This is a genomic window from Hungatella sp. SL.1.14 (assembly GCF_024460495.1).
Classification (GTDB): domain Bacteria; phylum Bacillota; class Clostridia; order Lachnospirales; family Lachnospiraceae; genus Hungatella; species Hungatella hathewayi.
In genome coordinates, this window is sequence record NZ_JANFYJ010000015.1 from 115,344 (window position 1) to 167,453 (window position 52,110).

At 49.7% G+C, this 52,110-nt stretch carries 44 protein-coding genes (1 of these 44 cut by a window edge); 2 read left to right on the forward strand and 42 right to left on the reverse strand.

Going from position 1 to position 52,110, the window contains the following annotated elements:
* From NE473_RS16895 to coaBC, 33 genes are all read right to left on the reverse strand, one after another.
* Positions 1-41, reverse strand: partial view of an IS110 family RNA-guided transposase gene (locus NE473_RS16895; protein ID WP_305148667.1) — the 5' end (the start) only. It extends 1,171 nt beyond the left edge of the window; only the first 41 of its 1,212 coding nucleotides appear in the window; it begins with the start codon at positions 39-41; its stop codon lies beyond the left edge, outside the window.
* Positions 42-1,149: 1,108 nt separating this feature from the next.
* Entirely contained in the window at positions 1,150-1,500 is a 351-nt protein-coding gene (locus NE473_RS16900; protein ID WP_055651120.1) for a hypothetical protein, read from the reverse strand.
* Positions 1,501-1,508: 8 nt separating this feature from the next.
* A complete protein-coding gene (locus tag NE473_RS16905) occupies positions 1,509-3,923 on the reverse strand; it encodes an RHS repeat domain-containing protein (RefSeq protein ID WP_055651121.1) in 2,415 nt (804 codons plus the stop codon).
* Positions 3,857-4,594 carry a LytR/AlgR family response regulator transcription factor gene (locus NE473_RS16910; protein ID WP_055651122.1) on the reverse strand — a complete coding sequence of 246 codons (738 nt, stop codon included), beginning with the start codon at positions 4,592-4,594 and terminating at the stop codon, positions 3,857-3,859. The genes NE473_RS16905 and NE473_RS16910 overlap by 67 nt, the downstream gene beginning before the upstream one ends.
* 61 nt (positions 4,595-4,655) lie before the next feature.
* Entirely contained in the window at positions 4,656-4,973 is a 318-nt protein-coding gene (locus tag NE473_RS16915; RefSeq protein WP_022031933.1) for a helix-turn-helix domain-containing protein, read from the reverse strand.
* 302 nt (positions 4,974-5,275) lie between these two features.
* On the reverse strand, positions 5,276-6,598 hold the full coding sequence (locus NE473_RS16920; RefSeq protein WP_055651123.1) for a replication-associated recombination protein A: 1,323 nt from the start codon (positions 6,596-6,598) through the stop codon (positions 5,276-5,278).
* Between the two features lie 135 nt (positions 6,599-6,733).
* Positions 6,734-7,933: a PspC-like choline-binding domain-containing protein gene (locus tag NE473_RS16925; RefSeq protein WP_055651124.1), complete on the reverse strand. Its 1,200-nt coding sequence runs from the start codon at positions 7,931-7,933 to the stop codon at positions 6,734-6,736.
* Positions 7,934-7,952: 19 nt separating this feature from the next.
* The gene (locus tag NE473_RS16930) at positions 7,953-13,202 is read right to left on the reverse strand and encodes a fibronectin type III domain-containing protein (RefSeq protein WP_055651125.1); all 5,250 of its coding nucleotides are present in this window, start codon (positions 13,200-13,202) and stop codon (positions 7,953-7,955) included.
* Positions 13,203-13,410: 208 nt separating this feature from the next.
* A complete protein-coding gene (locus NE473_RS16935; RefSeq protein ID WP_055651126.1) occupies positions 13,411-14,286 on the reverse strand; it encodes a hypothetical protein in 876 nt (291 codons plus the stop codon).
* Positions 14,273-16,648 carry a glycoside hydrolase family 65 protein gene (locus tag NE473_RS16940; RefSeq protein WP_256265347.1) on the reverse strand — a complete coding sequence of 792 codons (2,376 nt, stop codon included), beginning with the start codon at positions 16,646-16,648 and terminating at the stop codon, positions 14,273-14,275. The genes NE473_RS16935 and NE473_RS16940 overlap by 14 nt, the downstream gene beginning before the upstream one ends.
* A gap of 14 nt (positions 16,649-16,662) precedes the next feature.
* Entirely contained in the window at positions 16,663-17,541 is an 879-nt protein-coding gene (locus NE473_RS16945; RefSeq protein ID WP_055651128.1) for a PIG-L deacetylase family protein, read from the reverse strand.
* A 7-nt stretch (positions 17,542-17,548) separates the two neighbouring features.
* On the reverse strand, positions 17,549-18,379 hold the full coding sequence (locus tag NE473_RS16950; RefSeq protein WP_022033621.1) for a carbohydrate ABC transporter permease: 831 nt from the start codon (positions 18,377-18,379) through the stop codon (positions 17,549-17,551).
* Entirely contained in the window at positions 18,376-19,281 is a 906-nt protein-coding gene (locus tag NE473_RS16955) for a carbohydrate ABC transporter permease (RefSeq protein WP_006777447.1), read from the reverse strand. Before NE473_RS16955 ends, NE473_RS16950 begins: the two co-directional genes overlap by 4 nt.
* A 137-nt stretch (positions 19,282-19,418) precedes the next feature.
* Positions 19,419-20,738: an ABC transporter substrate-binding protein gene (locus NE473_RS16960; RefSeq protein WP_022033622.1), complete on the reverse strand. Its 1,320-nt coding sequence runs from the start codon at positions 20,736-20,738 to the stop codon at positions 19,419-19,421.
* 112 nt (positions 20,739-20,850) lie between these two features.
* Complete coding sequence (locus NE473_RS16965) at positions 20,851-22,575, reverse strand: sensor histidine kinase (protein ID WP_022033623.1); 1,725 nt, start codon at positions 22,573-22,575, stop codon at positions 20,851-20,853.
* Between the two features lie 2 nt (positions 22,576-22,577).
* Positions 22,578-24,113: a response regulator gene (locus NE473_RS16970; RefSeq protein WP_055651129.1), complete on the reverse strand. Its 1,536-nt coding sequence runs from the start codon at positions 24,111-24,113 to the stop codon at positions 22,578-22,580.
* A gap of 269 nt (positions 24,114-24,382) precedes the next feature.
* Positions 24,383-24,940, reverse strand: a complete 558-nt coding sequence (gene efp, locus NE473_RS16975) for an elongation factor P (protein ID WP_002603599.1) — start codon at positions 24,938-24,940, stop codon at positions 24,383-24,385.
* Positions 24,941-25,059: 119 nt separating this feature from the next.
* On the reverse strand, positions 25,060-25,491 hold the full coding sequence (aroQ, locus tag NE473_RS16980) for a type II 3-dehydroquinate dehydratase (RefSeq protein WP_006777462.1): 432 nt from the start codon (positions 25,489-25,491) through the stop codon (positions 25,060-25,062).
* Positions 25,488-26,000, reverse strand: coding sequence for a shikimate kinase (locus NE473_RS16985; protein WP_022033625.1), 513 nt, complete (start codon positions 25,998-26,000; stop codon positions 25,488-25,490). Before NE473_RS16985 ends, aroQ begins: the two co-directional genes overlap by 4 nt.
* Positions 25,997-26,869, reverse strand: coding sequence for a shikimate dehydrogenase (aroE, locus tag NE473_RS16990; RefSeq protein WP_055651131.1), 873 nt, complete (start codon positions 26,867-26,869; stop codon positions 25,997-25,999). The genes NE473_RS16985 and aroE overlap by 4 nt, the downstream gene beginning before the upstream one ends.
* Positions 26,850-27,377: a YqeG family HAD IIIA-type phosphatase gene (locus NE473_RS16995; protein WP_055651132.1), complete on the reverse strand. Its 528-nt coding sequence runs from the start codon at positions 27,375-27,377 to the stop codon at positions 26,850-26,852. Before NE473_RS16995 ends, aroE begins: the two co-directional genes overlap by 20 nt.
* A gap of 8 nt (positions 27,378-27,385) precedes the next feature.
* On the reverse strand, positions 27,386-27,838 hold the full coding sequence (nrdR, locus tag NE473_RS17000) for a transcriptional regulator NrdR (protein ID WP_006776381.1): 453 nt from the start codon (positions 27,836-27,838) through the stop codon (positions 27,386-27,388).
* A 183-nt stretch (positions 27,839-28,021) separates the two neighbouring features.
* Positions 28,022-28,282: a PRC-barrel domain-containing protein gene (locus NE473_RS17005; RefSeq protein WP_006776382.1), complete on the reverse strand. Its 261-nt coding sequence runs from the start codon at positions 28,280-28,282 to the stop codon at positions 28,022-28,024.
* Positions 28,283-28,345: 63 nt separating this feature from the next.
* Complete coding sequence (locus NE473_RS17010; protein ID WP_022033628.1) at positions 28,346-29,173, reverse strand: DUF975 family protein; 828 nt, start codon at positions 29,171-29,173, stop codon at positions 28,346-28,348.
* Positions 29,173-29,796 (reverse strand): DUF4190 domain-containing protein, encoded by a 624-nt coding sequence (locus tag NE473_RS17015; protein WP_055651133.1) that lies wholly within the window; start codon positions 29,794-29,796, stop codon positions 29,173-29,175. The genes NE473_RS17010 and NE473_RS17015 overlap by 1 nt, the downstream gene beginning before the upstream one ends.
* A gap of 237 nt (positions 29,797-30,033) precedes the next feature.
* On the reverse strand, positions 30,034-30,936 hold the full coding sequence (locus NE473_RS17020; RefSeq protein WP_022033630.1) for a MetQ/NlpA family ABC transporter substrate-binding protein: 903 nt from the start codon (positions 30,934-30,936) through the stop codon (positions 30,034-30,036).
* Between the two features lie 140 nt (positions 30,937-31,076).
* Positions 31,077-31,742, reverse strand: a complete 666-nt coding sequence (locus NE473_RS17025; protein ID WP_022033631.1) for a methionine ABC transporter permease — start codon at positions 31,740-31,742, stop codon at positions 31,077-31,079.
* The gene (locus NE473_RS17030) at positions 31,732-32,754 is read right to left on the reverse strand and encodes a methionine ABC transporter ATP-binding protein (protein ID WP_055651134.1); all 1,023 of its coding nucleotides are present in this window, start codon (positions 32,752-32,754) and stop codon (positions 31,732-31,734) included. The genes NE473_RS17025 and NE473_RS17030 overlap by 11 nt, the downstream gene beginning before the upstream one ends.
* 356 nt (positions 32,755-33,110) lie before the next feature.
* Positions 33,111-34,514 carry a Sapep family Mn(2+)-dependent dipeptidase gene (locus tag NE473_RS17035; protein WP_055651135.1) on the reverse strand — a complete coding sequence of 468 codons (1,404 nt, stop codon included), beginning with the start codon at positions 34,512-34,514 and terminating at the stop codon, positions 33,111-33,113.
* 33 nt (positions 34,515-34,547) lie between these two features.
* Positions 34,548-35,000 carry a GatB/YqeY domain-containing protein gene (locus tag NE473_RS17040; RefSeq protein ID WP_055651136.1) on the reverse strand — a complete coding sequence of 151 codons (453 nt, stop codon included), beginning with the start codon at positions 34,998-35,000 and terminating at the stop codon, positions 34,548-34,550.
* 28 nt (positions 35,001-35,028) lie between these two features.
* Positions 35,029-36,621: a peptide chain release factor 3 gene (locus tag NE473_RS17045; protein ID WP_055651137.1), complete on the reverse strand. Its 1,593-nt coding sequence runs from the start codon at positions 36,619-36,621 to the stop codon at positions 35,029-35,031.
* Positions 36,622-37,004: 383 nt separating this feature from the next.
* The gene (locus tag NE473_RS17050; protein ID WP_022033637.1) at positions 37,005-37,817 is read right to left on the reverse strand and encodes an alpha/beta hydrolase; all 813 of its coding nucleotides are present in this window, start codon (positions 37,815-37,817) and stop codon (positions 37,005-37,007) included.
* A 26-nt stretch (positions 37,818-37,843) separates the two neighbouring features.
* Positions 37,844-39,043: a bifunctional phosphopantothenoylcysteine decarboxylase/phosphopantothenate--cysteine ligase CoaBC gene (gene coaBC / locus NE473_RS17055; protein ID WP_055651138.1), complete on the reverse strand. Its 1,200-nt coding sequence runs from the start codon at positions 39,041-39,043 to the stop codon at positions 37,844-37,846.
* A 156-nt stretch (positions 39,044-39,199) separates the two neighbouring features.
* Between coaBC and NE473_RS17060 the strand changes: the two genes are divergently transcribed.
* Both NE473_RS17060 and sigG read left to right on the forward strand, forming a co-directional pair.
* On the forward strand, positions 39,200-39,964 hold the full coding sequence (locus NE473_RS17060; RefSeq protein WP_006776719.1) for a type III pantothenate kinase: 765 nt from the start codon (positions 39,200-39,202) through the stop codon (positions 39,962-39,964).
* 199 nt (positions 39,965-40,163) lie between these two features.
* Positions 40,164-40,940 carry an RNA polymerase sporulation sigma factor SigG gene (sigG, locus tag NE473_RS17065; RefSeq protein ID WP_006776721.1) on the forward strand — a complete coding sequence of 259 codons (777 nt, stop codon included), beginning with the start codon at positions 40,164-40,166 and terminating at the stop codon, positions 40,938-40,940.
* Between the two features lie 90 nt (positions 40,941-41,030).
* Here sigG and NE473_RS17070 read toward each other — a convergent pair whose 3' ends face one another.
* From NE473_RS17070 to NE473_RS17110, 9 genes are all read right to left on the reverse strand, one after another.
* A complete protein-coding gene (locus NE473_RS17070; protein ID WP_081034953.1) occupies positions 41,031-43,376 on the reverse strand; it encodes a M56 family metallopeptidase in 2,346 nt (781 codons plus the stop codon).
* Positions 43,376-43,771, reverse strand: coding sequence for a BlaI/MecI/CopY family transcriptional regulator (locus tag NE473_RS17075; RefSeq protein ID WP_006776724.1), 396 nt, complete (start codon positions 43,769-43,771; stop codon positions 43,376-43,378). The genes NE473_RS17070 and NE473_RS17075 overlap by 1 nt, the downstream gene beginning before the upstream one ends.
* A gap of 72 nt (positions 43,772-43,843) precedes the next feature.
* Complete coding sequence (locus tag NE473_RS17080) at positions 43,844-44,821, reverse strand: RsiV family protein (RefSeq protein ID WP_055651139.1); 978 nt, start codon at positions 44,819-44,821, stop codon at positions 43,844-43,846.
* Positions 44,818-45,300, reverse strand: a complete 483-nt coding sequence (locus NE473_RS17085) for an RNA polymerase sigma factor (protein ID WP_055651140.1) — start codon at positions 45,298-45,300, stop codon at positions 44,818-44,820. Before NE473_RS17085 ends, NE473_RS17080 begins: the two co-directional genes overlap by 4 nt.
* A gap of 253 nt (positions 45,301-45,553) precedes the next feature.
* Positions 45,554-46,429, reverse strand: a complete 876-nt coding sequence (gene rsiV, locus NE473_RS17090; RefSeq protein ID WP_055651141.1) for an anti-sigma-V factor RsiV — start codon at positions 46,427-46,429, stop codon at positions 45,554-45,556.
* 16 nt (positions 46,430-46,445) lie between these two features.
* Positions 46,446-46,925, reverse strand: coding sequence for an RNA polymerase sigma factor (locus NE473_RS17095; protein WP_022033650.1), 480 nt, complete (start codon positions 46,923-46,925; stop codon positions 46,446-46,448).
* Positions 46,926-47,117: 192 nt separating this feature from the next.
* Entirely contained in the window at positions 47,118-47,858 is a 741-nt protein-coding gene (gene sigE / locus NE473_RS17100; protein ID WP_006777876.1) for an RNA polymerase sporulation sigma factor SigE, read from the reverse strand.
* A gap of 149 nt (positions 47,859-48,007) precedes the next feature.
* Positions 48,008-48,832, reverse strand: coding sequence for a sigma-E processing peptidase SpoIIGA (locus tag NE473_RS17105; RefSeq protein WP_039893615.1), 825 nt, complete (start codon positions 48,830-48,832; stop codon positions 48,008-48,010).
* Between the two features lie 350 nt (positions 48,833-49,182).
* On the reverse strand, positions 49,183-51,825 hold the full coding sequence (locus tag NE473_RS17110) for a valine--tRNA ligase (RefSeq protein WP_055651144.1): 2,643 nt from the start codon (positions 51,823-51,825) through the stop codon (positions 49,183-49,185).
* Between the last annotated feature and the right edge of the window lie 285 nt (positions 51,826-52,110).

Genomic DNA, 52,110 nt, shown 5'->3' on the forward strand with positions numbered 1-52,110 from the left:
TGCAGGTCAATCCCCACATAGATGATGTTTTCTTTTCTCAGATGTCATCCTTCCTCTTTTTCCTGTCTCCGTCCATGATCGCAAAACTGCCGGCAACCTCAGCTGATAAGCGTTATGCGCCGGTTTACGCCTTCTGGCTACGGCCATCGCAAGGGGGATTTGGCCTGTCCACTTCCACAACCTTGAACTTTACAGGTTATTTCCTCTTTCGAGGTGTGGTGTATGTTAGCTCTGAATGAGATGGATTGCAAATGCTTTCCGATCAATTTCTCCGATTTGTGAGATTTGATGCAAAACCGAACCTCTGCTTTGTGACATAGTGGTATCAGTTCTCCTAGCGGATATCCATAACTGAAATCTGCGCGGCGGCCTGCCCAGCGGGTCTGCCAGCAGGAACAGAACATCACCAGAAAAGAAACAGCCACCGATTCTTTGTGAACCGGCAGCTGTCTTTCCTTACAGTTATATCTGTGTTTTTCTTCCCCCTTAAACCCCCGGGTGTGCGCCATTGTAACATGGGACTGGATGGAATGTCAATTTCAATTCCCTTGCGTTTTTCTTACCAAAATCTTCGTGCGTGGGTGGCTTAACGGCACCCAGCTTTTTGAGTTTTAAGGAATCTGGCACCCAGCCCATTTTTTCTTCATTCGAAATCTGGTTATTTACGGGTAACAAAGACCAAAAATTTTTATGCTGGAGGCCTCTGTTTTTTGAATAACTTTTTCTGGGATTTCTGAGAAAGTTATGCCAGCGAACTGCGCAGATATCCCGGAAATGCACGATTTTACGGCATCTGTGGGCTTTTTAGAGGGAAAAAGCATGATTCAGGACGGTGCAATTAAGGCAATCCGACCTTTTTTTGAAAAATGGAGCAAATTTTATTCCTTCCATCATGCTTCGTTTCTCTCAGACATTCTCTTACCCCTGTGACGCACCGTGACAGCCTGTGTGCCATTTTTAAGCCCCGCCTCGGAAAGATGTACCATAACACAGGAATTCCGGCACGTTGGGCCAATTTGGAACAACGACATTTCCCTCCAAAGAGCCAAAATACTCAGGGTCGAAAAGTGTGCTGGTTAAAGAGGTTATGCCAAAGAACTGCATAACCTCGGATGACATCGCCCGGCATAGCCGGGCAATGAGATTCTATCATTTTTCAATATTTTGAATCATTTCGTCCAACTTATCTTTAGAAAAAATCCCCTCGCTTGCACCTGAAAGAAAATATAGTTTCATCCAATAACCATCGTCTTCACAAAAAGACTCTAACGCTTCTTTAATATTGTTATGTGTTAACTCTTTTACAATAATATCTGGCGGCGAGGCAGGGATAAAATTCAAATTTTCCTTCTCCATATAATGTAAATAAAACATCGGCGTGCATATTGTCATCGTAAAATGCATTCCATCTTCTGTTTCTACAAAAACATCAATATTATCATTAAATAAATCAGGAATTTTTTCTAAAGCCGTTGGATAAGTAATATTTTTGATTTTCATAATCACACCTACTCGTATAATTTTTTTAAAATGTTTATAACAGTTTGTTCATTCGCTTTATCTGCTTTTCCCAAAATTTCATAACCATTAGCTGTTTTTCGGTAAAATACTCTTGCACCATTCCTTCCTCTCAGATAAGATACATCCTTAAATAAATTCTTGCTACCTAATCCAGGGTTTTCATTTCCTTTTAACAATTCATCAATAAGGTGATCCGCTTCTTGTTGTACACGCTCATTTTTTCCCATTTCTTCTACAGCTTTTACAAGGCGCGGGTCTTTATCAATACTAGAAGTTAACTCAGTCTTAGAATCCCCCTTTCCAGAATTCTGTGCCTTATCTAAATTATCATACGCTCTCTGCTTAATCGCTGCTATATTATATAGCCCTGCTCCCAATCCAGCTCCTGCTGCTCCAGCCACTTCTATTTCAAATATCATTCCCCCACTTAATACCATCTGTATTACACCAATATCTCCGCTAAATGACGCACTCATTATAGGTGCTGCCGCCGGCAACAGTTCTATAAATGCTGCAATCCCAGCTGCTGTCATTCCACTGTTTGCAATCATATCACCTATATATTTACCATAATAGTAAGATTCCCTATCCAGTAAACTATCCACCAGTAAATCTTCAGAACCAGTCAGCTTTTGAAATTGATCCAGCATTGCTTTTGTTCTTGTATCTCCAAAGCCATACTGGTAAGCCAATTCCATATCAATACCCATAATCATACTTAAATAATATTCTTCATCTATTTCCTGGCAATAGGTAATATCATTACTGTCTTCCGCTCTTTTTATTGCAGCTTTGATATGAGCGTCATTTTTGCTAGATTCCAGTAGAACTAACTCACCCTCCTTCCCAAATATTAAATCTAAAAGTTTTCCTTTAATATTATCGACTAATTTATCAAAAGTCCTGCTTATTATTCCTTTGGGAATACCTACTTGAGTATGGTCACTTGGATCAATATAATTCAACGGACTATTCTTCGTATATGCATACCGGTTCAGTGTCAATGGGTCGTTGATATCTCCCAAATACGTATCTTCCTGGAAGAATCTCCCTATCTCTGCATTATAATACCTCGCTCTTAAGAATTCAAGCCCGCTATTCGGGTTGTAGCTCTCCACATTATACCCGTAGAAATCCGTATGCTCCGTACTTCCCAGTGTCACCTGCCCGTATGGGTCATACTGGTACACACTCGTCACCATTCCGTTCTGCCACGTATTCGCCGTTACACTTCCACGGCCGTCATACAGGTAATAGCTTGTTTCGTTGCATACCAGGTCGCGGGCCTCCGTCCATATATCATTCCTTGACAGTCTCTGCCTTCCATTGTAGCTGTAGCTTTCCGTTGCCCCGCTGTTCACCGTATACGCAGTCAGGACCTCGGTATACTGCCGGTTCGTATCATTCACATACTCCGTCAGATCATAAGCCCGTCCCGTTGCAGAGCAGATATAGCTGAATAAATCGCCTTCCGCCGTTAAGCTTCCATCCTCATTCTTATTATTCTCCGGCATGAAGACTTCTCCACTCACATTCTTCCCATAACCGCATTCCGCATCCGGATTGTAGTTCAACTGGAATGTCCGGTTTCCGTCTCCGTCATAGGCTGCCGCCATCAGCAGCTTCTGCTGGTCCTTCACTGCCTTCAGACGGTTCTCTGTATCGTACTGATACGTTACTTCGGCGCGGTTCATCAGGCACTCCTGCGTCAGGTTGCCGTTGGCATCGTACTTGAAGGTATACCGCTTCGTCAGATTTCCTTCACAGACTACTGCTCCAACCATCTGATTATCCGCATTGTACGTATAGGTGGTCTGATCTGTCCGGTATTCGAATACCTCCTGCTTCTTTACCCGGGTGCGGTTTCCTACGGAGTCATATTCGTATGTATATACCGTCTTATCGAACATGCCTTTATCTTCTTTACACTCTATGAGTTCCCCGTTATTGTCATACTTGAAGGTTCTCTTTGTGGTCTCCCATACCGGATTCTGGTTCTGCCACGGGTTATCTGATACGTGGACGCATTCTCCGTCCGGTCCGCCTTTGTGGCCGTAATCCTTATTCGACACAAACAGGCACTCTTTGGCTGTCTCACTCACGATCAGTCCGGCATCGTCATACGTGTACTGATAGTCCGAGATCAGAAAGCCGCAGGAGCAGAGATTCTCCGCCTCCACGATCTGGTCGCGTGCATTATAAGTATAGCTGCTAGTGCTTCCGTCTGCGCGTTTCACCTTTGTCAGCCGGTTCAATGGGTCATAGCTGTAGAAGGTTTCTCTTCCGTCACGGTCCACGATCTTCGTGATGTTGTCGTTTTTATCGTAAATATACTCTACCGTACCATTATCCGGATAGATGATCTTCTGCAGATTGTCCGCCTCATCATAGACGTACTCCACGGTTTTTCCGGAGCCGTTTGTGGCCGAGCTTTGCTAAGTAATACACTGCTGTTATCGGTAAGGATTATTTTATCATTATGAATCACATTGATCTGCTGCATATTTACCAAAAAACTCTTATGTACACGGATAAATTGATAGGGCGTTAATTCTTCCTCCAATTTTTTTAGGCTGCCGCACATGCTATAAGTTTTGTCTGTTGTTTTAATTGTAATCAAATGTCCAATGCATTCGATATACAGAATGTCTTTATAATAAACTTTTTGTGCATTTACCACATAAAATAATTCATTATAAATAATGCGCGCAAAATACTTATCAATTGCTTTTTTCAAATCGGCTATCAGCGCGCTCTTACGCATAAACCAGAATGTATCGTATTCATATGACTGAAAAACCAGGCTTTCATGAGAAGAGACGAAAATCAATACTATATTTGGATAACTCTTTTGCATTTTCCCGGCCATGGAAAAACCGTCCATTCCCGGCATCTCTATATCCAGAAAGAGGATGTTGAAATTTCTGTTTCTAAGCTGTGACAGGCATGTCTGGCCATCTGAAAAGTCTTCAATATCAGCTTCCTCGCCATGACTCTCTATCATTTTATAAACTGCATTCTTAAGTAATAATCGGAAATCATTATCATCATCACAAATGGCAATTGAAATCATATTATTTCCTTTCCCCTTGCAAAGAAATATGGTAATCCTCCATATCCTCCTGCCCGGTAAGTTACAGATCCGTATCTTTTACTCTCTCAATAAACTCAAGCATCAGCCATACATCTTTTTCCGGCATCGAATAAATATTATCAATTGCTTTTTGCTGCATTAGCGAAGTGTTATTTCTATCATTAAAAAATTCCATTGGCGTAATTCCAAGATACTCACATATATAAAGGAACTCACTCATTGACGGAAGCGTCCTGCCAGAGGTGATACTACGAATATAGCTGGTGCTGTGTCCTAAATCCAGGCTCATCTTTCGCTCTGAGACCTGTTTTTCTTCTCGTAATCTGGAAAGCCGACTACGTATAAATTGCTCATTCATTATAATACCTCCTGATAATAATCATAATTCACGATAAAAGTATTTTCGAGCGTTTGTAACGCCTTTTTTTCATGTAATCAGACGTTTTAAACACTCACCTACTTATTAGTTAGTCGTTTGTGGTATCTATAATGAAACGAATTTTTTTTAAATATTTTGTACCGGCAGCTCTCAGACATCATTTTTACAGGGAATCAATTAAAAAAGCTGAGTGAAATCACTAAATAATCAGTAATTTCACTCAGCCAGCTTACCACAACCGCAGCTTCAATCCGCAGAAAATAATTCCTTACTGCCTGCCCCTACATCCCATGCGCCTCTCTCCACGCCTTCACTTCCTCCAACCTCTTCTTCGCCGCCTTCTCATTCCCCTCTTCCGTAGGCACATAGTACGTCCTGTCTTTTAAGGAGTCCGGCATGCACTGCATGGCGGCGATCCTGTCCTCTGTCTGGTGGGCGTACTGATAGCCTTCCCCGTAATGCAGCTCCTTCATCAGTCCCGTCGGCGCGTTGCGGATCACTAAGGGAACCGGCTCTGCCAGCGTGTGCAGGGCATCCTCCCTGCAGTGTTCGTAGCCCGCGTAAGCGGAGTTGGATTTCGGCGCCATGGACAGATAGATCACTGTGTGCGCCAGATTGACGTTGCACTCAGGCATCCCGTTAAAATGGCAGGCCTGATAGGCGGAGACCGCCAGCGTAAGCGCCTGGCTGTCCGCCATCCCGATATCCTCACTTGCAAAACGGATCAGCCGCCTCGCCACATAGAGCGGATCTTCTCCGGCCTCCAGCATGCGGGCCAGCCAGTAAAGCGCCGCGTCCGGATCACTGTTTCTCATGGATTTGTGAAGGGCCGAAATCAGATTGTAGTGCTCCTCGCCATTTTTATCATACAGGAGGGACTTGCGGCTGGTACACTGTTCCAGCACTTCGGGAGTCACGGTGGTCTCTTCCGCGCTGATCTCCCCGTTTAGGACTGCCATCTCCAGTGTATTGAGTGCCGTTCTCGCGTCCCCATTGGCAAACTGGGCGATCATCCGGAGCATGTCCTCTGTAATCCCGATCCTCTGATCCCTCAGCCCGAGCGGGCTCGTTAAGGCATGGTGCAGAAGAATTACCAGGTCATCCGTCTGGAGCGCCTGGAGCACGAAAACCTTGCATCTCGAAAGAAGAGCCGCGTTAATCTCAAACGAGGGATTCTCCGTCGTGGCTCCGATGAGGATAATACTCCCCTTTTCGACATACGGAAGAAATGCATCCTGCTGGGCCTTATTAAAACGGTGGATCTCGTCCACAAATACAAGCGTGCGCAGACCCATATGGCGGTCCCGCTCCGCCTGAGCCATCACTTCCTTAATTTCCTTAATTCCGCTTGTAACGGCGGAAAAATCCACGAAGGAGGCCTTTGTCCGGTTGGCGATGATCCTGGCCAGAGTGGTCTTTCCCACACCGGGAGGTCCCCAGAAGATCATGGAACACACCATGTCCTGATCAATAATCCGGCGCAGCACCTTTCCCTCACCCAGAAGGTGCTTCTGGCCCACAAATTCCTCCAGCCCCGTTGGCCTCAACCGGCTTGCCAGCGGACCCACGGCAGCCCGGTCGTCAAAAAGCGATAATTGTTCCATCCTGTCTCAACCACCTTTTTCATTCGATCATATGTTTCGTTTCTATTTTACCATGGCCCAAACGAAAGATCAAACGCCATCTCACAGATAAAGAGGGACCGTTTTAAGAATATTCCTAAAACAGTCCCTCACTTTTTATTCTGTTATTCCGTTGACCCTGACACCATTTTTGTCAACTGTGACACCGTCCGGCGTCACAGTATCGGCCAGCATTTTCCCGGATTCATCTAAGTAATACCACTTTCCGTCCGTCTGTACCCAGCCGGTCTTCATGGCTCCGGATTCACTCATATAATACCAGCAGCCCTTTTCTAAAACCCAGCCGGTTTTCATGGCTCCGGACGGGCTGAAATAGAACCAGTGGTCCCCGGTATTGACCCAGCCGGTCTTCATCGCCCCGGACGGACTGCAGAAATACCATACATTGTTTAAATGAATCCAGCCGGTAATCATCCGGCCGTCAGCACCGATCCAGTACCACTCTCCGCCGACTTTGATCCACTCGCTCTGCGCATAGGTCCCGTCTTCCTTTTCAAAGCTCCAGACTCCGTCCTTTGCTTTCCAGGTTCCGCTCGTCTCTTCCGGATCCTTCCACACACTGTCTGAGGAATCTTCCTGCTCCGGCGTTTCTTCCGGTTCGCTGCTGTCCGTTGTTTCTTCCGGAAGCGTTCCGCCCGGTGTTTCATCAGGCAGCGTCTCTTCCGGTGTCTCAGCAGGCGCCGTTTCACCTGGTGTTTCTTCCGGCGTCTCATCCGGAGTTGTTTCTTCCGGTGTCTCATTCGGCGTTTCGTCGTCTGACGTCTCCCGCTTAACCGTATAATCATCCTGGCTTCCAAACACGGTGAGCGTTCTTTCTGTATAGTTCTCATCCGCCGTTTTACAGCCGCCTGGCTCAACCGAAAACGTCACATCACTGTCCGCATTGACCACAATGGTTCCAAGGTTTAACGCTGTCCCCTTTTTCAGTATATCATCTGCTGCACCTGATACGTAGATCGTCAGGGTCCCGTTGCTCTGATTATAGCGATACGTCTTAACCGTAACGTCCGAATTGTTTTTTAAATCGCTGTCGAACTTAAATTTGATATCCTCTATCCCATCCGGATCATCGGAGGCCACTCCGAACTGAATCTGGAAGGTTCCTGCTTTCTGCACGTCCTCCCGTGCAGAAAGCATAACACTTACTTTTACCTCATTTTCGCTGGTTCCCTTTTCCCATGTGACAAACCGGTATTCCTCCGCCGGCGTAGTCATGATTCGGCCAAACGCTGCAAGAAGGATCAGGATTCCCAGCAGGCCAATTACTACTTTCTTATTCATAAGTCGCTGCAACATATTTTCTCCTCCCGTACGTTCAGTCCTGTGCTTTTATCTCGATCACCGGTAATTTCTCCGGCATATCGACAAACAGAGTATTGCTGACAAGGCGTTCTCCCCTGTTGTCATGTGCGTTGTCTACCCGGTAGAGCTCCGCTCTCACACGTTTTGGAAGAGCGTCTTTTTTAAAGTTCCCGGGTTCGATATAATAGATCCAGGTTCCGCTGCTGGTCTCACCCAGTTCTCCATGCTCCGGCACTTCCGCAAAGATCATCTGGGCCGCCGATATATTTCCTGCTTCATCGGTACCGCCCACAATCTTTCCCTGCTCATCATACAGCAGGACCACATTGTACGCCGGGTTTCCTTTGTACGTACCTGTAAATATAAGGGAACCCTCCGGAATAACGGCTTCTCCGCTCTCTCCATGTCCCGCATGGTAGTCCTCTTTCAGAATACCGATCGAATCCGTCTGACCAAAGTCAATGTCGTCTCCGGTCTGTCCCAGCAGGTCAATCTCCGAAATGGATATATCGGTTCCCTTCTGATCCACCGCCGTAATCCTTACGTATGAGGTGTCATAGGCGTACAGCCATGTGTCATCATTCTTGTTAAAATAGACGGTCTCACTGCCGTTCACCAGCTGCCCCTGCGCTACGGAGAAGGTTCCGGCCTTAACCTGGGTCCAGGAACCATCTGCGCCGGTATCGCTGATCTCCACTTTAAAATTACCGATCGGGCTTCCGGCCGCGTTATCCGCATTACTCAGTTTATACGTAAGACCGGTGATGGTCTCTTCCCTGTTTAAGTGAATGGTAACAGATGCCGCCGGTGCCTTTCCGTTACTGCCTGCCACAGTTTTTCCTGTATAGGTGGTTCCCGCATCGTTATCGATGACCTTTCCGATCGCCTCCATGGTTACCGTATCCGGGTTGATCTCCTCATCCACCTTGTCCTCTGCAGAGACCATGTTCGTGGTTACGGTCCAGTCTGATTTATCAATCACGCCGCCGTGGGATACTTTAACCGGCTCCAGTACCACCGGTTTTGTGGCATTTAAGTACTTATCGTAACCTACTACTTCATAGGTGAAGACCCTGTTGTTAACAGTAGAAACAGAATCCACAAATTCCGTCTGGTCCGCAGTCACGAAGCCTACCGGTTTCTTCTCCACATGGCTCTTGATGGTTTCGGAACGGTAGATTTCGTATCCCAGCATCGCCTCCGGCTTTTTAGACTGGCTTGCGAGATGGATCGTCACCTCATTGGAATTCTCTATGTAGCTTAAATCAGCCTCGACCACAGTGCTGGCTGCAACGGAACCATCTTTTCCGTTCTTCAGCACGTATGCCCTTGCCTCATCGTTTACAAACCAGATCGCTCTTGTCTCTTTTTCAAACTGCTGCGCATACTTCTTTGTCGTCTCGTCAGGCACCATACCCCAGCGTTCGAAGAACTCCAGAATATTCTTTTCCGCCGCCGCACACGCCAGACGCATAAGCTTGTTGTCCACGTCTCCGCTCAGGCTCAGTGATACTCCGCCCGGCTTCGGCGCCGCTTCTGTATTTCTTACGTAGGAGTCCACTCTGGCAAAAAACAGGTTGTTAAACTGATCCCGGTACTTATCGTACGTTTTATAGTTGTAACCTCCCATATCGTATGCCAGATGAAGCTGCCAGTATAATCCCAGCTGTGTAAACACATTGGAGGAGCGCCCTGTGACGCCCGAAGTCACCTTCTTATAAACCTCCGGATACTGGAACCGCACACTGTCATTGGTGTCATGAGCCTGCGCCAGCACGGAGAAATAGTTATTTGTAATCTCGGCTATGGCATAAGCCCCTTCATTGATTTCATGGCCGATCTCGTGGGCAATTCCCCAGCCGAAGTATTGACCGCTTTCATATCTGCCTTTCGGATCCGCCTTCACCGGAACGCCCCTGGTAAGCCCCGGTATGGACCCCCATTCGATTCCGATATGAAGTCCTCCCGCATACATGAACGCGCCTGCAAACATTCTCTGATAGCGCAGATTCAGCCGGCTCACCGGCAATTTGTTCTTCTCACCCGCATCGGGATCACTGCTCAGTCCCTTATGCTGATAGAAAAGATTCACCATCTCATCAGCCGCCGTCAGGGACTGATACAGCTGCTCCGCCTTTTCCTCCACAGTTCCGCCTGATAATCCGGCGAGAATCTGCTGGGAGGAAACGGAAAACATCATATATTTTGTTACAATATCCGTAGCGCCCAGAATACAGTTCTTCTTTGCAGAGCTCCAGTCTCCGTCATGCGCTTTTTTGTGATTTTCATGCTCTGTCTCCAGATTGGCCGCAGTGGCTTCCAGTTCTTCCACATATTTCGTCACCAGGGCTCTCGCTGCATTGGAATCAGATGCCATCGTCACATTAAGCGCCGGTATCTGATGTCCGCCGCTGACTCTCACGCTGTAGCGTTCTTTGCCCTGTGCTCCGGTGTATTCGACGTAAAGCTGTCCGCCCTGTTCCACGTCGAGATCCGTGATCTTCGGAATGGTGATTTCATTGATTCCTGCTTTCAGCATGCCGATTGTTTTTGACCATGCACTGGACTCTCCATGGTACTGGGTCGCGATCAGGCGCAGATTCGTGCTGTCTCCCGTCTTCTTCTCCGGGCTTCCCACATAGACCATCACCGTATCTCCGGCCATGGCCGTGACGCCCAGCGGCTGCCAGGCATTTAATCCGCCGCCAAAGGTAATGCTGCCGTCTGCCTTCTTCGTCACCTGGTTGTCTATGGTCAGAATATCGGCCAGGGCCTCATCCTTCAATATCTGCTCCGCCGTAGTAAGCTCTCTCTCCAGAATCTCCTTCTTCGGATGGAGTTCCCCGCTCACCTCGTCTTTTATCTCCAGACGCGCCCTCAGACCGTCAATACTCTCCTGCGTTACCCCTTCCTTTAAGGACAGGTGCATATCATCTGCAAACAGATCGTACACCTCATGCTCGATCGGATCATAGTAATAGAATTTCATCTCCGCAATACTGATCCTGCTGGACGGGCCATAACCGGTAGTCAGTCTGACCTGGACCCGGTCTGTCGTAACCGGCTGACTGGTCTGGAACTCATAATATGTTTTCCCGTTAGAGCTGGTTTTTCTGCTGAATGTACCGGCCGCCTGCACCTGACTGTTTTTTCCCTCAGGCCAATAGAAGAAAGTTGCATCGGTGTAAGCAAACTTCTGAGCCTGATCCGGGATAATAACCACGGTATCCATCGTGTAACTGTCGTCGAGGGTCACGGTCGGTGATTTTGATTCACCGGGATAGACGCAGCCTGCATCCCAGTCGTTGCGCACCCACGCGGATACTGCGTCGTTGTCTGCAACTGCAAACTCGCTGTCTGCAGTTCCCCCATGGTTGTTTACCGCCTTGATGTGTTCGGTTCCGCCGTTCTCTCCGGCCACATTGATCAGCTTGTAGTTTGGTGTTACCGGGGCATTGACGCTCTCGGTCGTTCCGCTGTAATGCATGGAGGGCGCGCTTTCCCCTATTTTATTTGTACCTGTCAGATAAATATCGTACTTTGTTTCGTCCTTTAAGTTCGGAATCGTCTGACTGGTATTTTCAATGTTGTCGATTCGGATATAGCTTCCGTCTGCATCGTCGTACTCCCGGTAAAACAGGGAGTAGCTGTCCGTATCCTTCATCTTTTTCCAGGATACATCGAGGCTGCGGTAACCGCCCTTCACCGTGATTCCCTCCGGCGGATCCGGCCGTTTGGACGCCTCCGGCGTAACCTTTACCGACTCACTGTAACCGCTTTTCCAGGCTCCGTTCACAGACTGCACACGCACGGTGTACTCTTCCCCGTTGATCAGGTCCTCATTTTGAATTGACTCGACGCTTAAACGGTTCTCCGATACCGGGATGACAGCGGTTTTGATTCCGCTTTTCACCCTGCCGGTCACCTCTGCCTCGTACCCGGTTACATTGACCGCGCGCTTCCAGGTTAAGTCAAAGGACTCGCTGCCGGCCACCGCATTCAAGTTCTCCGGAATGTTCATCTCCGGCTCCGGAATTCTGTTTTCCATATTGTTTAAGAATTCCACTTTGGATATTTCAACCAGCGTGGCTTCCTTTTCCAATGCAGCAGTCACCGTGATCGTCACCTTTTTGATCGCCACCTGTCTTCCCAAATCGATGACAATGGTCCTTCCGGCGGCTGAGTCCTCTGCCCCGCTTCTGGGTGACGCGCTTCTGAATGCCGCACGCGCCTTTGCGCCCGTCTGTCTGACCGTCACTCCGTTCTCTATTTTAAAGACGACGGGATCGTCTTCACCCTCACATTCAACGGTCACAAAGCCGTCCTTGATTGTGTTGCCGGAACCGATGACCGGCTGGATTGTAAAGCCTGCTGCCGTTAAGCCCTGCTTCATCTCCGCGCTGACCTCAACTGGCGTTTCCGGAGTAATTGCCGTCTCTTCCGCTGTCTCCAGCTTCAGCGCCTCGCTGCTGTTTCCAGCAAACACTTCCTTAAGCGTATCCACGGAAAATACTGCGTTGCTGGAGGATGCAGTAACAGCGTCCGGATTCACCAGGGCCTGGCTTGTTACAGTCGCTTTTGTATTACTCTTATTTTTATAAAAAATCGTAAAGTACTGGAGATCAACGAGATCAACTTCCCCGTCCCCGTTAAAATCGCACCGGGAATCCGTGGAGTTACTCTCTGCCTCGTCAATGGCATCGATCAGTTCCTCCATATCCTCGTCGTCGATCTGTCCGTCTCCGTTCACATCGCCCATCCGGATTACGCCAGGCATCTTATTCCCGGTATAGCCGCATTTTTCCGGGTAGTCGTTTAAAAGCAGGATCGACGCCCGGTCGCCGTTAATTGAAATATTTTTCTGTATGTAATCCTCATACCCGCCGTTTAACGATTTCACCAGAAGCTGGTACTTTCCCCTGGGAAGATCCGTAAACGTATAGCTGCCGGAGGAATAGACCCCGGCTGACTCCACGGCCTCAAACTGCAGGGTGCCCTGATCGGACAGTTCCTCATCCTTCGTCAGAAATAATTCCCATTCCGCAGCCCTCTGCACGGGAAGGACTCCACGAATTTCGACCTTTAATTCCCCATTTTTTCCTTCACTTTCATTCTCTTTCCATGCGCTGGAAGGACTCGCCGATACACTGTTCGACGGTGATGCCACTCCCCTCTGCCCGAAATCAGCAAAACTCGTCATCAGACTTGCCGGTCCCTGCAGAATCAGGCACAGGGCAAGCAGACATGCGGCTGCTCTCTTCATACGTGTTTATCCTCCTATTTCCCATTAAAGTTACATTTTATCATTTTTTCCGAATTTTATCAATATTTCTGTAACTTCGTTTTAAAAATATTTTTATCACCGGTTTTCAGCGGAACCTTTTCCCTCTTTGATGTTTTTTGGTACAGAAAAGGAGCTGCTGCTCCAGCAGATTATTTATCTACTGGAGCAGCAGCCCCTTTGATCCCGCCTATATGCTTATTTCTCTTAAATATTCCAGGAAACGCTCCACTCCGCCTCCGGTCACAGTTACCTCCTGCGGCCGTTTTCCCGGTACTTCTGATACATCAAAGAAACGGCCTGTTCTCGACTTCTCCGTGATCATGAAGCTGTCACTTCCGAAAATCCCTTCTTCGATCCCCACATATTCATCCCCCCAGTAGCTGCACTCCTCCGGCAAAATCCCAAATTCCCGCTGAAGCTTATCCAGAATCGTGTCCACGTTATCACTTTTGCTGGAGAGTCCCACCTCCAGATATTTCGCATCACAGGTAGGGGCTACTGCAATTCCGTAAGAAGCTCCGATCATCCCGGAGATCTCCAGAAGCTTTGCTAAGCCGCCCTCAATCCCGTGACGGCGTAAGCTCTCTTTGAGAATCACCAGTTCATTTTCCTGAAGGAACAGCTGATCCCCTCTCTGATTCGACACCATCAAATCAATTTTGCAGTAATTCGGCCTGGAGAACACGATGTCCGTAGGGAAATCGTACTTTTTTAACAGTTCCTTATGAATATCAAAGCAAATGCTGTGAACCGCCAGAAGGCCTTCCCGGTCCGGCAGCTTATCTGCAAATACGTACGGCCTTCCTTCCTCGTCAAACGCGTAATTATAGGCGCCGCGTCCCAGTCCCAGATATAAATGCCTCAGCTCTTCAGGAGTAAAATATGTTTCAATCTGTCCTCCTGCAATATTTTCAATCGTTGTTCCGCTGACAATCACTAATTTGATCCCCTGGGCGAGCAGCGGCTTCATGGCGGACAGGGCCGCGTCGGCCGGCGCTTTTCTGGAATAAACAGCCGTTCCATCCCAGTCAAAAAATACGGCTCTCGGTTTAACTGCAGACATACTCTCCCTCCTTATCCAGCTGATGGCAGGTATCACCCAGCCATAATTCAACACGGTTTCCTGACAGCAGCGTCACTCTCGTTCCCTCCCGGCCGGTCTGCACGTGAAGCAGGCTGCCGCGGTATAAGAAGCGGAATTCGTATCCCTTCATCTTTTCCGGAAGTATGGGATGAAGCTCCAGAACGCCCCGGTTGACTCTCAGGCCGGCAAAGCCGAAGACGACTGCCTGCCACGTTCCCGCCATGTTCGCCGCGTGGATTCCCGCATAAAAATTGTCATGGTAATCGTCCAGGTCCATTCTGGCGGACTGGGAGAAATACGCATACGCCTCTTCCCCGTATCCGATCTGACATGCCAGGATTCCGAAGATGCACGTTGAGAGTGACGAATGATGCAGCGTCACTTCCTGATAAAAATCGTAGTTGCGCCGCAGTTCCTCTTCCGTAAAGTAATTGCTGTGCAGGACCATACCGAGTATGGCATCTGCCTGTTTCGACATCCGCTGGCGGAAGATAAAGAGCGGATGATAGTTTTCATAGAGCAGGTGGCGCTTCTCCGGCGGTATTTTCGATTCTTCCCACGGTTTCCGAATCATAAAGCCGTCATCCAGCGGATAGACCTTCCGGTCTTCATCGTATGGGAAATACATATTCTCCACAATCCGGTTCCAGAGCTCCCTCTCCTCTTCCTTCAGTCCCAGCTTCGCCGCAAGGGCTTCGTATGCAGGCTCATCCATTTCACGAAGCGTATCCAGAGCCCAGCCGGCATCCCGGATATTCTCCCTCGCCATGAGATTCGTATAAAAATTGTTGTCTACGATAGCGTTGTACTCATCCGGCCCTGTCACGGCACAGATACAGTACTTGCCGCCCCTGGCTTCGGCAAAGCAGCCGACATCCGCCCAGACCCTGGCCGTTTCCACCAGCACCTCTGCGGCCTGATCCTTTAAAAATTCCATATCACCGGTTACATCGAGATACAGCTTGAAGGCATAGGCAATGTCCGCATTAATATGGTACTGCGCCGTTCCCAGCGGAAAATAAGTGGAAGCCTCCCGGCCATTAATCGTCCGCCACGGATACAGAGCACCCTTATCGTGTCCCAGAACCCTGGCTCTCGCCCTGGCCTCGTTAAGCGTATGGAAGCGGTAGCCAAGAAGCGACTTTGCCAGACTGGCGTTGGTATAGATCAGTACCGGAATCACATACATTTCCGTATCCCAGAAATAGTGGCCTTCATACCCCTCTCCCGAAAGCCCCTTGGCTCCCATGCCGTTTTTCCCGTCTCTGGAAGCAGACTGAAGAATATGAAACAGATTAAACCGCATGCCCTGCTGCAGGGCGTCATCCCCCTCAATCACCACATCCGCCTGCTTCCACATGGCTTTCATGCAGGCTTCCTGACCGTCCGCCGTACGCTTAAATCCTTTTTCTGCAGCTGCATTTAATATAGAAAGGATCAATTCCTTCATCCCGCTCTTTTCCAGATCGAGAGAGGAGGTGTAGGCCATCTGTTTTTCCGCGGTAATCTTCCGGCCTTTCCTTCCCTGCACCACCAGTTTATGGTAGCAGTGGAGTCCATCCTCCGTAATCCACCATTCCTGCGGGGCACTGCCTTCCTCTGTCACACGATCCGGCGCGCCCTCCTGCCCCGCCTTCACCGTCATCACACTGCCGCAGGCCATGGTAATCCCGCTGTGCTCCGTCGTTCCCTGATAAAACAGCATGGTTTCATCCGCTGATATCACGTCTGTAATCAGACAGCGTCCAAAGGGGCCGTAATCCACCAGCGGATTCGTCTTCCGCGTGTGATTCTCCACATCCGCATCCAGCACCGACAAAAATGTGATCTCCCCGTCAAAATTAACCGGCGTCACTTTGCAGGACATCGCCATCAAATTCTTCACTTCAAAGCTTACCAGCCGTGCTGTTTCCATATGAACGGTCCGGCCCGACGGAGAAGTCCAGTCGAAGGACCTGGTGACCGTTCCCCGATCCATATGAAGCGTTCTGCGCCAGCCGGACACCTTCCCCGTTCTGATATCCAGCTCCTCCCCTTCCAGAAAAATCCTGATCGTCTTTAAGTTGGGAAGGTTTAAGAGAGACTGGCTCTCCGTTGGAAACCCGTAGTTCCATTCCCCGTAGCGGATCGGTTCACTCTCGTAAAATCCATTGATAAAATTGCCTTCCAGTCCCTCATCTGCCGTAAACGGATACCCCTCCTCCAGGGTTCCTCTCGTGCCCAGGTACCCGTTGGACAGAGAAAATGTCGTCTCATTCCGGTAATTTGTCTCCATCTTAAATTCCGTTTCCGTCACCGTCCACGGTTCGACGGGATAGATCGGCTGTTTATTAATCTCCATTCTGTCTCGCTCCTTCAGTAATTAATCTCCCAGAAAAGTTCCTCGTTTTTAATAAATGCATATAAAAAATCCACCGCATCCGGCTTTAACGCCGTAACATGACAGGAAAGCGCCCGATACTTTAAGTTGTCCTCTCTGACTTCCGTCCTCATGCACTCCGGAACCGGAAAGCTGATCCGGTCCTCCCACCGGAACCGGGATGTCTCTTCAAACTGTTCCGGTTCCGTATACGGCCCCACTTCCGTGGTTCTGACGGGCCAGTTCTCATCTCCCGCCAGGGAATGAACGATTCCGCTGTACAGACGGGGAAGTCCGCATTCTGTATCTGCCTCCGCTTTCATCCGGACCAGGCTGTCACGGACAAAAAGGCAGAGTGCGCTGTGATCCCCGTGAGTGTCAAACTCTGATGTGGTAAATATCATTGCCGGCCGGTGTTCCTCTATCACGCCGTACAAATCTGCGGCCAGATGGGCTCTGTCATATGGCGCATGCGCTCCCCACCGTTTTTTGTGGTATTCATCCTTTTCTTCCAGACCGTACGTCTCCTCCGAACAGTGGGATCTATGAAGTCTCCCTGCGTCCGTCTCCTCATAGAGACCGTTTAAAAAGCTTTCCTCCTTCGGCATCCCCGTGTCGGCATACCCCAGAAACTCTACATTCCCGGCATCGATTCCCAGCATGGCAAGCCCGGCCAGCGTCTCCTTTAACCGGCTCCTTCCAATAGAGAGATCACTGCTCCCGTAATCACCGTTTGTCACCATCACGACGACAGCGGGAATCTTTCTTTTAGCGGCCTCCCAGAGGATACCGGCACACATGAGGATCTCATCGTCCTGGTGCGGAACAATCACCATCAGGCTGTCATGAAGCGTTCCCGACTTTTTCTTATCCATTTTTTCTCTATCCTTTCACTGCACCGGCAGCCACACCGGCGATTATGTATTTCTGCATGAATACGTAGAAAATCATGAGCGGCGCCACACCCAGCATCAGCATGGGGAACAGCGCGGTCCAGTCGGTGGCGAACTGCCCGATGTTCCGGGACACCTCCTGAAGGATTACATCCTTTTCGCGGCTCTGCAGGAACAGAAGGGGCGTCATGAATTCATTCCACACGTTCAGTGTAACGATGATAACGACCGTCGAGATTACCGGTGTGAGCAGCGGCAGAACCACCCTGAAAAACTTGCGGAACACCGTACAGCCGTCGATCTCCGCGGCTTCCTCCAGCTCCTTCGGCACCGTGCCCTCTATGAATTCCTTAAACAGGAATACCGCCTGCGGCGTATTGATGGCCACATTGACGAGAATCACTGCAAACGGAGTGTTCATCAAATGAAGGCTCTTTACGATCTTATATAAGCTGACAATGTTCATCTGAAACGGCACGATCAGTCCGGCCAGGAAGAATAAAAACATACGGTTTCCCATTTTCGTCTTCGTTCTCGCCAGTGCGTATCCGGCCATGGCGCCGAACACGACGATGATGACGACAGCCGTGGCCGTGATAAACAGCGTGTTGGCAAACGCCCTCGGGAACTGCATGTTGGTCCATGCTTTGATGTAATTTCCGATTTCCAGGTGAATCGGCAGTCCCAGGGGATTGGCCGTGGCCTCCTGGGGATTTTTAAGCGTCGTTACGATCAGATAGTATATCGGGATAAACCAGATCACCGCAATCACGAGCATGACTGCTTCCAGAATATATAAATTTCTTTTTCTCTTCGTCATTGTATCGAATCACTCCATTTCCCCATTAATTTTGTCACTACGGCGCTGATCACCAGCACGATAGCAAAGAAACACACGCCGAACGCCGATCCGGTGCTGTAAAAGCCATCCGAGATCCCCTTTTTCATCATGACGGTCATAACGGTCTCCGTCGCATTGCCCGGACCGCCCGATGTCATGGAATAGATGATATCGAACACCTTCATGCCTCCGATTAAGCCGGTTACCACGATGATCTTGACTGACGGGCACATGAGCGGCAGCGTCACGTAAAAGAATTTCTTGATTCCCCCGGCTCCGTCGATATCCGCCGCCTCGTAGAGATCCGGTGAAATACTCTGTAAGTTGGCCAGATAGATGACCATGGCCCAGCCGGTCCACTGCCATGCCTGGGTTAAAATGACGGAAAACAGCGCCCGGTCAGCAGTGAAGAAATTAAAGGTCCCAAGCCCCAGCTGGTGCAGCAGATTGTTGATCAGGCCGTAATCCGACGACGACATGATAAAATTCCACAGATAGCCGATAATCAGGGAACTGAATACAGCCGGAAAGAAGAATACGGCCCGCAGCAGGTTCCTGGTCTTCAGCTTCTTATCCAGGAGCACCGCCAGAGGCAGCGCAAGTATGGTCTGAAGCGACGTCAGCATAATAGCGTAGAGCACGGAGTTTTTTATCGCCGTAATCATCAGCGGCGTATTGAAAACCTTTATATAATTTTTAAGGCCTACAAAGCTTAAGTTGACCGGATTCATATCCGTATAATCGGTGAAGCTGTAGTAAAACGTATATAAAAACGGAACGATGGAAAACAGAAGATATACGACGAAAGCCGGCAGGATAAACACGTAGAAATACTTTCCCAGCGTCCCTGCCTGCCTCTTTTTTCTTTGAATCTGTTCCATTTCATACCCCTCCTTCTCTTCAATTTGCCCAAAAATGGGCGCAAAAAGGGAGCGTAACCCATGCGTACGCCAATATTCTTTTCAGCATGGATTACCGCTCCCATAATCGGTATCGGTCGTCAGTTACCTGCCGGGTCTTACTTTTCCAAAAGCTCCGCCACGGCCGCATCCACATTCGACAATGTGGTCTTTAAATCCTGGGAACCCAACAGGTAGCTCTGCATCTCGGTTCCGTATGTCTCATGAGCACCGGCGGCCGCACCCCATTCATTCCACGGGCAGTATACATTGCCGGCGGCCAGAGTTCCTGATACGCCTTCATAGGCGTCCGGTAAATCGAAGGATGCGCCTTCCAGATAGGAGGAACCGCCCTGATTGTTTTCCCACAGCGCCTTCTGGCCTTCCACCGTGGAGATTGCCTCCACTACCTTCATGGCTGCTTCTTTATTGGAAGACGAGCTGTTGACTGCAAAGCCGCATCCGGGACCGCCGATCAGCCATCCGTCGCTCCTTGCCGTACCATAAAACGGCATCATATCGATCTGAAGATCCGGGTTCTTGCTTGTGATGGTGTCTAAATCCCACGGTCCGGAGCAGAACATGGCTGCGCCGCCTGTTGCAAACTGCTCTAAGGCCTGATCGTGGTCAATTCCCGTCATATCTGTGGTATAAACGCCCTCCGTGATCATCTCTGACCATTTTTCCACGTATGGATCCCAGGTTCCTTCCATTTTAGCCTTGCCCTCGCGGTAATCGGAACCGAAATTCTTTCCCGCGTCTGTGGATAAGTATTCAGCAGTCACGAACGCCATGGAGTTTTTTAACATCGGCTCCCATGATTTCAGCCCTGCCGCCAGAGGTGTGATTCCTTTCTCCTTAAATTCCCTGCAGACACTGATATACTCATCGAATGTCGTCGGCAAAGCGATTCCATTCTCCTCAAACAGGGCCTTGTTGTAATAGATTCCCTCGAACCAGCTGATCCCAGGCAGAGCGTAGATGCTGCCGTCATAGGAATACACGCTGGTCCCCGCGCTGGAATACTTGGCGCCCAGATCGTTTAACGGCTCTAAATATCCCAGTCTCGCATGCTTTAAGGAAGATCCCGGAGACTCACAGATGATATCCGGCCCCTCTCCTGCCGACAGCTGGGTGTCTACGATGGTATCGTAATTGGAGTTGTCGATAAACTGGTATTCGATCTCCACATCCGGAAGTGTCTCCGCCAGATAATCCAGCATCGCCTTCATCGTATCCTCACTGTTCCAGTAGGTCATGCGAATCTTCGCCTTGTCCGTTCCCGCCTTGTCACCGGTATTGCCGGCTGCCTCCGTCACGGCTTCTCCCCCCGTTGTCCTGGGCGCTTCCGTCCCGGACGTCCCGGAGCCTCCGCAGCCTGCCAAAGCCGAAGCAGTCATTGCTGTACATAAGAGAACACTTAATACTTTCTTTTTCATGATACCTTCCTCCTTGTTGTGATTGCTTTGATGCCTATATCTTATCATCTTCCGGAGGAAGATCTTTTAACAAATTTTTTAGAAACCTTGTACTATTTTTAGAACTTCTCATCTATACAGACAGCTCCTTCAGTTCTTTTCCAATCCGCACCGTAAAACAGGTATAACCGTCTGCCGTGACAGAGGCGTAGACACCGCAGCCCGCACCGTAGTAAATCCGGATCCGCTCTTCAATATTATAAATTCCATAGCCTCTGCCCGGTGTATTTAAGATCTCCTCCAGCCGGTCCAGCTCCACCCTGGGTCCATTGTTTAGAATGCTGAAGATCAGATGGCCGTCCTCTTCCTCCAGCCGGACGATCAGCCGCCCTCTTCCTTCAATCTCCTCCTGATAATTCATGCCGTGCTCAATCGCATTTTCCACGATCGGCTGCAAAAGGAAATTCGGCATGGAAGTTTCAAACAGCGTCTCATCCAGTTCATACTCCACATCAAAGCTGTTCTCATGGGTCATGCGCTGAAGTTCCACATACGATTTTACATTTTCCAGTTCGCTTCCCACAGTGGTAATCTGTTTCCCTCCGTTCAGACTGGTCCGGTAGAACTTTGCCAAAAGCCCTGTGAGATCGCTGATCTCGTCATTTCCGGTGCGGATGGCCTTCCATTTGATGCTGGAGAGACAGTTGTACAGAAAATGCGGATTAATCATGGCCTGAAGCGCCTTTAACTCCATGGCCTTCTTCTCCAGCTCTGCCTTGTAGACCCGGTTAATCATCTCATTCAGACGGTCACACATGGTCTGCAGGCTCTTTGACACGATTCCAATTTCATCGGTATCGTTATGGTTAAGCTCCAGATTGAAATTCCCTTCCGCCACCTTTTCCGCGCTCTCCTTCAGTTCCAGTATCCTCCTGCTTAAAACCCTGGAGAGAATACCGATCAGAAACAGGCTGACAGCCAGACACAGCCCCACAATCAGCAGCGTGGATTTCAGAATCTCATACAGCTGTCCCGTGATTTCGCTTTTCGTCACATAGTAATAAAGACGCCATCCGCTGGTACTGATCGCCTCAGACATCACGATGTACTCTCCCTGGTCGCCGTCTGCCAGATTGCCTGCTTCCGCTCCGGCCAGAACAGCCTGATCTGCCGGTTCCGCTCCCGTCTGTCTGGAATAAATCGTCTTACCCTCCGTATCGGTAAGGAGAATTCCGTTATTTAAAAATGTATTATTGGAGATCGGCTCCAGAACCGACGCCGGATGGACAGTCAGCTTCAGCACGCCGATGGGCTCTGACGCCGTCTGCGCATCCAGAACCGTCCTGGTGGCAAACATACTGCCGTTCTCAAACGTCCACAGCGTCCCGAAATTCTTCTGATGGTACTGATACCACGATTCTTCGCTGCTGTCACCCACCGGTTTTAAGAAGCTTCCCACCTCCTGGCTCACATAGGGCGTATAGATTTCGATTCCCTTCATGTTATTATCACTGGTGATAAAATACCAGAAGATCGGCTCAACCACCTCGTTGAGCACCTGCGCCACCTCCACCTGGTTTCCCCGGCTGTTTTTCAGCACCTGGCGGAATTTCGCGTTATAAGATAAGTATTTGATATTATCATTTTCTCTTTTCAGCGAGGTTTCCAGATCAGAGGCCATCAGCCGCACGTTATTCCGTATGGTCTCCTCCGTCTGCCTCTCCATATTGCGTTTCGACACCGAAAAAGAGTATACTCCCAATACCAGAATCGGGACCGTAATCAGCAGCAGATAGCTGATCACCAGTTTCTTCCGGATTGAAGCGCTTCCATAATACCAGTTCAGCAATCGTTTCATCCTCATCCCTGCTGCTTTCCATTCTTCTCCCGGTACTGCCGGGGCGTCATGCCGTAATAGTTTTTGAACAGCCGGTTAAAGTACGGCTGATTCTCATATCCGCAGGCCTTTGCCACCAGAACGATCTTCAGTTCCCCCTCCTCCAGCAGCTTCCTGGCCTGTTCCATGCGGTAATCCGTAATATATTTGACCAGGTTCGCCCCGGTCTCCTTCTTAAACAGGTAGCTTAAGTAAGCAGGGGCCAGATTCACCCGCTCGGCGATATCCTCAAGTCCGATGTCATTCCGGTATTCATCCCTGACAATATTCTTAATCCGCTCCACGATTCTCGGACTGTCTCCGGCAGCATCCGTCCGTTTAGCCAGCACTTCGTTTAAGACCGCACGGAAATTGACCTCCAGCTCCTCCCCGTCTTTATAGGAAAGCAGCCGTTCCACCCTCTCAAAGAGCCTTGGTTTGTCATTAATCCCGTACTGGCTGTAAAATGCTGACAAAATATCGTAAAAGACGTGATGTACATAGATCCGGCTGACCACATGGCCGCCCACCATCGTCTCCACCAGCCGGTCTCCATATAAGATCACAAGATCATCATTTCTGTCCCCGATGGCGCCGATCATCAGTTCCTTGATCCGCTCCACCTCCGCGGCATAATACTCCGAATTCAATACAATCTCTGACAGAAACGTAATCTCTCCGCCCGTTCCGTAAAAATTCTTCCGAATCTGGCTGATCTCATCCATCTGCCGGTTCATCTCTTCCACTGTCTCAAATTCCCGGCTGACCACGATGGAAATCTCTGTCCCAAGAAGCGTTTTTCCGTCCCGGACCAGCTTTTCCAGCTGTTTCTGCAGTTCTCCGCCCACAATCCGGTTTTCGTCAGCCAGAAGCACCACCGATGAATCTGGATAGAGATTCACATACTCACAGGGAATTCGGATATACGTATGGAGCAGTTTCAAAAAGACATCCTCCTGCTGCTCAAAAATGTTCCGCCCGCTCTCCAGGCTTACCAGTACTTTCCTCTCTTTCCCCAGCTTCTGAAAGTACTCCGTAAGCATCTCCTGGTCGGCTGCCGACACGCTTCCCCCCGTAAACGCCTTGTAAAACACCCGTTTCATGGAAGCGTCCTTCTGCTCCCGTTCCTGCTTAGACTCCTCCCTCTGCCGCTCCAGTCCGCCAATCACCTTGTGCATGACCTTTAGAAACTCGTCCAGCTCGATCGGCTTTAACAGATAATCGACGGCATTGGCCTCCATGGCCCGTTTCGCGTACTCAAACTCCCCGTAGGCGCTGAAAATAACAATCCGGATACCCTGATTAAACTGAAACGTCTCCTTCGCCAGTTCCAGACCATCCTTATAAGGCATCTTCACATCCGTAAAAAGAATATCCACCGGATGCTCTTTCAAATACTCCAGCGCCTTCTGCCCGTTCTGCGCCTCCACCACCGTAAGCGGCAGCTTATATTTTTCGATCAGGAACCGGATTCCATCCCGTTCCTGAGCCTCGTCATCCACCAGCAAAATCCGAAACATATAGTCCTCCCTTTCCCCATCACTCTTTCTTATCAGCTTACCGCGCGATTGCCCACTTTGTCAATGGTTTCACTCTGTGTAACAGGAACACTTTCCAGTTACACAAAAAGACGGTAAAAGAGAGCGGCAAATCCTGGCCTCCAGGCCAGCATTTATCAGTCTCTTTTACCGTCTTTTCCCTGCATTCACGCCGTCGGGACCATAATCCCTCAAATCCCGCTCCGGTCATCCGGGAAACCGGCTTACCGGGCGGGCAGCGCATCATGTTCTTATACTCTGGATAAATACTCTCCAGTACGCGTATCAATCTTAATCTTATCGCCCTGATCCACAAACAGAGGAACGTAAACGACAGCTCCGGTCTCAACGGTAGCAGGTTTCGTAGCGCCCTGTGCCGTATCGCCCTTAAAGCCTGGCTCTGTATCTGTGATCTCCAGTTCTACGAATAACGGAGGCTCAACAGAGAATACCTTTCCGTTATAAGAACAAACCTTTAAGATATCGTTTTCCTTCACGAACTTTAACGCGTCACCGATTACTTCCGGGCTCAGTGCGATCTGCTCATAAGTGTTTGTATCCATGAAGTTATGAAGATCTCCATCCGCATATAAATACTGCATGTCCACTCTGTCGATTCTCGCTGCCGGGAACTTCTCTGTAGGACGGAACGTACGCTCCACTACACCGCCGTTTACAACGTCTTTAATTTTAGTTCTTACAAATGCAGCACCCTTACCAGGTTTTACATGCTGGAACTCCATAATCTGATAAACATTACCGTCAATCTCTAATGTGATACCGTTTCTAAAATCACCCGCTGATATCATAAATGATATTCCTCCTTGAAATTCTCTTAATCCTTTTTATTCTATACTATAATAATCCCTTTTTCAACTCTTTTTTTCAAATTCTGTATACATGACGCCGGCCGCACCTGTCGGCCGGTCTATTCACGGCCGGTCAGATAGTCCATGGCCAGGGCGTATCCCTTCAGTCCCAGTCCCACCACCTGGCCGTCGCAGACAGGTGCCGTAACGGATGTATGCCTGAATTCTTCCCTTTTATGCACATTGGAGATATGTACCTCAACCTTGGGAATCTCCACCGATGAAAGGGCGTCTCTCAGAGCGTAGCTGTAATGCGTAAACGCCCCCGGATTGATGATGATCCCTTCTGTCCCGTTGTAGTAAGCCTCCTGAATCTTATCGATTAAGCCGCCCTCATAGTTGCTCTGGTAAATATCCAGCTCATGGCCTTCTCTTTCCGCCTTCTCCTTCATCATACGTACCAGATATCCGTAATCCTCCGTGCCGTATACCCCTTTTTCCCTGATTCCCAGAAAATTCAGATTCGGTCCGTTTAACAGAAGTAACTTCATTCAAATCCCATCCTTTCTTCCAGCTCCGCCACAATCTCATCGACGGTTCTGTCATTCACATCCACGATCATTTCTGCCGCCTCCCGGTATATGGGACCGCGGACCGCAAGGAACTCTTTCACACGCTGTGTCACGTCTCCGCCCTGCAGCAGCGGCCTTGTCGTATCCCCCTTCAGCCGTTTTAACACGGTCTCCGGATTCACCTCCAGATAAACCACCGTTCCAAGCTGTTTTAACAGCTTCCGGTTCTCTTCCCGCAGAGGAAGCCCGCCTCCCACGGAAATGACCTTTTCCTGCGTATCGGAAAGCAGCGCCTGAAGGACCGCCGTCTCTGTCTTCCGAAACTCTTCCTCGCCCTTTCTGGCAAATATCTCCGAGATCGTCATGCCGGCTCGCTCCTCGATCAGCCAGTCTGTATCCACCATGGGGAGTCCGTGTTTCTTCCCGTACCGCTCTCCTACAGTCGTCTTCCCGGCCCCCATGAAGCCGATCAAAATCACATTCCTCATCGCGCTGCCTCCAGTTCTTCCCGCATCATGACTCGTGCGCCGTCGATGATGTCTCTGGTAAACACGGTCTTCGGACTCCACAGCTCATATGCAATCACGCCCTGGTAGATCAGCATGTCCAGCCCCCCGACGGCCTTGCCTCCGGCCGCTCTGACGTATTTCATGAATTTTGTCTCCATCGGCGTGTACACAATATCCACTGCCGTGTCGATCTTTCTATAAAATTCTTCGTCCTCCACCGGAGCATGGTCCACATTGGGATGCATCCCCACACTGGTTGTCTGAACCGCCAGATAAGAGCTGCCTTCCAGCCTTCCGTAATCCGCCAGCGCCATGGGAATCATCACCCGGCGGCCGTACCGCTCATTGATGATCTCCGAAAGTGCTTCCGCCTTCTCCACGCTCCGGTTCAGAGCGTAAATCACAGCCGCGCCCTCTTTCGCCAGCACACAGGCTGCCGCCCTGGCCGCTCCCCCCGCACCGAACAGAATGCAGGAGCGGTCACGGATTTCGATTCCCGCCTCCGTCATGGCCCGTTTCAGTCCTGCCGCATCCGTATTATATCCCCTGTAACCGCCCTCTGTCCGTACCAGCGTATTGACGGCGCCGATGGCCTTTGCATCCTCATCGATCTCCGCAAGATATTTCATGACCTCCTGCTTATGAGGAACCGTAACGTTTAAACCGGTAAAATTGAGAGCATAAGCCCCCTTCACCGCCGCTTCCACGCAGCCCGGCTCTACCTTGAGAGGGATATAGGCAAGATCGGTTCCCGTCTGTTCCGAATAATAATTATGCATAAGCGGCGACATGGAGTGCTCCACCGGATACGCCATGACCCCGCAAACTTTACTTTTTCCGCTTATCATACTGTCTCCTCTTTTTGTCCCTGCGATAAAAAAATAAGATGAGGGCTTCCGGATACCGCTTTAATACAATCTGAATCTCTTCTCTGGGATTGATCGGCTTCACCAGAAAGCTCTTAATTCCCGTCCGTTTGGCTCCATATACGTCGGTAAACAGCTGGTCTCCCACAAAGATCGTGCTTTGTAAGCCTGTCCCCATCAGTTCCATGGCCTTCTTATAATTCTTCACGCCCGGCTTCCCGCCCTTATAGATATAGTTAGAGCCGCCGACAGCTTCTGCAAAAGCTGCCACCCGCGGCTCTTTGTTATTGGAAAGCAGGCAGGTGTCCATGCCCAGTGCCCGCAGATAAGAGAATAAGTTCTTTGCCCTCTCATCCGCCGGCGCATCATGGGGCACCAGGGTGTTGTCTACATCAAAAATTACGCCTCTGACTCCTTCTTTATAAAGAGCATCATACGGAATATCATACGCAGAGGCCACGTCTTCATCCGGATAAAATCTGTTAAACATACCTCGTCCTACTTTTTCAATAATTTTCCGATCTCTTCCATAAACGTGTTCACATCCTTGAACTCACGATATACGGAGGCGAAACGGACATAGGCCACCTCATCGACCTCCTGCAGCTTTTTCATCACAAGCTCTCCGATCGTAGCGCTGGAGACTTCCTTTTCTTCCATATTAAAAATCTGCGTCTCGATCTCATCCACCATGGAATCAATCTGCTGGGAAGAAACGGGACGTTTGTGGCAGGAATGAAGGATTCCCTTTTCCAGTTTGGAGCGTTCGTAGACTTCCCTGGAATCGTCCTTCTTAATTACCATCAGCGGCAGAGTCTCCAGTTTTTCATACGTTGTAAATCTCTTTCCGCACTTCTCGCACTGCCTGCGGCGTCTGATGGAGCTGTTGTCATCTGCCGGTCTTGAATCAATGACCTTTGTGTCTGCTTCATTACAAAATGGACATTTCACGTCGCTATCCTCCTGTTGGCGATTCCCCGCTCCTTCACTGCAAAGCGGAGGAATCCACTGTTTTTTTGTACAGAATACGGGAGCCGCAAAACAGAATACACAGTTTTCCCGGCTCCGGATCCCTTACTTTTTAATTATGTATATCATACCCCACAATCCATAGATTCGCAAGCACAACTTATACTATATCTTGCATTTTTCCTCAGTTTTTTCCAGATCTACTTTCACCAGGATGATGTCACGCCCTACCTGACAGATGTCACTGTAAGGAATGATGTACTCCTTTTCTCTGACCAGAAATCCGCAGAAGCAGCCCGGTCCGGGAACGATAATCGCCAGGAGACAGCCCGTATCCATATCAAAATCCACATCACCCACATAACCGAGGCGTTTACAGTCACAGATATTAATCACTTCTTTTTGTTTGAGATCTGAAATGCGCATAGCCTGCACCTTCTATATTCCTTAGTGTATTCTATGCGCATTTCCTGTGTGTGATACAATTTGTTACTCTGTCACGTTCTCGTAGAAGCCGCTGCTGCCGTCATAAAACGGTTCCTGATCATAACAGGCCTCTTCCTGCCTCCGTCCGGCATTGATATCGAGATAGAAGTGAATCATGGTCGTTTCCATATACGGTAAAATCCACAAAAATCCAATTCCAAAGGATCCTGCCCCCAGTAAATACATTCCGATAAAACTGAGATCGAGATAAAACAGGCGTCCCTTATTCCCCTTCATCAGAGCCGCGCTCTCCCGCAGACAGCTGATCACCGTTCGCTCAGGGTCCTCCATCAGGAGGTAGCCCGCCATCTTGAAGTACAGCGAATACACGACAATTCCGATGAGCTGCAGCAGATACATCAGAAACTGAAGCGCCATCAGGATGGGAATATATCCTGTAATACGCGCGGAGAAACTCACCACAAAGTATGGAATCCCCGCAGCCATGCCGAATGCCATATTAATAAAATATAAGCCTAAAAACCGCTGGGGTCTGTGGGTAAACGCAAACAGCATGTCCCCCAGTGCAAACGGCCGGCCTGTACTCATATGATAGAACATTCTCCGGATTCCGGCCATCACAAGATAAATCAGAAGGATGGCGATAAAATAGATCACCAGCATCATGACCAGTGAGCGCGTCATACTGCTTCGAATGTAGCCTGCTCCGCCAATTATCGAAAAGGTACCGGCCATCGATACACCGATAAAAACCATGCAAATAACGATCAGAAAGACGTCCACAATCAGCATGGCTCCCACAGCCGTCCCATAGTTGCCCGAGAGCGTCAGCTTCGCGCGTTTTTTAAGATCCGACGATGTTGTCTTCATTAATATACACCTCCTGACAGAAGGGATGAGCTCATGATTCCAAATACAAATATCAAAGCCATGGCCGCCAGAAACAGCCCGATCACCGAGGTGATAAGACCCGCCCTGGCGTATCCCTCCATCGTGTCCCCTGCCTTCGACAACAGCGCAAATAAAATTCCCAGACTGCCAAAAATCAGCCCGCCGTAACAGCAGCAGGAGGTAACGATCCCGATAATCCCCATGATAAGAGAGGCCAATGCCATGCTGCTCTGTCTCTGCGGCTGCTTATATCCTGAATTTACCGCCTGCCGGTATTCGTCCCGGTAATATCCGGTTTGCTGCTGGTATCCGTTCTGTCCGTATTCGTTCTGATAATTCTCTTCCTGCCGATATTCGGCCTGATAGTTTTCTTCCTGCTGATATCCGGCCTGCGTCCATTCCTCAGGCTGTCTGCTGTATTGATCCGGATACCGATCCATTTCATCGAATCCCTGCCCGATTCCGCCGCCTGATTCTTCGCAGCGGTCCGCGGCTGCTCCGCCAGCGGCTGCCGGCTTTTCTCCCATGGCCGCCGGTTCCTCATGCACTGATTCCCGCTCGGAATCAGGACCATCGTATTCGTACTGCCTGTCGTCTTCCATATCCTGCCTCCCATTCCTCCTGTTTGTAACTATGTATATATTTACCTATTATACAATACGAATCACTATCTGTAAAATTAAGTTTTTCTTGCCAAATCGTCCCAAATAAAATCGAGTTCCCGAATCTGTACACAAAAAAGGAAACAGATTGTTTTATCCTGATCTGTTCCCTTTTTTTGTACCATATTCATTTTTATCCGAAACGGTATGATATACAGCAGAATTTTCCTGTTTCGTTTAGAATAACGGAACTACGGCACCCTGATACGTATCTTCAATATACTGTTTCACTGTCTCGCTCGTCAGCGCATCGATCAGAGCCAGAGTTGCGTCGGATTTCTCCTCTCCTTTGCGAACCGCTACGACATTTCCGTAGGTGGTTGCTGCGATCGACTGGGAGTCTTCGGTTGCCAGCGCATCCGATACCTTTAAGCCTGCCTCAATGGCGTAGTTGCCGTTGATTACGGCGATGTCCACATCACCCAGAGAACGCGGAAGCTGTGCAGCCTCGATCTCCATGATCTTTAAGTTCTTATCGTTCTTTACGATATCGTTCTTTGTCGCTTCCAGGCCAACGCCTTCCTTTAACTCGATCAGACCGTTGTCGGCCAGCAGCAGAAGCGCTCTCGCCTCGTTGGATACGTCGTTTGGTACCGCAACCTGTGCTCCGTCGGCCAAGTCTGCCAGGGAAGCGGTCTTTCCGGCATAGATTCCAAATGGCTCATAGTGGATCGCACCTGCGGATACAAGATCTGTGCCGTTTTCCTGGTTGAACTGCTCTAAGTATGGGAAATGCTGGAAATAGTTGGCATCCAGGTCACCGGACTCCAGCGCCAGATTCGGCTGTACGTAATCGGTATACTCCTTGATTACCAGATCGTATCCCTTCTCTTTTAAAATGTCCTTTGCCGCCTTTAAAATCTCTGCATGGGGCGCCGGTGAAGCTCCAACTACCAGCTTCTTTAATTCTCCGGCTTCTGCCGTTGTCTCATCGGCCGGTGCAGCGCTCTCCGTCTCTTTGGATTCTGTGACAGCCGCTGTTGTCGTCCCGGCAGTCGTTTCCTTGTTGTTTCCGCCGCAGGCGGTCAGTGCTCCCGCTGCAAAAAACGCGGCAGCCAGTACGTAAAGTGATTTCTTCATAATTGTTTCCTCCTTTTTGGTGTGCAGTTTCCTGCGCTTTTTGGTGATACGGTGACTCGCGCGCAGAGCGTGCGGGTGATCGTGTCTATGGTAACGCCTTACGGCCATTACTTTCTGAATCTTACAGCCAGACTATGCCTCTACCGGATTCGCTTATCGCTGACCCGGGACAGCTTCATGCCCGCCTCCTGTATAATCTGTACAATAATAACGAGAATTGCCACCGTCACGAACATCATCTCTGTCTGATAGCGGTAATAGCCGTATTTGATCGCGATATCTCCCAGGCCGCCGCCTCCTACGAAGCCGGACATGGCCGAATAAGACAGGATGGTGGTCACTGACAGTGCGGCGCCTACAAGCAGGGACGGCTTCGCTTCCGGAAGGAGCACCTTCCATACAATCTGCATGGTGGAAGCCCCCATGGACTTGGCAGCTTCGATCACTCCCGCATCCACTTCCTTAAAGGACGACTCCACGACTCTCGCCACATAAGGCGCGGCTGCAATTACCAGCGGCGGAATCACTGCTTTGGCTCCCAGCGTTGTTCCCACAATTTTTTTGGTAATCGGAATCACCATGATCAGCAGGATAATAAACGGTACGGAACGAAGCAGGTTGATGGCCAGACCGAGAATTTTCTGAAGCCACGGAACCGGCCGGATTCCATCCTTATCCGTTACAATCAGGATAATTCCCAGCGGAATACCGATTAAATAGGCAAAGAAGGACGACGTGAAGGTCATGAACAGCGTCTCCCAGATCCCGGCCTTCAGCATATCAAATGTAGCGGCATCAAATGTCATAATCCGTCACCTCCTCAAATGGTACTTTAGCTGTTTTTAAGTAATTGACTACCCGGTTTGCGTCGACCTCCTCCTCGGGGAGCTGGATCACCATCTGCCCCATGGCGGTTCCACTTATGTCGCGCGTCTCTGCATGGATTATATTCACCGGCACTTTACAGGCCAGGATCATATTGGATAACACCGGCTCGAAAGAGGAACGTCCGTCGAAGGAGATTCTCACCCTCCTGGACTTTCCGAATTTTGCCGCCTGTCCGGCCGCGTCGCCTAAGATCAGCTGCCGTCCGATCTTTGACTTCGGTTCGGAAAAGATCTCCGTCACACTCCCCACCTCCGCGATATGGCTCTGGTCTATGATCGCCACACGGTCGCAGATCGCTTCGATTACAGACATCTCGTGGGTGATCACTACCACGGTGACTCCCATTGATTTGTTGATTTCTTTCAACAGTGCCAGAATCGATTTTGTGGTGTTGGGGTCCAGAGCACTGGTGGCCTCATCACACAGAAGGATCTTCGGGTTGGTGGCCAGCGCCCTGGCGATCGCCACTCTCTGCTTCTGTCCCCCCGAAAGCTGGGACGGATACGCATCCTTACGGTCTGCAAGCCCTACGAGCCCCAAAAGCTCCATGGCCCGTTCTTTCGCCTCTTTCTTCGATGTGCCTGCGATCTCCAAGGGGAAGCAGACATTCTGAATGACATTTCTCTGTGCCAGTAAGTTAAACTGCTGGAAGATCATGCCCATGGACTGTCTCGCCTTTCTCTGATCCCGTCCGGACATGGAGGCCAGGCTTCTGTTCTCAAACAGAACCTCGCCGGAAGTCGGCACCTCCAGATAATTGATGCACCGTACCAGAGTACTCTTTCCTGCGCCGGAAAGGCCGATAATTCCAAATATTTCCCCCTGGCAGATCGTTAAGTTGATGTCGTCCAGCGCCTTGATCGGTCCGCCTGCCGTCCTAAACTCCTTGCCCAGCCCCACCAGCTGAATAATTGGTTCTGATGACTGCATGTCTTTTGTTTCCTTTCTTTTTTATTCCTGCTACGAAAAAAGGCCGCAAGCCCTGCACAGACTTGCGACCACAGCGATTCAAGATTCAATCTCCCTGTTTGCCATAAACTCCAATCACAATCCATACAAATGAAATATCATTTTCGATTTTTTACGCACATTGACATACGGCACATCATCATGCCGTTCATCATGTACATATTCATCTGCATGGCTTTTAACTGGTTCATAGCGGTTACTCCCTTCGCCTATTCCTATAGTTCGACTAGGATTTTAACTTATGAGGCGTATTTTACGCCATATCATACCATTTGTCAAGCATAAATTCGTCAGACTCACGGATTTTAAGTTACTGGTCAGGAACAGAGATCAACAATTACCTGTGCAAACATCTTGGCACTGACGATGAGTTCCTCGATGACTGCGAACTCATCCGCTCCGTGCATACGGTTATCTGTCTCCGGCATGGCAGCTCCAAAGGCCACTCCGTTCTTCAGTTCATGGACGTAGGTCCCTCCGCCGATGGCTATGCACTCGCCCGTACGGCCCGTATACTCCTCATAAGTGCGAAGAAGCGTGCGGATAAATTCAGAATCTCCATCCACGTGATGAGGCGGCTTCATGGAGTCATTTAAGAGCGTAAAGCCTTTCTCCGCCATCTTTGCCTTAGCCACCTCCAGAACATTCTCTTTCGTGGCGCAGACCGGGCAGCGGCTGTCAAAGGTGCCGTCCAGTTCACGGTCGGAGATGGTCAGCAGGCTGAAGGCCAGCGTTAAATCTCCGGAAAGTTTGTCGCTCATGGCGATTCCCAGGGCCTTGCCGGAGGTGTCGCCGTGAGGAATCAGCTCCAGAAGGCGGCCGATGGCACTGATCTGTTCGCAGGGCGCAAACGGCAGTCTCTGAATCAGGACAAGAAGACCTGTCAGCGCATTGTTGCCCTCTTCCGGTTTCGACGCGTGAGCGCCTGCACCGATGGCTGTAATCGTCGCCGCATCCTCTTCCACATCGAATTCAAAACGGATACCGGTTTCTCCGCTCACTTCCTCAGCAGCCTTCTCCATGACCTCCACGTCAATTCCCTGCACGGTGGCGCGGGCTTTTCCAGGCACTACATTGACCTTAATACCGGCTTCCACGGAAACCAGCTTCGGCAGCGCGTCAGACGGGGCAAAGGAAGCGGTGAAATGACCGTTTAATCCGCCTTTTTCCGTATTCACCACCGGATAGGATCCGTCCGGTGAAAATGTCATCGGGGCTTCCTTTTCAATTGCATAGTAGTGAGCGATATCAGAGCTTCCGCACTCCTCGTCGGTTCCCAGGATCAGGCGTGCATTCTTTTTAAGAGGAATTCCCAGCTCTTTTACGGCTCTCATGGCGTAGAGAGCGGCAACTGCCGGTCCCTTATCATCCGCGGTACCGCGTCCAAAGAGCTTATCTCCTTTTACCACCGGTTCAAACGGTTCCGTCTCCTTCCAGCCTTCCCCAGCCGGTACTACATCCAGATGGGCCAGAATATCCAGCTGGCTCTCTTTCTCATTCAAATCCACGGTTCCTACGTAATTATCGTAATTCGTGATGGAGAATCCGTAGTTTTCAGCCATGGAAAGAGCCTCAGCCAGCGCCGTAAACGCGCCCTCGCCGTATGGCATGCCTTCCTTATACGGCATTTTCTCACTGTTAATCCGGCACAGAGTACAGATGTCTTCAAGCATCTCCTGTCTGTGTGCCTCGACAAACTCCTCAATCTCTTTTCTGTACATGTCTTATCCTTTCCTGCAGCGCTTACGCCGCTTTTATTTCATCATGGAAGCCAGAATCTCATTGACAGCCTTGCCGTCCGCCTTGCCTTTTACCTTCGGCATCAGGACTTTCATGATTTTCCCTTTGTCTGAAGGCGCCGGCTTTTCGATCTCCAGCTCAGCCAACACAGCTGTGACGATCTCGCGGATCTGCTCTTCGCTCATATCCTCAGGCGCAAATTCCTTGTAAACCGACAGACGGTAAGCTGCCTCCTCGCGGATGTCATCCCGGTCCGCAGGCGCGGTGTCATACGTCTCCTGAGACTGCCTGATCTCTTTCTTTACTACTGCATTTGCCTCGTCCTCGGTAATCGGCGTGTGATCCTTTTTATCGATTTCGAAATTCTTCAGTGCAGAAAGAAGCATGGATAATGCATCTTTCCTCTGCTTGTCTTTCGCCTTCATGGCTTCTACCATCGCTGCCCTGACTACATCAATCTTACTCATATCTGCTGCCTCCTTGTTGATCTGTTTATTAGTTTTTACCGAACTCACTGAGTTTAAGGCCCGGATTCCGTTCCAGGACCATGCCCACGCTCCAGCTGTTTACAAACAGCAGAAGCGGATTATCCTTCAGATCCTTGATGCGCTTCATATCGGAGGTTCCCTGAATCTTCGCCACATCAATCTCATCCTTATTCTCTACCCAGCGGATATATTCATACGGAAGCTTCTCCAGCTTGACCTCCACGTTGTACTCATTCTCCAGACGGTATGTGAGAACCTCGAACTGCAGTTCTCCGACCACTCCGACGATGATCTCCTCCATACCGGTATTAAACTCCTGAAAAATCTGGATGGCGCCTTCCTGGGCGATCTGATTCACGCCCTTTATAAACTGTTTCCGCTTCATGGTATCCATCTGGCGCACTCTGGCAAAATGCTCCGGCGCAAATGTGGGGATTCCTTCAAATTCAAACTTTTCATTGGACAGACACAGCGTGTCCCCGATGGAAAAGATCCCCGGATCGAAAACGCCGATAATGTCTCCCGCGTATGCCTCCTCCACGATCTTTCTGTCCTGCGCCATCATCTGCTGCGGCTGGGACAGCCGGAGTTTCCTGCCGCCCTGCACGTGGTTTACCTCCATACCGGCGGAAAACTTTCCGGATACGATCCGCATAAATGCGATTCTGTCGCGGTGAGCCTTATTCATGTTCGCCTGGATCTTGAATACGAAGGCCGAAAACTCTTCCTCAAACGGATCGATCACGCCTTTATCCGCCAGTCTCGGCAGCGGCGTTGTCGTCATCTGAAGGAAATGCTGTAAAAACGTCTCAACGCCGAAATTCGTAAGCGCTGATCCGAAAAATACCGGAGATAAATCGCCTTTTCCAACACGATCCATATCCAGCTCGTCACTGGCCCCATCTAACAGTTCGATATCTTCCATCAGCTGGTGGTGGTAATCCTCTCCGATCAGCCAGTCTACCTGCGGATCACCCAACAGCACCTCAGTGGCATCGACTGCCTTCTGCCCGTTCATTGCAGCCTGGAAGGTCGTGATCGTCTTTTTATTTCTGTCGTAAACACCCTTGAACTCATGGCCGCAGCCAATCGGCCAGTTGACCGGACACGTACGGATTCCCAGCACCGTCTCGATCTCATCCATCAGTTCAAACGGATCCCTGGCTTCCCGGTCCATCTTATTAATAAAAGTAAAAATGGGAATGTGGCGCATAACACAGACCTTGAACAGCTTGATCGTCTGCGCCTCGACACCCTTGGATCCATCTATGACCATGACCGCGGAATCCGCCGCCATAAGGGTTCGATATGTGTCCTCCGAGAAATCCTGATGCCCCGGGGTATCCAGGATATTGATGCAGTAACCGTCGTAATTAAACTGCATTACCGAGGAGGTAACGGAAATACCTCTCTCCTTCTCGATCTCCATCCAGTCTGAGACCGCATGCTTTGCCGCCTTTCTCCCCTTAACAGAGCCCGCCAGGTTGATCGCGCCTCCGTAAAGCAGAAACTTCTCCGTAAGTGTCGTCTTACCGGCATCCGGATGGGATATAATGGCAAAGGTTCTTCTCTTCTTTATTTCTTCAGTTATATTCGACAAAATGTTTCCTCCAATTATTCGTGTCAATCTTTTTTATTGTATTATTATTCCATTACAAAGTCAAGATTCATGTGGTGATGCTTCCAAATGTCTGTTACAGTTTCCTCCCCGTCAGGGGCACCGCAGTCTGGATCGGCCGGGCCGGTTTCCTTAGCCTTTCCTGTGACTTTGCAGGGTATTAGAAGTTCTTAACGCGCAAAATTTTTCGTTCAGGGGAAATGTCCACCTGTTTGAGCGACAGCGAGTTTGGGCATTTCCCCTGGTTTTTAGAAAAATTCTGCACGTTTAGAACTTCTTATGCCCGAAACCGGAACTGGAAAGGCTAAGGAAACCGGCCCGGCCGATCCAGACTGCGGTGCCCCTGGCGGGGAGGGAACTGTAACTTACAGATGTTTCAGCCACATTTTCACGAGAGGAATCCAGCTCTGGCACTGTTCCACCACCTGGAAGCCGTTACCGGCCGTCTCCTCATCGGCCAGTGAAAGCCCGTGCCCGCCGACTGGATAGATATGAAGTTCAAAGTTGACATTCTTCCGCTTCATGGCGGCAGCGAGAAGAAGGCTGTTCTCCACCGGAACGGTTTCGTCCGTATACGTATGCCAGATAAATGCCCCCGGCGTCTCTTCCGTCACGAAATTCTCCAGGGAAACAGCATCTCTCTGTTCCTGGGTCACATCGTCCCCCAGGAGCCGTTTAAAGGAATTTTCATGTGCGTACTCGCCGCCTGTAATGACCGGATAGCACAGGATCATACCATCCGGGCGGATCTGCTCAGGTGTTCTGCCAATCGCATCATAGACCAGCTCCCGGTTCCAGAATACGCCGAGGCTGCAGACCAGGTGACCGGCGGCAGAAGAACCGCACGCAATGATTTTTTCAGGATCCACCTTCCACTCTGCCGCGTGTTCCCTGATATATGCAACCGCTTCCCCGAGTTCTCTCACAGAAGTTGGAAAATGGTTGGGAGCAACGCTGTAATCGAGAATAAAAGCATGACAGCCCATAGCCATAAACTGAAGCGCCAGGGGCTCACTCTCCCGGTCCGATCTCTGCCAGTATCCGCCTCCGGCGCAGACGATCACTGCCGGCCGCTTTCTATCCGGTGCCACGCTCACCTCTTTTATCAGATATCCGGTAAGCAAAGCCGGTCCTGTCAGCTGCCCCGGAACAATAATTTCTTTTTTCTCTGTATTCATGTTGATTTCCCCTTTTTCCTTTACTCTTATTTTTCTGCTGTTATGGCCTGAATTTCATCCAGCAGCCGGTCAGCGACTTCTTCCTTCGTCATCTTCTCCAGCTCCAGATCCCGCTCTCTCGTAATGATGGTTACAACATTCGTATCTGTGCCGAAACCGGCGCCTTCCACCTTCAGATTATTCGCCACAATCATATCAATATTCTTCTTATCCAGCTTAACCCTGGAATTCTCCAGCATATTCTGGGTTTCCATGGAAAATCCGCAGAGGAACTGGCCTTCCTTCCGGTGCGCCCCCAGCCATTTTAAAATGTCGTCGGTCCGCTCCAGCTCGATCGCCATATCGCCATCCGTCTTCTTCGTCTTTTCCGTGCCTGCGGATTTCGGCCGGTAGTCTGCTACTGCAGCCGCCTTGATGATAATATCCTGTTCCGCCGCCGCTTTCGTCACCGCCTCAAACATGTCTCTGGCACTTTCGATCTCGATCAGCTTTACAAAACGAGGTTTGGGCGTGTCGGTCTTCCCGGTTATAAGCGTCACATCGGCTCCGCGCAGTGCCGCAGCCTTTGCAACGGCATAGCCCATCTTGCCGGTAGAATGGTTGGTAATATAACGGACGGGATCGATCGCCTCCCTTGTAGGCCCTGCTGTGACAAGAATCTTACTGCCTTCCAGATCCTTCTGCGCCCCGATCTCCTTCTCTATATAATCAAACAGCTCGGCCGGCTCCGGCATCTTTCCCGCCCCGGTATCGCCGCAGGCTAAGTAGCCCACCGCCGGTTTGATCACTTCCATCCCATACTTTTCACAAATCTTTATATTATCCTGAACAACCGGGTTTTCATACATGTTCGTATTCATGGCCGGCGCAATGATTTTCTTACAGCGGCAGGCCAGAACGGTCGTGGTCAGCATATCATCGGCCAGTCCGTGTGCCAGCTTTGCAATGATATTGGCGGAAGCCGGAGCAATCATCACCACATCCGCCTGCTTCGCCAGCGCCACATGCTCCACGCTGAATTCAAAATTCCGGTCAAAGGTATCTACAAGGCATTTGTTTCCCGTCAGCGTCTCAAATGTGATCGGATTGATAAAATTAGTCGCATTCTCTGTCATCAGCACCTGGACATGACAGCCCTTTTTCACCAGCATACTGGCCAGTCCGGCCGTCTTGTACGCCGCGATACTTCCCGTAATTCCCAGTACAACATGTTTTCCTTTCAGCATAAGTGCCTCCTGCCTCGCTTCTTTTTATTCCTGCTTACATTGTTATTTTGCCTGAAATGTGGTAAACTCGTGAAAAACCTTAGTTAGTTCGTGAAAAACCTCACTAAGTGCTCATAGTATACCATAACCTCTAAATTTTGGAAAGGAGTTACCTTTATGATTTTAGCAATAGACATGGGAAACAGCAATATTGTAATCGGCGGTATCGATAACAGCCGTACCTGGTTTGTGGAACGTGTCACCACGAACCAGGGGAAGACGGACCTGGAATACGCAGTTAATATCAAAGACATCATGGCAATTCATAATCTGCCGATTTCCTCGATTGAAGGAGCCGTCGTCTCTTCCGTCGTCCCGCCTCTCACAGATGTAGTTCTCTCCGCGGTTAAGAAGATCACCGGAAAGACGCCCATGCTGGTTGGCTCCGGCATGAAAACGGGACTTAATATCATCATGGACAATCCGAAGACCGTGGGAAGCGACTTGATCGTGGACGCTGTGGCAGCCCTTAAGGATTACCCGGCTCCCATCATAGTCATCGACATGGGAACCGCTACCACCATGTCCGTCATCGATAAGTCCGGAAATTATACGGGCGGCATCATCTTCCCGGGGCTGCGCGTCTCTCTGGATTCCTTAAGCAGCCGGGCTGCCCAGCTTCCATACATCGGATTAAATAAGCCGGCCCGGGTCATCGGCAAGAACACCATCGACTGTATGAAAAACGGAATTCTCTATGGCAATGCCGCCATGATTGACGGCATCATCGACCGCATGGAAGAAGAGCTGGGCCAGGCCGCAAGCCTCGTAGCCACAGGCGGTCTGGCCCCTTCCGTCCTCCCGCTCTGCCGTCATAAAATCAATTACGATGAGGCGCTTTTATTAAAAGGCCTTCTCATTCTTTACGAAAAAAACAAATAAAATCCGCAGATCATGCGGCGGGCCGAAACCGTTTATCTGCTCATTCGCGCACCTGAAGCACGAGACGTTGCGATAAACAGGCACTTTACGGACCGCCGCCAGAAAATGGAAATAAAATTTAAATCTGGCATCGTATAAAAGCCTCCGAATAAGTACATCATTCCTTTATGACTAAAAAGAATGATGCGGAGGGAAAGACATGCCTGTATACAAAGTAGAGATCTGCGGCGTTAACACTTCAAAGCTGCCCCTTTTAAACAACGAAGAAAAAGAAGCCTTATTTAAGAGGATCCTGGATGGTGATATGGAAGCCAGAGAGGAATATATTAAGGGTAACTTAAGACTGGTTCTCAGCGTCATACAGCGTTTTTCAGGCAGTAACGAAAATGTGGACGACTTATTCCAGATTGGCTGCATAGGCCTGATCAAAGCCATTGACAATTTTGACATAACACAGAACGTACGCTTTTCCACATACGCCGTTCCCATGATTCTCGGCGAGGTGCGCCGCTATCTTCGGGACAACAATTCGATCCGTGTCAGCCGCTCTCTGCGTGACACCGCCTATAAAGCCATCTATGCAAAAGAAAATCTCATGAAGAAGAATTTAAAAGAACCTACCATCATGGAAATTGCTGATGAAATCGGCGTCAGTAAGGAGGACATTACTTACGCCTTAGATGCCATTCAGAATCCAGTCAGCCTCTACGAACCGGTATATTCTGACGGCGGCGATCCACTCTTTGTCATGGATCAGATCAGCGACAAGAAGAATCTGGAAGAGAACTGGGTGGAGGACATCTCCTTAAATGAGGCCATGAAGCGCCTTCCTGAGCGGGAACGTCACATTATCGACATGCGCTTCTTCGAGGGCAAAACCCAGACCGAGGTGGCGGAGGAGATTCACATCAGCCAGGCCCAGGTCAGCCGGCTCGAAAAAAATGCGCTTAAAAGTATGAAGGGATACCTTTCATAATTGCCTTTCGTAAAAGATAGAGAAAACTACATCAGCACCAAAAGAAAAGAAGCAGATTCTCCTGGAGCCCGGATTATCTGCTTCTTTCTGCTATTTCTTTTTGACAGTAGTCTTCTCCCACGTATCTTTGGGAGCCAGCGGAATCTCGTAATTCACATACTCCCGGTTTCCCGACAGATTCTCGAACTTCATCGTGAGCTTCCCGTCTGCCGCGGACGCAGCCACGCACTCATAGTTCTTCGCATCATAACCGCACTTATCGTAATACATAACCTCATCAAAATGGCCTTCCCGTGTCAGTACGATGGCCGGTTTTTCAGCGCTCAGCATATAAAAGGTTCCATCCACCACGCTTATTAAATTTCCGTTAAAATCTCCGAGTTTCGTTATCTCACTGAAATCAGGCTTCATGCGGTAGATCGGGCGCGGAAACTCCATGGCATTTTTCCAGCCTTCATAATAGAGATAGCCGTTGTCATAGGACAATCCCCTGCACACAGAGTAGTCGATTCCTGCCACCCGGCGGTCACTGCCGTCAGTACGGATTCCAATCAGCGATTGAGATTTAAAGCTCATAAGATCCGCCTTCCCGGCTCCGTAATAATAGATCCTGCCTTCTGCCAGAACCATCTTCTGGTTTTCCGGCTGTCCCATGATCACCATAGGATCCAGAACCCGTGTATATCCTCCCTCATCTCTCACCAGTTCCAGCCGGTCATATGGAAAATGAAGGCTTTCCGGTTCTTTTCCGTCCTGCAGTTCAAATTCCAGAGCCGTCTGCGGAGTTCTCAGAAAGTAATCGGCGCCGTCAGTTGTAAACAAATACCGTCTCTCTTCGATCTCTCCGCTGTTATTCTCCGCCATTGTGCCGTCTCCGGCAAATAAGTAAACCTGATGCATCACCATATCATCCGGATGGTACCATCCGTAAAATACATCCACCAGCTTTCCCGTCAGTTCTCCGCTGCCTGGGGACGTCCCCATTCCTCCGAGCACGGCAATGCTTCCATCGGCAAGCTTCGTCACATCGTAGTCGATGAAAGAACTCCCTGCGGTCGGATTCCGGCCGATGAAAGAATCCTCTGCATGGACGCTGTCCTCTGATTCCGGTTCCTTTTTCCCCGCATCGAGCGCACTGGTCACCGCCTCTAAATCTACGGCTCCCGCATCATCCGGTCCGATGAATAAATTCGGCATCCATTTTCCGTCTTTAAGCTGAAAACTGAACAGGCCGCAGCTTCCGTGAAATATAATCTGATCCTTGGAGGCGTAATCGATGGTAATCGTACTTTCGATCCCTTTTCCCAATACCTGTCCGGCCAGCCAGGAAGTGTCCGGCAGTTCCACAGGCATCGCCGGAGTCTCGCCGTCATCCTTTCCCGCAATAAAGATACTGGTAGGACCGTCTCCGCCTCCAATGATGGAGACCGCCTCCGAAGCCGCAGGTTTTTCCCGGACAGTCAACAGGCACAATACCGCTGCAGCCGTTACAGTCACGCCGCAGAGCGTGATCCAGAAGCCTGCTTTCTTATAGTTCAACACATTCTTTATTCTTGATTTCGTATGGCTCTCCCCAAACGCCAGAGGCAGACGCGCCCCGTTTTCTTTTTCCGCTGCTGACAGAAGCGCCAGTGAGTACTGCTTCTTTCCGCCCTCTCCCAGCTGGCCTACCACCGCCTCATCACAGGACATCTCCATGTCCCTGCAAAACAGCCGGAAGCTTACGTGGGCGATGGGGTTAAACCAGTGTACCATGACCATCAGAAGACCCAAAAGCTTGACAATATAGTCCCGACGCCGGATATGGATCCGTTCATGTCTTAGGATACACTCCCGTTCAACCTCCGTTAAATTGGCCGGCAGATAGATCACGGGACGGAAGATTCCCATGACAAAAGCGCCGGGAATCCGGTCCGACTCATAGATTGCGTGTTCCGGTCTCCTGCATGTTCCGGCTCCTTGACCATGATCGGCCTCCTGAATCTTCACCGCCGTTCCCAGCCTCCATTTCAGCCGGATATAGCCTGCGAAATGGCAGAGGAAGAAAGCCAGCATTCCTGCCTCCCAGACCACCAGCATCACAAACAGAAGGATCTGTATCGGGTTGACCGACGTAACGTGATTCGATGCCGCCATGGTCTGTTCCAGAACCTGGTTGACGGGGCGGTCTATAAAAAAGACTCCCGAATCGATGGAAGGCGTCGCTTCATAAACGATCCGCTGCTCCAGGGGATTCGAATAAAACGGCAGCAGGCTGTACGCCGACTGGAGGGAAAACGGGCACAGGAACCGGAAGATCACCACCATCCACAGCACACAGGAAAACCGCTTGGGAAGCCTCTTATACAGCAGGCGCAGAGCCATCACAAAAAGGGCGGTTAAACCCGCAGTCATGCTCATGTTCAAAAGAGTGATCATCACCTGATTCCCAGCCATTACTTCACCGCCTTTTCTATCATCTGTCTAAGCTCCTCCGCTTCCTTCTCTGTCAGCTTTCTGTCCTTTAAAAAGGCAGTCACAAAGGCGGGCAGGGAGCCGTCAAAGTTTCTGTCCACTACCGTCTCGCTCTCGTACTTTAAGACTTCTTCCCTGGGAATCAGCGAGCATACGACAGCCTGTTCATTCTTTACAAAGCCCCGGCCCGCCAGTTTTTTCAGGACCGTATAGCAGGTTGACTTCTTCCAGCCCAGCTCTTTCCCGCAGATTCTTACAAGCTCTGTGGAATTCACAGGCTCGTTATCCCAGATTACGTTCATGAAACGGTATTCGCTCTCATACAGTTTCTTTTCTTCTGTCTGCTTCTTTTCCTCTGTTTTTTTCTTTTCTTCCATTCATATGCCTCCCTGAAATCTACAGCATTGCCTGACGTTGGTCTATCGTAGTAGTCCTTCATTTAAAGTCTATCACGATAGACCTTGTATGTCAAGCGTATCTTCAGAGAGACCGCTCTTATCCACCTCCCTTTCGATCTCAAACTCCGGCCGTCCCATAAACCCAGGCGCGATCTCATACTTTTCAAAGACGACAACCGGATTGCCTTTCTCATTGATATAAAACGGAGTATCCGCCGTCACCGTTACAAATCCGCCCTCATCCATTGAAAAGAACTCCTCACCAGAATCAGCTTCCCGCTCTTTGATGGCGGCACGTATAATCTCATTCGCCTTTTCGATGTAATCCGGCCCTAAAAGGTCCTCCAGGGTAAGATACGCTCCGTCTGTAAGACTGATATTGTAGTAATACGTTTCACTGTAGGCGGAAACCCAGTTTTCGGATCCGCTTACCGCAAAAGACAGATGGGAATCATCCTGGCTTTTCAGTTCATACCATACACGAATCCGGATATCATGCTCTTTCCACTCCGCTTCCGTTCCGCCTGTATCCAGAAATGCCTTTTTGTACTCCTTCGCCCGTTCTACGGCCGCGGCCGCGTAGGCGTCGCACTTCGCCTTGATCTCCTCATTAATCTCGTCCGCCAGATTTTTCGTGTCACCGCGAATCATCTCAATCCCCGGAACCTCCACCGAAATTCCGGCATCTCCGGTGTCGGACTGCCATGATTCCGCGGTAAAAAGCCTTACGATAGCCCCAATCACCGGTATCCCCTGCATTTCTTCGGCAAACGTCGGACTGGTGTTGACTCCGACGGCTGCCACCACCGTCAGCACGGCTGCCGCGGCCAGTCCGCAGCCGGATACCATTTTACCCCGCCTTCTCCATTTTTTCCGGTTCCGTTTCTCTGTCACCGGCTGATCCGGGACTCCATGGTCTTCTTTCCTCCGCGCAGCGGCCTGCTCAATGGCCGAGGCCACGGTCTCCTCCAGCCGGTCCGGGATTGGAATATTGTCGTATACGTTCTTGCTGTCCTTCAATCTGCTCATATCACCAGCTCCTCCTTTAATGATTTAAGCCCTCTGTACAATTTCGACTTTACAGTGTTTACACTCAGTTCCATCACTTCCGCAATTTCCTGCAGTGACATCTCCTCATAAAATCTTAGCCTGATTACATTCTGGGTATCTGCCGGTAAACGGTCCAGTTCTTCAAAGAAGCCCTCCGTCTCTTCGTAACCCGGCTCCACATAGACGGCCTCCTCGCCCAGCGGTTCCCCGCTTGCGATTTCCCGGTTCTTTTTTCTGATATAATTTAGGCTCTCATGAACCAGCACTCTGTAGAACCAGGTTTTTATATAAGAGATCTCCCGGATTGACCCGTAATGCTCCAGCGCGCTGCAGATGGCATTCTGAACGATATCCAGCGCGTCGTTCTCGTTTCTGACATAGGTATAGGCCAGCCTGTAAAACTTTTTCTGATTTGCAATAATATAATTTACCACAATGTCGTAATGATCGTGTTCCATAGTTCGTCCTCTGTCTCCTTTCACAGGCATGCTGTGCTGCATTTGTTTCCATCTGCTCTATTGACAAACACAGACGGCAAAAAGTTTCAGCTTCCCGGCCGGAAAATTATATCACTGCAAAGGATGGTACGCAACAGGCAGCCGGATTTTCCTCCAGCTGCCTGTTGTTTCGTTCTATATCCTGTTTTATAACATCTTCAGTCTCCACCCTGTTTTGCTGCTTCCGTCTCTCCTTTGCACGCCGCGGGGTGAATCAGAAACTGTCGCCTGTCACGGATTTCGGAATCGTAAATTCCACAACTCCCATATATCCCGGCGCCACAGTGTATTCGTCAAACACAATCACCAGTTCTCCGTTCTCATTAAAGTAAAAGCTCTCGTCTCCTGTGATCTGATCGAAATCATCTGCAGCATCCTCTCCGGATTCAAAGAAATACATATTCGAATCGTCCGCCGCCATCCGTTCCCTCATCTGCTCCTTTATATTATCGCTGAGAGCCTTAACATAATCCGCTTTATTCCGAAATAAATCCTTCAGGGTTACTACCTGTCCGGTCGCCTTATCTATCGTGAAAATCTTCACATATTCTGCTCCGCTGGCCATAATCACAGTCGTGTTGATACGCAGGGACAGATATTTTTCATTGTCTGTCACGACCTGATACGTGGACGTCACAGAGTAGTGGCCATCACCTGCAAGATCCCCGGTTACCTCCTTCTCGTATTCGCCAATCAGCTGGTTTGCATACTCCTCGATCGACTTATTGACCTCCGCACTGGACTGATCTCCGATCGATACCTGCGGGATGTCAATCTTTGCCTCATAATTATTTTTTGTATCTTCAAAGGTACGGAAGGTCACCACTTTGGCGATGGTTCCGATCACCGGAATATTTTCCATAGCGTTTGCAGTCGCAGGGCTTACATTTGCCATTACTGTAATGGCAAAAAGCGCGGCCGCGGCTGTCAGTCCTGTCTTTTTCGTAAACTGTATCACGTTTCTCCTCCTCTTTTCTTTCTTTGCCTTTTCGATTCCTGCCATCATGCTTTCCCTGGCCGAAGCCGGCACCGGGATGGTATGATATGCTTCCTTTAACTGTTCTAATTTGCTTCTGCCGTCATTTTCCATCTATAAAGTCCCCTTTCTATGACATCTCTGGCTCCAGTTCAATTCTCAGTTTTTTCAGCGCCCGGTACAGCCTTGCCTTAACCGTATTGACATTTAAGTCCAGCACCACAGCGATTTCTTCCAGCTTCAGTTCCTCGATCACCTTTAACACGACAATGGTGCGGTCCTTTTCCTCCAGTGATTTCAGCAGTTCCATGGGATCATCCTCGTGATAGACATCCTCATGGGGAATCTCCACGCCCTCTAAGCCGATGCTCTCCTTCTGTCTCTTTCTCAGAAAATCAACGGCCGTATTCATCACCACACGGTAGATCCAGGTGGACAGATAATCCGGTTCCCTCACCTTACTGATATCTTTCATTACCTTATACGCACTTTCCTGGACAATGTCCAGCGCATCCTGTTCGTTATTGACATAGCTGTAGGCGAGACGATAATACTTTTCATAATTGGTCAGGAGTATTTGCTCAGCTTCAGCTTCTATATTCTTCTTCAAATATTTTTCCTCCTCTCTCCTCTTCTGTCTGTTAGACGTTTTCTGCAGCAGAAAAGTTGCGAAAATCTATTGAAATATATCATAAAAAATGGCACCCGGAAAGCCTGCTGCCTCTCCGACGTGCCACATTTCTGATTATACTATAAATGGAATTATTTTAAAAGAAAAACGGATAAGTATTTATTCCCGCCATTATTCAAAACGCACAATTTCTTTTTTCAGTCTCTTCATAATCTTCTTTTCAAGACGGGAAATGTAGGACTGGGAGATTCCAAGCAAATCGGCCACCTCTTTCTGGGTCATCTCCTCCCCCTCCTCATCCGACAGGCCGAAACGAAGCTCCACGATCTTTCTCTCCCTCGGGCTCAGCCGGCTGATAGCGGAATTTAAAAGATTTCGCTCCACCTCGGTCTCTAAGTCCTTATAGATCACATCCTCGTCTGTTCCCAGGATATCGGACAGCAGAAGCTCATTTCCATCCCAGTCCACATTTAACGGCTCGTCGATGGAAACCTCCATCTTCGTCTTGTTATTACGCCGTAAATACATGAGAATTTCGTTCTCAATACAGCGGGAGGCGTATGTGGCCAGTTTGATGTTCTTTCCGGGATTAAAGGTATTGATCGCCTTGATTAAGCCGATGGTTCCAATGGAAATCAAGTCTTCCACGCCGACGCTGGTGTTGTCAAATTTTTTGGCTATGTAGACGACAAGGCGGAGATTATGTTCGATCAGCTCCGATTTCGCACTCTGGTCATCTTCGCCTCCCAGCATGGCTATCACTCTCGCTTCGGACTCGTTATCCAGCGGGGCCGGAAGAATGTCGGCTCCGCCGATGTAATGAATCTCTCCCTGCTTCGGCATCATCAGCGTCTTAAAGGTTGGTACGGCTTTAAACTGGAAACGGTTTGGTACGGAAACTTTTAATATCATATCGGTAATCTCTCCTTTTTAATCAATTCGCCCGGCGAATTGGTGCGAACGCCGTCATGCATGCATGACATAATGCCTTGGGGCGCGCTGCACATCCGCCGGAGGCTTCCGCATTCAAAAATGGATCACACCACTTTTGAATGTGGAAACTAATCTTCATGCAGAAGCATCTGGTATTCCCCGTCTGCACACAGGGGACGGCGGCAGACAGCCACCAGAGGCTTTTCTATAATTTTCACGTCACTGCCCTGGCGTATTTCCATTTCATCCAGGAAAATCCCGGGCATTACGCCTTCCTTCTTTCCCACACTCCCGAAGGGAATGTAAATAACAGAGGACACACTCTCGCACAGCTCTTTAAGCGCCTCGTAGGTCACCACGTGGACAGGCCGGTGCGTCACGGGCTCATACAGCCGGTTTCCGGTATCGAGAAGCGCCGTCACCGTCTTTTTCCGCCCTCTGTAATGCATCGTCACTTCATAAAAGTGATTCCGGTTCTTTCTGGCCTCCAGAACGAAGCCCAACACACCCCTCACGCCAAAATATGCGCCAGCAGCCAGCAGCAAAAGCCGGTAAAAGGGCATGGCCGCCCGGCTGTTTCCGCGAAGGATCTGTTCTATATAATAACCGGCCATCGTATGCTGGTAGAGAACCTGCATGACTCCGGCCATCATGACGGTTACCAGATAGAGGCAGGCTACAGCCCTGCCCATCTCCCGTTTTTTTCTTACACCAAACGCAGTCGCCACCATCAGGCAGCTGACCACTGCGTAGGTCATAAAAAAAGAGACTGCGGGGGGAATGGACGGAAATGCCGCGCATAAGGCGGCCCAGGCTGCTCCCAAAGCAGCGCCTGCCAATTTTCTGTATCTGCCCGCCCGGTATCTCATCACCTTTCCGGTTATGGATAGCACAAGATAATCCAGGATCATGTTTATGACAAAAAACACATCAATATATAAGTCAACCGTCACGAAAAGATTTCTCACCTCCTGCCCTGTATGAACATTATAGTCAGAGAGACCTTCAGATTTTGTCAAATCTACGGCCCTGATTCCTGTTTTTCATCGCCTTTTTCCCGGTATTTTCTTCCTTTTTCGACAGTTTATATTCGAACATCCATTTGCTCCTGCCGTTTTTCTCCTGATCACAACTCCGTCGGCACGTGTCCGGATTCCAGGCTGTATTTGGCAGACGGTACCTTCTTCTGCCAAATACAGCCCGGGAGTACTTTCCGCCTTCCAAAAAGAAAAGAGTCGAACCCGGCAGAATGATTTCCACCGGGTTCGACTCTTTTCTTATAAAATTTATTTGTGGGGACAGGTTACTCGCCTAACTGAGCGATGCGCTCCTTCACCTGATCCATCATCTGTGTATACTTTTCCAGTTTGGCCTTTTCTTCCTCCAGCTTGGCCGCCGGTGCCTTGCTTACGAACTTCTCGTTGCTCAGCATTCCCTTTACGCGGGCCAGTTCTTTGGTCAGCCGCTCCTCTTCCTTCTTCAACCGCTCTTTTTCCTTCTCGATATCAACCAGCTCAGCGAACGGCATATAGATGACTGCCTGATGAATAACCGCAGATACGGCGTCTTCACCGATTCCTTCCTTATCCTTCTGTAGTACGATTTCACTGGCATAGCCAAGCATTGCGAAGAATACGCGGCTGTTTTCAAAGATATCCAGAACCTCACTGTTCTCCGATACAACGTATACCTTTGCCTTCTTGCTGGGCGGAACATTCATGGATGTACGTACATTCCGGATGCCCCGCACTGCTTCCTTGATCGTTTCTACCGCATGCTCTTCCCCTGCAAAATTCCACTCTTCCTTATACTCCGGCCATGCGGATACCATAATCGACTCTTCTTCGTCCTGAAGATTGCAGAAGATTTCCTCGGTAAGGAACGGCATGTACGGATGGAGCAGCTTCAGGGAATTGATCAGTACGGTCTTTAAAGTCCAGATGGCCGCCGCCTTCGTCGTATCCTCCTCGTTCCAGAGTCTCGGCTTCACCATCTCGATATACCAGTCACAGAATTCCTCCCAGATAAAGTCATAAACCTTCTGAAGAGCGATTCCCAGTTCAAACTTGTCTAAGTTGTCCGTCACATCGCGGGCCAGGCTGTTGGCCTTGGAGAGAATCCATTTATCCGCCATGGTCAGATCAGAAAGTTCTGCCCGGCTGTCGGGCGCCTTCTCGATGTTCATCATGATAAAGCGGGATGCATTCCATACTTTGTTGGCAAAGTTCCGGCTGGCTTCCACTCTCTCCCAGTAGAAACGCATATCGTTTCCGGGAGCATTGCCGGTAATCAGCGTCATACGCAGCGCATCCGCGCCGTACTTGTCGATAACCTCCAGCGGATCGATGCCGTTGCCTAAGGACTTGCTCATCTTGCGTCCTTCGGAATCTCTGACCAGGCCATGCATCAGCACGGTGTTAAACGGCAGTTGTCCGGTATGTTCAATTCCCGAGAACACCATACGGATAACCCAGAAGAAAATAATATCGTAACCGGTCACCAGCACGTCTGTCGGGTAGAAATACTTTAAATCCTCTGTCTCTTTGGGCCATCCCAGTGTGGAGAACGGCCACAGAGCGGAGGAGAACCACGTATCGAGCGTATCCTCGTCCTGAGTGAGATGCGTGCATCCACACTTCGGGCACTTCTCCGGCTGGCCTTTGCTTACGACGATCTCTCCGCATTCATCGCAGTAATAGGCGGGAATCCGGTGTCCCCACCACAGCTGTCTGGAGATACACCAGTCGCGGATTCCCTCCAGCCAGTGCAGATACGTCTTGTCGAAACGCTCCGGCACAAATTTCAGTTTTCCAGTCTTTAAAGCCTCGATGGCCGGCTTAGCCATCTCCTCCATGCGTACGAACCACTGCTGCTTCACCAGCGGCTCTACCGTGGTCTTACAGCGGTCATGAGTTCCCACAGCATGGGTATGAGGAACCACCTTGACCAGAAGCCCCAGTTCCTTTAAATCTTCCACAATGGCCTTTCTGGCCTCATAACGCTCCATTCCATCGTATTTACTGCCGGGCAGGCTGATGGTCGCGTCATCGTTCATAATCGTAAGTTCCGGAAGGCTGTGGCGTTTTCCCACTTCGAAGTCGTTGGGGTCGTGGGCCGGTGTGATCTTCACACAGCCGGTACCGAATTCCTTGTCTACATAGGAGTCGGCAATCACCGGGATGGTGCGTCCTGTAAGAGGCAGTTCAAGCATCTTCCCTACCAGGTTTGTATAACGCTCGTCCTCAGGATTGACTGCCACAGCCGTATCTCCCAGCAGTGTTTCCGGTCGCGTGGTAGCGATTTCCACAAAGGAACCCTCTTCGCCGACAACCGGATAATTGATATGCCAGAAAAATCCGTCCTGATCTGCATGCTCCACCTCCGCGTCTGATATGGAAGTCTGACATACCGGACACCAGTTAATAATTCTGGAGCCCTTGTAGATATAGCCTTTTTCATACAGACGGATAAATACTTCCTGCACCGCTTCCGAACATCCCTCATCCATGGTAAAACGTTCTCTGTCCCAGTCTGCGGAAGAGCCCATCTTATGAAGCTGATTGATAATGCGTCCGCCGTATTCCTTTCTCCAGTCCCAGCATTTTTCCAGGAACCCGTCGCGGCCTAAATCTTCCTTATCGATGCCCTGCTTCTTCAGGCTCTCGATGACCTTAACTTCAGTGGCGATCGCCGCATGGTCAGTGCCGGGCTGCCAGAGCGCCTCGTATCCCTGCATGCGCTTGTAGCGGATTAAAATGTCCTGCATGGTGTTGTCCAGCGCATGGCCCATATGGAGCTGGCCTGTAATATTAGGCGGAGGCATCACAATGGTAAATGGTTTCTTATCCGGATTAGGCTCCGCATGGAAATACTTTTTGTCCAGCCATTTCTGGTACAGCTTGCCCTCAATTTCGGCAGGGTTATAGTTTTTTTCCAGTTCTTTCATAGTACTCTCCTTATCTGTTTTCTCTCTGAAATTTTTTCCTAAGACTTTTCTTTGAGGCTGTTTTTCTAAGGCTGTCTGCCCTGTTTCATGAAGTTCTGAAACCTTTCAAAATTCCCTGTCTGGCTCAATTCTGTCCGACAGGAGTAACTTCGTACTGCACAAGAAAGTGCCTTCGGCACTTCAACTCCCCTAGCCCCTCATTCATGAGGGGAATTTAGGGACTTCCTTTTTGCTGCTTTTTTCTTATAATAGTCTTATGAACACTTTCCAGCATATTTTTAACGA

What these genes read in the sequence shown, in the direction of transcription:
- NE473_RS16940 (WP_256265347.1), bottom strand. Translation starts at nt 16,648, where the DNA reads ATGGAGATTAATAAACAGCCGATCTATCCCGTCGAACCGTGGACGGTG.
- aroQ (WP_006777462.1), bottom strand. Translation starts at nt 25,491, where the DNA reads ATGAAGTTACTTCTGTTAAACGGACCGAATCTGAATTTTCTGGGAATC.
- NE473_RS16945 (WP_055651128.1), bottom strand. Translation starts at nt 17,541, where the DNA reads ATGGATAAGAAAAAGTCGGGAACGCTTCATGACAGCCTGATGGTGATT.
- sigG (WP_006776721.1), top strand. Translation starts at nt 40,164, where the DNA reads ATGCCTGTATACAAAGTAGAGATCTGCGGCGTTAACACTTCAAAGCTG.
- NE473_RS16955 (WP_006777447.1), bottom strand. Translation starts at nt 19,281, where the DNA reads ATGGAACAGATTCAAAGAAAAAAGAGGCAGGCAGGGACGCTGGGAAAG.
- NE473_RS16965 (WP_022033623.1), bottom strand. Translation starts at nt 22,575, where the DNA reads ATGAAACGATTGCTGAACTGGTATTATGGAAGCGCTTCAATCCGGAAG.
- NE473_RS17010 (WP_022033628.1), bottom strand. Translation starts at nt 29,173, where the DNA reads ATGAAGACAACATCGTCGGATCTTAAAAAACGCGCGAAGCTGACGCTC.
- NE473_RS17035 (WP_055651135.1), bottom strand. Translation starts at nt 34,514, where the DNA reads ATGTACAGAAAAGAGATTGAGGAGTTTGTCGAGGCACACAGACAGGAG.
- NE473_RS17050 (WP_022033637.1), bottom strand. Translation starts at nt 37,817, where the DNA reads ATGAATACAGAGAAAAAAGAAATTATTGTTCCGGGGCAGCTGACAGGA.
- NE473_RS16900 (WP_055651120.1), bottom strand. Translation starts at nt 1,500, where the DNA reads ATGAAAATCAAAAATATTACTTATCCAACGGCTTTAGAAAAAATTCCT.
- NE473_RS17075 (WP_006776724.1), bottom strand. Translation starts at nt 43,771, where the DNA reads ATGGAAGAAAAGAAAAAAACAGAGGAAAAGAAGCAGACAGAAGAAAAG.
- NE473_RS16925 (WP_055651124.1), bottom strand. Translation starts at nt 7,933, where the DNA reads ATGTTGCAGCGACTTATGAATAAGAAAGTAGTAATTGGCCTGCTGGGA.
- NE473_RS17020 (WP_022033630.1), bottom strand. Translation starts at nt 30,936, where the DNA reads ATGAAGAAATCACTTTACGTACTGGCTGCCGCGTTTTTTGCAGCGGGA.
- NE473_RS17030 (WP_055651134.1), bottom strand. Translation starts at nt 32,754, where the DNA reads ATGCAGTCATCAGAACCAATTATTCAGCTGGTGGGGCTGGGCAAGGAG.
- NE473_RS16995 (WP_055651132.1), bottom strand. Translation starts at nt 27,377, where the DNA reads ATGTTTAACAGATTTTATCCGGATGAAGACGTGGCCTCTGCGTATGAT.
- NE473_RS16930 (WP_055651125.1), bottom strand. Translation starts at nt 13,202, where the DNA reads ATGAAGAGAGCAGCCGCATGTCTGCTTGCCCTGTGCCTGATTCTGCAG.
- NE473_RS17015 (WP_055651133.1), bottom strand. Translation starts at nt 29,796, where the DNA reads ATGGAAGACGACAGGCAGTACGAATACGATGGTCCTGATTCCGAGCGG.
- NE473_RS17110 (WP_055651144.1), bottom strand. Translation starts at nt 51,825, where the DNA reads ATGAAAGAACTGGAAAAAAACTATAACCCTGCCGAAATTGAGGGCAAG.
- NE473_RS16915 (WP_022031933.1), bottom strand. Translation starts at nt 4,973, where the DNA reads ATGAATGAGCAATTTATACGTAGTCGGCTTTCCAGATTACGAGAAGAA.
- NE473_RS16950 (WP_022033621.1), bottom strand. Translation starts at nt 18,379, where the DNA reads ATGACGAAGAGAAAAAGAAATTTATATATTCTGGAAGCAGTCATGCTC.
- NE473_RS16920 (WP_055651123.1), bottom strand. Translation starts at nt 6,598, where the DNA reads ATGGAACAATTATCGCTTTTTGACGACCGGGCTGCCGTGGGTCCGCTG.
- NE473_RS16960 (WP_022033622.1), bottom strand. Translation starts at nt 20,738, where the DNA reads ATGAAAAAGAAAGTATTAAGTGTTCTCTTATGTACAGCAATGACTGCT.
- NE473_RS17025 (WP_022033631.1), bottom strand. Translation starts at nt 31,742, where the DNA reads ATGACATTTGATGCCGCTACATTTGATATGCTGAAGGCCGGGATCTGG.
- NE473_RS17080 (WP_055651139.1), bottom strand. Translation starts at nt 44,821, where the DNA reads ATGAGCAGATTGAAGGACAGCAAGAACGTATACGACAATATTCCAATC.
- NE473_RS17005 (WP_006776382.1), bottom strand. Translation starts at nt 28,282, where the DNA reads ATGCGCATTTCAGATCTCAAACAAAAAGAAGTGATTAATATCTGTGAC.
- NE473_RS17085 (WP_055651140.1), bottom strand. Translation starts at nt 45,300, where the DNA reads ATGGAACACGATCATTACGACATTGTGGTAAATTATATTATTGCAAAT.
- aroE (WP_055651131.1), bottom strand. Translation starts at nt 26,869, where the DNA reads ATGATAAGCGGAAAAAGTAAAGTTTGCGGGGTCATGGCGTATCCGGTG.
- sigE (WP_006777876.1), bottom strand. Translation starts at nt 47,858, where the DNA reads ATGATATTAAAAGTTTCCGTACCAAACCGTTTCCAGTTTAAAGCCGTA.
- efp (WP_002603599.1), bottom strand. Translation starts at nt 24,940, where the DNA reads ATGATATCAGCGGGTGATTTTAGAAACGGTATCACATTAGAGATTGAC.
- coaBC (WP_055651138.1), bottom strand. Translation starts at nt 39,043, where the DNA reads ATGCTGAAAGGAAAACATGTTGTACTGGGAATTACGGGAAGTATCGCG.
- NE473_RS17070 (WP_081034953.1), bottom strand. Translation starts at nt 43,376, where the DNA reads ATGGCTGGGAATCAGGTGATGATCACTCTTTTGAACATGAGCATGACT.
- rsiV (WP_055651141.1), bottom strand. Translation starts at nt 46,429, where the DNA reads ATGGAAAATGACGGCAGAAGCAAATTAGAACAGTTAAAGGAAGCATAT.
- NE473_RS16935 (WP_055651126.1), bottom strand. Translation starts at nt 14,286, where the DNA reads ATGTCTGCAGTTAAACCGAGAGCCGTATTTTTTGACTGGGATGGAACG.
- NE473_RS17040 (WP_055651136.1), bottom strand. Translation starts at nt 35,000, where the DNA reads ATGAGTAAGATTGATGTAGTCAGGGCAGCGATGGTAGAAGCCATGAAG.
- NE473_RS16970 (WP_055651129.1), bottom strand. Translation starts at nt 24,113, where the DNA reads ATGTTTCGGATTTTGCTGGTGGATGACGAGGCTCAGGAACGGGATGGA.
- NE473_RS16985 (WP_022033625.1), bottom strand. Translation starts at nt 26,000, where the DNA reads ATGAGGAATGTGATTTTGATCGGCTTCATGGGGGCCGGGAAGACGACT.
- NE473_RS17060 (WP_006776719.1), top strand. Translation starts at nt 39,200, where the DNA reads ATGATTTTAGCAATAGACATGGGAAACAGCAATATTGTAATCGGCGGT.
- NE473_RS16910 (WP_055651122.1), bottom strand. Translation starts at nt 4,594, where the DNA reads ATGATTTCAATTGCCATTTGTGATGATGATAATGATTTCCGATTATTA.